We start from the raw sequence: 57,245 nt of genomic DNA, 5'->3' as shown, positions 1-57,245 counted from the left end.
TGGGCGAGCGTTATCACCCTGGGTAACCTGCGACCTCACCCACAAGACCAAGATTGCGCATCGTCGCCCGACCCCAGCACTGCGCACATAGCCCGGATTCTGACGTTTCTGCAGGAGCCAGTGCCAACGAACTCGCGGAACCTACACCCCGGCCACCACGAGTCCGCCGGCCGCACCAAGAACACCTAGGTCCGGCCCGGCAATCCCTACCTCAAAGGGGCCCTCGGTCTTGCGGCTTTCGGCGCGGTGAGAACCAAAGCCACCTATCTGCAGGCCCGCTACAAGCGGCTGACCGCCGGCCGCGGCCCGCTCAGGGCCCTGGTCGCCGTCGAACACTCGATCACCACCGCGATCTGGCACATGCTCACCGACAACACCGCCTACCAGGAACTCGGCGGCACCTACTTCACCCAACGCGACCCCGGACGCGCCGGTGTCCGGGGCGACTCAGCGCATCAGGCCGGGAGAGACCTGACGGGGTGTCTGATCGCGTTGGTCACGCGGTGGCCGCGTAGGTCACGGAAATGCCGCATCGTCGCAGGTCAAAGACCATGACCGCGGAGACGGCCGGGGCCGCCACCCCCGGCGTCACGGCCTCCACCGCGACGAGCGTCGCGAAGTACGCCTACGACGACACCGGACGCCTGCGCGAGACCTGGGCCCCCGGCTCTCCTCGGCGCTGAAGACGACCTACGGGTACGACTCGGCGGGCCGGGTTACCCAGTTCACGCCGCCCGGCCAGCTCGCGGGGACGTTCGGCTTCGGCAAGGTCGGCACCGATCCGGTCTCCGGTGACGGCATGCTGCTCAAAGAATCCCGCCCGACCCTGAAGGCTGGCTCCGCCGACGAACTTGACGGCAACACGGCCCAGACGTCCGTCGTCTACGGCGTCCCGCTCACCGGCACCAAGGCTCCCGAGGCCATGGGCACCCGCGACGTCGCGAACTGGGGGCAGCTCGACGCCCCTTCGGATGCCACCGCCGTCTTCCCCACAAGCTCGGTCCCGGCGTCACACGACGGCGCCTCCCTCACCACGGGCGACTACGGCCAGGCCCTGGTGCACTACCTCAACGCCTCCGGCCGCGAGGTCAACACCCTGGACGCCGCCAAGAACATCACTACCACCGAATACGACCAGTTCGGCAGCGCCGTCAGAGAACTGTCCGCGGCCAACCGCGCACTGGCACTCGGCGCCACGGCCGCCGACAAGGCGCAGCTCGCCGACCTCGGTATCGCGGGACTGCCGGTGGCGGAGCGCGCCGAACTCCTCTCCAACCGCGGCACCTACAACGCCGACGGCTCCCGAGAGGTGGAAACCCTCGGCCCGCTGCACCGGGCCGTCCTGGACACCGAACTCAAGGACGGCACTACCACGGTGCTGGCCGCGGGCGACCAGGCGATCGTGCGCCACCGCATGGTCAGTGAGTACGACGACGGCCGCCCGACCGACGGCACAGCCACCGTCTCGGACAAGGTCACCAAGCGCACCGAAGGAGGCCAGCCACGCAACTGGCCGACGCTGACGGCCGATTCCCGAGTGACACAGACGGTCTACGACTGGGTGGTGCGCGAGCCCACCAGTACAATCCAGGACCCGGGCGGCCTGGCCATCACCGAGAAGGCCACCTACGACACCGCCGGACGCCAGATAATGCGCAGCCTGCCCGCATCCACCGCATCCGACGCCCGCACGCTGATCACGGACTACTACACCGGCGACGGCACCGGAGCCTGCGGCCGGCCCGCGTGGGCCGATGAGGTCTGCCGTACCCGCCCCGCCGCGGCGATCACCGGCGGCGGCTCCAACCCGACCCAACTGGCGACCACGACCGCCGAGTACGACCGCTGGGGCGAGACCTCCAAACTCACGGAGACCGCCAACAGCACCACCCGGGTCAAGACCACCGAATACGACGACGCGGGCCGCACGAAGACCGTGACGATCACCGGGGGCACCGGCACCACCATCCCCGCGGTCACCACCACCTACGACCCGGTCAGCGGCAGGGTGGCCGAGATTGCCTCCACAGGCGGCGGAATCGTCAAGAAGGCGTATGACAAGCTCGGCCGCCTCATCTCCTACACCGACGCCGACGGAGGGGTGACCACCAGCCAGTATGACGCCGAGGGCCACGCCGTCCAGGTCAGCGACAGCGTGCCCTCCAGCACGAGCTACGCGTACGACACGAGCGTCGATCCCCGCGGCCTGCCCACCTCCATCACCGACTCCGTGGCGGGACCCTTCAGCGTCCGCTACGACGCCGACGGACAGGTGAGCTCCCAGAAACTCCCGGGGGGCTACACCATGAGTCAGAGCACCAATCCGGCCGGCATGGCGACGCAGCGGACGTACACCCGCGACAGCGACAGTGAGGTTCTCTTCGCCGAGACCATCATCCCCACCGTCCACGGTCAGCGCTCCTCCTACACCGGCTCGCTGGGCCAGACCTCCAGCCAGACCTACCGCTACGACAAGGCCGGCCGGCCGGCTGGTCCGGGCCGAGGACGACACCGTCGACAGCGTGTGCATCACCCGCAGCTACACGCTCGACAAGAACGCCAACCGCCAGACCCTGGCCACCGCGGCTGCCGAACCCGGCCTGGCCTGCACCACCACCGGCGCGACGACCACCAGCCACGCCTACGACAGCGCCGACCGCCTGGTCGACTCCGGCTACGCCTACGACGCCTTCGGCCGCACCACCGCGGCCCCCGGCACCACGCTGGCCTAGTACACCAACGACCTGGTGCGCCAGCAGACCGCCGGAAGCCAGCGGCAGACCTGGACCCTCGACTCCCAACTGCGCTTCCGTGGCTGGACGGTGGAGTCCAACACCTCCGGCAGCTGGACGCAGACTCAGTCCAAGCTCAACCACTACAGCTCCGACGCGGACATACCGCGCTGGACGGTGGAAGACATCGCCACCGGCGCGGTCACCCGCAACGTGAACGGGTTCGACGGCCAACTGGTGGCCACCACCGCCAAGACCGGCTCGACCGTCCTGCAACTGGTCAACCTGCACGGCGACGTGGTGATGCAACTGCCCACCACCGCCGGACAGGCGCCCACCGTGCTCACCACCGACGAGTACGGCAACCGTGCCAACACCTCAAGCGCAATCCGCTACGGCTGGCACGGCGGCATGCACCGGTCCACGGAGACCCTCACGGGTCTCACCCTGATGGGCGTGCGCCTGTACAACCCGTCCACCGGCCGCTTCCTGTCCGCCGACCCGATACCCGGCGGCAGTTGCAACGCCTACGACTACGCCTGTGCCGACCCCGTCAACAACGAGGACGTCACCGTCTGCGCGACCTGCCGTGTACCCAAGCACGCCTGGACCGGGCGCAGTTTCACCACGGTCCTGCGCACCACCCGCTGGAGCTACAGCGGGTGGCAGAACGTCAACTGGCACTGGTACATGGACATCCTGAGCGGTGACTACGGGCCGGTTCCCATCAGCGCGTGGAAGCGCCAGTACCGCTACCGCAAGCAGTACATCTTCAAGTGCAAGGTCGTGGCCTGGTACGGCTGGGGCCGGCAGAAGATCCTGGCGACCTTCGAAACGCACTGGCAGTACTCCTACCGCGACCGAACCACCTACCGGATCAAGTGGACCGGCATCAAATGGACCCGAACGGGAGGCTGGAGCTGGACAAGAACATCGTGGCGCTACGTGTCCAGCTACCGCATCGTCTACACAAAGGGCTGAGCCTGCCCTGACCAGCGCCTAGGGTGGTGCTCCACGACAGCTGTCGCGGAGCACCACCCTCCCGCCCCCAAATCCGCAAGCCACCGGCCGCCTTGCCCACCGCACGGCCTCGGCTTCCCTTCGTGGAGATACCTCGCATGCTTCCCGCCGTCGCTGCTTGCGGACTCGCCTTCTTCTGCCTCACTCTGTGGTGCGCTGTCACCGTCGCCCGGATGCGCGACCTGTCCGCCTGGCGAAGGTTCCTGCCGCTCGCACTCTTCCTGATCGCCGCGGGAGCGAGCCTGCTGCGCGCCTTCGACATCCCGGAGGCGGCCAACGCCATCGCCTTCCCCCTGAACCTCGCGGTCGTCGTCCTGTCGCTCAGGGAGATCCGCATCCGCCGTCAGCAGGCGCAAGAGACCCACCGCACCGCAGAGGAAGGGAACGGCGCCGTGGCGTAGGGGTCTCGGTGTTCAGCCGGAGCGCTCACGCAGGATGCGGCGAGCCTGGCGTTCCACGAGGACGGGGACATAGGTCCGGATCGGCAGGTCGTCGAAGGCTGCGTAGGCCGTGGCGACCGCGGACTCGATCTCGTCGGGTGCTCGGCTGTCGCCGAACGAGGTCTTCAGGTGGTCGGTGAGGTGCCGAATGGCGACGTCCTCATCCGGTTCGATCAACATGACTCCCCCTGGCCTCGGGGCTGCGTGACTTCTCGTACAGGCCCGACGACGACACCGATTGGACATACCTCAGCCGCCCCGGATGGCGGCGTTGACGGTGCTGTCGCCGGGTCCCGAATTGGGACGGTAGCAGAATAGTTCGGAGGGCGATGTAATGTGGGGGTCATGGTCACGTAAATGACTCCCGGTCCGGCCGAAACCCTGGTGGCTGGCGGTGGAATGGGTGTCCCTGGTCTACGTGCTCCCCTGGTGACGCTGTTGGCCCCAGCCGGACGGCTGGCGGACGCCCATGGGTGCAAGCTTCTTTGCCTGTAGGGGGCGGGGGCGCTCCGGCAGCCGCAGCCGAGCGGCAGGCGCTGCCCGAGGCGCCACCGGGCCGGGGCTTCGCCGCTGAGGTCCGGGACGCATCAGGAGCTGCGGTCACACCCGCTCCCAGCTGGGAGCGGCATCAGTGATCGGTGCCACCGCATTCCCGCCGGCGTCTCCCCGCGGTAGGGGGCGTCGTCGCCGCTGCGAGGGCGGCAGCCCGCGATCAGGTAGCCGAGTGCGCCGGTGAACAGGATCAGGGAGACATGGTCGTTCAGGCGCAGGACCAGGAAGTGGTTTGCGTGGTCGATGCGCAACGCCTCGATCCAGGCCCGGCCGGTTGTGTAGGCCAGCACTTAGCAGGCGAACAGCCGTCCGTGGCGCGGGCGTTGGTGGTGGCGGGCGTCCAGCCAGAGCAGCAGCGCCATGACGCCGAGGTCCCACAGGAACTCGTACAGGAAGGACGGGTGGTAGAGGGGCGACACTGAGGCTGTCGGCGGGACGGTGGGCCGGGTCGATGTACAGCGCCCAGGGCAGGTGAGTGGGGCGGCCGTACAGTTCCTCGTTGAAGTAGTTGCCCCAGCGGCCGATCGCCTGGGCCAGTACCAGCCCGGGGGCGACGGCGTCGGCGAAGTCGGCCAGCTTGATACCGCGGCGGCGGCAGCCGAGCCAGGCGCCGACCGCGCCGAGGGCCACCGCGCCGGGGATGCCCAGGCCGCCGTCCCAGATGAACAGGGCGTGCAGACGTTGCTTGCCGGCCGCGAAGTACAGTTCGGGGTCGGTGATCACGTGGTAGACGCGTCCGCCGCGGATGCCGAACGGCACCGCCCAGATTGCGATGTCGGCGATGTCCTCACGCCGTCCGCCGCGGGCTTCCCAGTGGCGGCCGGTCAGTCACACGGCGGTGAAGATGCCGGCCAGGATGCTCAGCGCGTACGCGCGGATCGGCAGCGGCCCAAGGTGTCACACGTCCTGCGAGGGGCTGGGCAGGTAGGCGAGGTGCATGGGCTCGACCGTTCTCACATACACGGGGGACTGGCCGACTGGCCAGGGAGGGATCTGCACGAGATTACATTGGACGCCGAAGTAATTGGCGGGCGGGCGTCACGCCGGACGAACGGGTGTACACGGCTGTCCCGGCTACCCTTGCCGCATGTCCGCGCAGCCCCGCTCAGAACTCCCCCTGTCCCAGCCCGCCGCTGAGGCGTCGGAGGCTCGGTTGCTGACCGAGGCCGTGACCAGGCTGCGTCGTGTGCTGCGGGCCTCGATCCGTACCGACTACCCGTGGGAAACCCTGCCCATGGCGCAGGTCGAGTTGTTGCAGGTGCTGGGCGAGCACTCGCCCGCCCGGGTCAGCGAGCTGGCCACGCGTCAGCGCCTGGCCCCCAGCACCGTCAGTGGACTGATCGGCCAGATGATCACCGCGGGGCTCGTGGTCCGTGAGGTCGATCCCGCGGACCGCCGTGCCTCGGTCGTCACCCTCACCGACGCCGGCCACGAGCAGCTCGCCGCGTGGACCGGTGCCCACGAACGCCGCATGGACGCGGCGCTCGCAGCCCTCGGCGACGCCGATCGCGCTGCCCTTGCCACCGCGCTGCCCGCCCTCTTCCAGCTCGCCGAGAACCTGGGCGAGCCGAGTGACGGCCCGGCGATGGACTGACCGCCGTATCAGGCCGTCGGTCGGCTGCACACGACGAGCGCAGCGTCCGAACGAGACGCAAGCGGTTCCGAGGAATGGAAAAGGACTGTTGGTCCCACTTCCTGGAATCAGTTCTCGACGCTATGGCGGAGTCAGGTCTCGCTGGGCAGACGGGTGGGGGAGCCGGGTGCGGGCGCCGCGAGCGGGAGGTCGAGCCAGACGCGGTCGCGTAGCTCGATGCCGTCGATCAGCAGGCCGGGAGGATATCCGGTCCGGGGCGTGAAGGCGTCCCGCTCGACGGTCCGCAGCCGAAAACCCTGGCGCTGGTAGAAACGCAGGTTCCCGGTGTCGACCGCGGCGGTGGCGACCAGCAGGCGTCTGGCTGATGCGTCGGCGGCCAGGTCCATCGCGTACTGCACCAGACACCTGCCGACGCCCGTGCGCTGACGGTCTTCCCGTACGGCCATGTTCTTGATCTCGAACTCGCCGGGCTGATCGGTGCCCACCAGTTGCAGATGACCGAGGACGTCCGTTCCTTGCACCGCGACGAGCACGCGCCCGTCCTCGATGTAGGACGCGAGCTGCCCCGGCGAGTCCTCGGCGAGTTCGAACAACGGCCGGAGCTTCTCCCGCGAGCTCTTGTACTCCACCACGCGTACCTCGTCCGGGGTTTCCTCCCTTACCGCCCGGGCCAGCCGACTGGCCGAAGGCACGTCTGGGCGAGCCGTCGTGCCCAGTACTCGTGCGTCCTTGACCAGAACCGCTCGTGTGTACAGCAGGTGGAATCCCCGGCGCTGCACGTTCTGCTGGGACTTGGAACCCGGCTGAGTCGTCACCACGGCGATGTCACAGCTGGCTGCGGCAGCATCGGCGAGCCGGGCCGAGAGAAGGGCAGTCTGGATACCGCGTCGGCGATACGCGGGCGCGGTCGCCGCGCCCGTGAGCTGAGCGATGCCGTCCGCGATACGGAGACTGCCGCCTCCGGCGACATCGCCGTCGCACAGGGCGACGTAGTGCACCACACCTGCAGCGGCGAAGTCCCGCTCGGCGTTGGCAAGTACCTCTCGGGGGAATTCCTCGTGCGGGGGAACACCTTGGGCGTCGGGATGAGCGAAGCCGTCCACCACGGCTTCCAGCCACGCGTCGAACTCGTCCTCGCGGCACACCCGGACCTCGATGCCGGAAGCAACCACGCGTTCACAGCCGCCTGTGAGGTCAAGACCGAGCACGTTCTCGAAGGAGGCCAGCCGGTATCCACGATCCGTCAGCAGCGCGCCCACCGCAGGGTCCGCCAGATTCGCCACCTCCGCCCGGACAGGAGCACCGCGTTCGGCGAAGACATCCTCGATGTCGCCCAGTGTGGCCGCGTCCGGGGCGCGGCCGAACCCGAGTCCCGCGATCTTGTTGAAGGGCGAGTCCTCCTCGGCGTACGTGGCCACCCCGTCGGCCACAGGCACGACGAACCCGGTGTCGTCCCCCCGCCGTAGACGGGCCGCCTGTGCCGGATCCCAGCCAGGCGCCCAGCGTGCACGACATCGGTCGAAACAATGACGGTTGCCAGACAAAGCGCGACAAACGGAGATCCATGCGAGAAGCTGCGGCTGGATCCGTCCCTCCCTGGGACGAAGCATCGCCTCGCGCGCAAGGAGCCGCCGTGAACGCCACCGACGACGCCTACCGATTCGACGACCTGACCGCCCTGTTCATCAACTGCACGCTCAAGCCGTCGCCGCAGGTCAGCCATACCCAGGGACTCATCGACAAGAGCGCGGCGATCATGATGTCGCGCGGCGTCACGACATCGGAGGTCCGGGCCGTCGACCACGACATCGCCACCGGCGTCTACCCGGACATGACCGAACACGGCTTCGCGACGGACGAGTGGCCCGCCCTGTACGAGCAGGTGATGGCCGCCGACATCCTGGTGATCGCCGGACCGATCTGGCTGGGCGACAACAGCTCGGTGACGAAGAAGGTGATCGAGCGGCTCTACGGTTGCTCCGGTCTGCTCAACTCCGAGGGGCAGTACGCCTATTACGGCCGCGTCGGCGGCTGTCTGATCACCGGCAACGAGGACGGCGTGAAGCACTGTGCCATGAACGTCCTCTACAGCCTTCAGCACCTCGGCTACACCATCCCGCCGCAGGCCGACGCCGGCTGGATCGGACCGGCGGGCCCCGGACCGTCGTACTTGGACCCCGGTTCGGGCGGCCCGGAGAACGACTTCACCAACCGCAATACCACCTTCATGACGTGGAACCTGATGCACCTGGCGGCCATGCTCAAGCGGGCCGAGGGGATCCCCGCGCACGGCAACCAGCGCTCGGAGTGGGACGCGGGCTGCCGCCTGGACGCTCCCAACCCCGACTACCGCTGAGGGTTACGCGCTCAGTGACAGGCCGTGCTCGGTGGCGAAGGCGCGCCGGCACTGGCCGTTGCAGAAGCCGTGGAGGGCGCCGTCGATCTCCAGGGTGAGGTCGGTGGTGTTGAGGTCGACGGTCATGCCGCACACCGGGTCGGTGACCGTGCGTGGCGGCAGGTCGTCGGTGGGCAGGTGGGCGATGGTGTCGCGGTGCGGGGCGGTCATGTGCTGGCTGAAGTCGAGGCTGCCCATGGGGCGTCCGCACATCCCGAGGCTGCCTTCGGCGATGCCGACGATGTGAACCAGGGCGTGTGGCTGGTCGCGCAGCCGGTCGGGCTCCCGGTGGGCCTCGGCCTCGGTCTCGGCGAGGGCCTGGGTGAGGTGGTCGATGGCGTGGGTGCTCATCTCCTGGCGCCAGGCGGCCGGTGCGCTGACGCGGACCAGGTAGCGGGGCGGGTCGGCGGGGTCGACCGGGTGGCGGTCACCCGTGATCCAGGCGGCCGGTTCGTGGATGAGGACCTGGGTGAGGGCGCCTGCGGAGTCCATGACGGCCTCGGTGTGGGCGTCCTCGGTCCCCATCAGCGCGTCGATGAGCCGCTTGCCGAGTTGTTGCCGTTGCGCCGGTTCGAGAACGCCCGCGGGGGCGAAGATTTCGATGACGATCATGGCTTCATGCTTGTCGGGCGGGCCGTGATGGTCGTCGTACGGGAGAAGCGGATCGGGGTTACTCCGAGGGGAGTGGACGGCTACTGCGGCGGGAGTAGAGCCCTTCTCAGGCACCGGTGTGCGTGCGGCTGCGGGTCCTGATCCGGAAGATGACCAGCCCGATCGCCGCGAAGGCGGCCGCCCAACCGAGGCCGAGCGCGAGGTGGCTCCACAGTGCCGTCTTCCCGAAGGCGCCGCCGGCGGCGAACTGCATGGGCCCGAACGAGGGGAACCACTCCAGGACGGGTTTGTTGGCGAGCGGGTTGCCCAGCGGGTTCTGCAGGAAGGTGTCCATCAGACCGCCCATGATGATCAGGAAGAAGCCCTCCAGGTCGTGTTTGACCAGGACGCCGAGGAGCAGGCCGAGCGCGCCGTAGGTGAGTGCGATGGCGGTGAAGCCGGCGAGCACGGCGAGCCAGCCACCGGGATCCGGACGCCAGAAGGGCAGGACCGCGAGCGCGGTGTAGAGGGCGATCGCTCCGGCGACCAGCGAGACCGCCAGGGACTTGGCCCCGATGAGCGTGCTCTGCCGGTAGCCGGCGAAGACCAGGCGCCGGTCGAAGGCGAGGGCCTTGCGGACGGCGTCGAAGACGACGAACCCGGCGATCATCGTGACGGAGTTGAGGCCGGCCGAGATCAGGGTCAGGTGGCCGCCGTCGACGTGCAGGACGCGGCCGGTGGCGTACAGCTTGAAGTCGAGCGGCGTGTGTCCGGCCAGGGCGTCCATCATCAGGTACCAGGCGGGGACGAAGAGGACCAGCAGCAGGCCGGCGAGCCTGTTGCGGGTCTGGTCGCGCACGCAGAACCGCAGGGCGGTCGGGAACTGCCCGAAGAGCGGCCGTGGCCGGAGTGCGTCAGGCGCCGACATGGTGGCCCTCCTTCGACGTCGTGCGCGGGGTGAGCCGGCCGTCGGTGAGATCGGCGAGCAGGTCGAAGCGGTCCTGTTCGAACACGAGGTGGGTGATGACCACGATGGCCCTGCCCCGGGCGCGCAGGTCCTCGACCAGGTCCCAGAACCGCAGGTAGGTGTCCCAGTCGAAGCCCTGGTAGGGCTCGTCGAGGAGGAGGACGTCCGGGTCGTGCAACAGGGCCAGGGTGAGGTTGAGCTTCTGCCGCGTGCCGCCGGACAGTTCGCCGGCGAGGGAAGCCTCGTACTGCTCGTAGCCGAGAATGCGGACGAGTTCGCAGCCGCGGTCCAGGTCGGGCAGGCGGTGGGCGGCGGCGAAGTAGCGAAGGTGCTGCTCCACGGTGAGGCTCGCGTTCAGGACGGGGTCCTGCGGGCAGTAGCCGAGAGTCCCGGACAGGGCGACCTCGCCGCTGTCCACGGGCAGGGTGCCGGCCAGGGCCTTCAGCAGGGTCGACTTGCCGGCGCCGTTCTCCCCTACGACGGCGACGAGTTGCCCCGGGGTGACGGTGAGGTCGGCGCCGCGCAGGACGGGATGCCTGCCGTAGGACTTGTGGATGTCGTGAGCCTGAAGGACAGCTGTCGGTGCGGGTGTTGAGCCGGGCGCCATGCGCCGCCTCCTAGGGTGCGTCTCCTTGCGGTTGTGGTGGTGCAGCGTTCAGTCCGCCCGCGTAGATGCTGAGCATCTCCGGAGCCCAGCGGGTCATGCCGTCGGCCGACAGCGGGTCCGTGCCGAGGACCTCGGCCAGGCGGTCGCGCAGCAGGAACAGGGCCAGGTCGTTGGACAGGAGCAGGGCGGCGCGTACCGCCGGGTCTCGGCCGGAGGAGGCCAGTCCTGCTGCCGCCAGGCCGTCCAGTGCGGCCCTGCTCAGGTCGTAGAGGCGGCGGAACAGCAGCCGCGCGGCGTCCGTGTCGGACAGCAGGAGTCGTCGCAGGTAGCCGGGCAGCGGTGAGTCGTGGGGCAGGTGCCGCGCGAACACCTCGCTCAGTGAACTCGCCCCGGTCCCGGGATCGAGCAACTCCGCCCCGCTGTCCCCGGTCAGCTCGCCGAGCATGGCCTCGAAGACGTCCAGGACGTACTGGTCGACCTCCTGGCGCAGCCCCTCCTTCGACCCGAAGTGGTGCATCACCAGCCCGGGTGACACACCGGCCGCGGTGGCGATCTGACGCATCGTCACCGCCTCCGCCCCGCTTGCGGCGAACAGGCCCAGGGCCTCGTCGCGGATGACCGCGCGCGTGGTCCTGTCGTCACGGATTGAACGCATGTGCAGAATGCTAAACGAGCGTTCAATCGCTGTCCAGGGGTGAATGCTGGACGCCTCGCGTCGTCGGTGGGCGTCAACCGGTGCTGGGCCGCGTCGGGGGCGTGCCCGCGTAGGGCGGAGCGGGAGACGGGGCGGTCGCGGCGGGTGCGCCGTCTGGCAAGAACTCTTCGTACTGTTGAGAGGTCACTCCCGTGGGTGTGCTGCCGGGGGCGCTCGAACGGCTGGTCGCTTGGGAAAAGGCTGCGATGGCCATGAGCACCGCGGCGACCGTCGCCAGGACGCGGCCCACCAGTCGCCACCGGTCCGGGCCGCCCAGGTCCCGCCACCCAGGACCTGGGCGCCACTCCTCGGGAAGCCACACCTCACTCACCGCTTCGAAGGATGCCTCTCGCGGCTCGCTGGGCGCGGTCCCGTGCTGCTCCCGCCGCACACCGTACGAGCCAGTCGGGTCCGGGCGGCTCCCGGCTGCCCGCTCGCAGGCGGAGGGCTCCCTGGGTGCGGAGGCTCGAATGGCCTGCTCGGTGTCGCCGAGGAACCTCAGCCATACGGCGTCCGGAAGAGGCGGAACCCCGTCCCCGTCGCCTGGTGTTCCGCCCTGCCCCGAGTCTTCGGCGGCCACGATCCCTCCATTCCATGACACTCCGCGGCCGGTCTCGCCGTGCGGACCGCCGTGTGGGCCGACCGGTGGAGAGGGAGTGGGTGCACGCGGTGTCCCCAGCCCCGAATGGCGGGAGACCTGCCGGCGGCCGGTGCGTCGCCCTCACTCCCGATAGCGTGCCGATCACTCCTGGGCGCTGGGTGACTCCGACCGCCGACTCGGCCCCCCAAATGCAAGTTTTGCACAGTGCAAAATCCGATCGCCAGGGCTTTGGGGTGGTCTTGGTCAGGAGTTGAACCCGCCCAGTGGCTCGGTGTCACGGCAGACGGCGAGTCGGGGCCGGTCCGGTGTGGTCTGTCTGTGGGGCATCTTCGCCTTCCGGCGTCGGACATGTCGGCTCTCGGCCTCTATTGGGTAAAGGGCTCGGCTGGGGGTGCCTCGCTCGCAGGAACCTTTGCATAGTCTAAATGCGGGGAGGGGTGTCTGCGCCACAAGCGAAGCAGACGGCTCTCGTGCGCTGGGACTTCTCTGGAGGACGCATGACCGAGCAGGGGCCGACGCAGGGTTCTGCGGTGCTGTCCTGGATGCCGGTGGCGATGATGACCGTGGTGGCTGGGGCGGATGTTGTAGCCGGGCCGGGGGTGGGGCTTCTGCCCCTGGTCTCGCTCGGGCCGGCGTTCTCCGGGCTGGTCGGCGGATGGCGGCGTACGGCACTGATCGGCGCGGTGGCGCTGCTCGTGTGCGTGGCGCTCGGGATGTACGACGGCCTGTTCGAGGAGCGGCGGGGCTTCACGGCGATGGCGTCGGTGGCCGGCGTCACCGGCGTGGGCATCGCGGCCGCGGTGACACGCTCCCGCAGGGAGGCGGAGCTGGCCAGCGTCCGGTCGATCGCGGAGGTGGCGCAGCGCGTGCTCCTGCGACCGGTGCCGCGGACCGCCGGCCCGTTGCAGGCGGCGGTGTCGTACACCTCGGCCGTCGCCGAGGCGCGGATCGGCGGTGATCTGTACGAGGTGGTGGCTTCCCCGCACGGGATCCGGGTGATCGTGGGCGATGTGCAGGGCAAGGGGCTGGCCGCGGTGGAGACGGCGGCCGTGGTGCTCGGCGCCTTCCGGGAGGCGGCGCACGACGAGCCCGACCTGGTCGGGCTGGGGGAGCGGCTGGAGCGCAGTGTGGCCCGGGAGTTGGAGGGGGAGAAGTTCGTCACCGCCGTACTCGCCGAGATCGGTTCGGACCGCGGGGTCGTGTTCCTCAACTATGGCCATCCGGCGCCGATGGTCGTACGCCGTGACGGCGGCGTCGACTTCCCGCAGCCGCCTGCCTATGCCCTTCCTCTGGGACTGGGGGCGCATGGCAGCGAGGGGCCCAAGCCCTATCGGGTGGACTTCGCCCCGGGCGAGCAACTGCTGCTGTACACCGACGGGGTCACCGAGGCGAGGGACGCGGACGGCTCCTTCTATCCGCTCGGTGAGCGGGCGGGACTGCTCAAGGAGCCCGACGCCGGCCGCGCCTTGGAGGGGCTGCGCGAGGACCTGGTACGCCACGCCGCGGGGCCGCTTCACGACGACGCCGCGATGCTGCTGCTCCGCTACCACGGTCATGAGGAAGGAAAATCTGTTCCCATCAGGTGAGGAGGCACCACCTCCGGCAAGGTAAAAAGGACACATGCCGGAGCGTGAGAACCCCGCGGGGACCATGGACGACGTCGACGCCGTCACCCGGGCGGTACTGACCGCCTCCCGCCTGCTGGTGGCGGTCTCCGCCCGTTCGCTCGGCGAGGTCGCGGAACAGGTGACCCTCCCGCAGTTCCGCATGCTGGTCGTGTTGTCCACTCGCGGCGCCACCAAGTTGGTGACCCTCGCCGACCTCCTGCAAGTGGCGCCGTCCACGGCCATGCGCATGGTCGACCGGCTGATCGCGGCCGGGCTCGCCGACCGGCAGACCAATCCGGGCAACCGTCGCGAGACCCTGCTCCAGCTCACTGAGGACGGCCGGCGCACCGTCGAGGACGTCACGGCCCGGCGTCGCGCCGAGATCGCCGCCATCGTCGAGCGGCTCTCCCCGATCCAGCGCCTGGCGCTGGTGGAGGCCCTGGGGGCCTTCAACAAGGCGGGCGGCGAGCCGCCTGCCCCTGCCCTGGACGACCCGGAACCGCATCCGCTCGGTTGGGTCGTCGACGGCGTGATGGCGCACGACACCTGACGTTCCGCCGACCGCTCGTCACGATTCCCGGGCGGCTCTTCTCCCATCCTCAGAGTTTTTGCATAATGCAAGGGAATTGTGGGACGGCGGCCGCATGGCCGTGCCTCGGAGGTCCGAGGGGCGTGGCCGCGTGCGGTGACGCGAGCGGTTGCCATCGACGGAACGGACGGGAAAGGGTGCGCGGGTGTGACACGCGTTCGCCGGAGGTGTCATCACTCGGCACCCTCTGAACGCCACCTCATGGCGTACCTGCGCACCTCGGTGTGGGGCCCGGCGGAGTTCGTCGGGCGGCCGCCCTGGGGGCTCCTGACGGAGGGGCTCCTGGCCGGGTTCGTCGGTGCCGGGGCCATCGTCGGTACGACCCTCTTGGGCGCCTGGACGGGCCGGCCCTCGCTGGCCGACGGCGAGGCGGGCCTGGTGTGCGCTGTGGCGCTGGCCGTGTATCTGTCCTTCGTGGGAGCCGGACGCGCGTTGATCGGCATCACCGCGCTGCTCGGGGTGTGCCTCGCGCTACAGACCCCACAGGCGGCCGCCGGGATCGTGCTGGCCGAACGGGGACAGGTCCAGTCCGTTGTGGTGACGTCGGTCGAGGACGGCCGGGTGGCGGCCGGCGGGCCTGCCCGTTACCTGTGTTCGGTGGCGGACACCGACGGAGTTCCGCTCAGGGTCCGCATCTGGCGCGGTTGCGGAGAAGCGACCCGGCCCGGCGACGTGCTTGCCGTCGTGTCGGATCCCGAAGGGCGGGTGCCCCTGCGCGGCGCGCAGGCGGGGGCCGGTCTGGCCAGGCCGCTGCGCGACCTGGCGCCCTGGGCCGCGGCTCTGGTGTCGGTGAGCCTCGTCGCCGTCGTCCGCTCCTACCGACTCTCCCGCCCCGCCGGCACCGTGATCCCGTTCGGTACCGGCCAGGCGGACCACCGCTGATCAGCCGGCCGAAGGGCTGGTCGTCGGGGAGGCGGTGTTGATGCCCAGGTCGGGGCGGGCGGTAAGGACGACGACGGGGGCACCCGGCTGGGTACGAGGGTGTTCTTCTTGCTGGCGCGGATCTTGGCGACGGTCGGGAAGATCTGGCCGTGGGTGACGCGCATGATGTTGGCCGCGGTCGTGTCGAACTGTTTCCCCGACTCCGCCGCCGAGGTCTGCACGAACTGCTGCTGTTGCGGGGTCGTCTGGTTGGGCAGGGTGATGTTCGGTTCGGGGGATCTGGCGGCACAGTTTGTCCGGGTCGGAGTGTCCCACGATCAGGTGCTTGCCGGCCTCCCGTATCTCCTCCGTGGAGCCCTTCTCCAGCGCAAGCTCGCCCAGCGGGTAGTCCTGCAGTCCGGCGGAGCGGACCTTGACGACGAAGTCGCGGTCGGCCTCGATGAGCGGGCCGTAACGGGTGCTGGTGAGACGCGGCTCGGATCGTTGGGCACGGTCGTCACGCCGAGCATGGCGGGATAGGCGAGTGCGGTGAGCGTCAGGCCCAGCGCGCCGACGACGAAGACGGTTCCTGCTGTGTTGCGGGAGATGGCCATGCGGCCTTCAGGCACGAGCGGCTAGGACGCCAGGGGTACGTGCGTGCCGGGGCGACCGATCATTGCGCTGGGTAAAATTTGTATGGAGCGAGATGGTGCGTGTGTCACATTTCTGGTCATCCAACCGTCGGAGTGGGTGACGGCGACGGAGTGGTGGCCGGGCCCGTCGGTACTCCGTCGGTCGGCAGTCCGGAGGGCACCGTGAGGGTGACGATGGGCGCACCCGGCTGTGGTACCGGTGGTGTGACCTGGCTGGAGGGAAGCTTCGGCGGGTTGGTCTCCATGTTGTTGACCTGGTTGAAGTTGACCACCCCGGTGGTCTCCATCTGTGTGATGTGGTCCAGGACCACATCGTTGGCCTGGTCGGCCAGTTGGCGCACCAGGGTGTTCTGGGTGGTGGAGCGGATCTTGGCGATGGTGTTGAAGATCGAGCCGTGCGTGACACGCAGGATGTTGGCGAAGTCGGAGTCGAACTGCTTGCCGGTGTCGGACTTGAAGGTGTCCAGGAAGCCCTGCTGCTGAGGGGTGGGCTGGTTGGGGATGGTGATGTTCAGTTCGGGGGCGATCCTGCGGCAACTGGCGTCGAGCGCTGCGTGCCCGATGACCAGGTGCCGCCCGGCCTCGCGTACGGCAGCGGTCGTCCCCTTCTTCATCGCCAGATCGCCGGAGGGGCCCTCCCACAGTCCTGCGGAGCGGACGAAGACGACGAAGTTGCGGTCGGCTTCGGTGAGCGGGCCCCATCGGGTGCTGGCGATCACACGTGACTGGTCGCTGGACACCGTCTGGATGCCGAGCATGCTCGGGTAGGCCAGGGCGGCGAGCGTGACGCTCAGCGCGCCGCCCACGAAGACGGTTCCGATCGTGCTGCGCGAGATGGGCATCGTGCCTCCTGGTGTGGACGGCGAGTACGTCAGCAGGTACGGGCCGACAAGGGAAAGGGAATCCTTGCTCCAGGTAAAGCTTGCACTATGCCAAGGTGAGTGTTCGCCGGGCCCCGCCCCTTATCGAACCTGCAGCCACCGACCCTTCGACGGAGTGCCGTCGCTCGCTGTGGCGACGACCATGTACCAGCCCGAGGGGGCAAGTGACGGATCGTCGGGAATGCGGACGGTGAGTGATCCGCCGGTGCGGCGGATCACGTCCAGGGCAACGGAGCGCTGATCGAAATCGGTGACGTGGGTGGCCGATCCGGGCCGCATGAGCCGGACGCGGGTGATGCGGGCGGCGTCCGCCGAGCGAAGCGTGAGAGCGTCCCCACGGTCCGCCCGGTTCCTTCCGGCGAGGTCGAACCGAGGGCGTGCGCCGTGAAAGAGATAGGGCGGCGAGAAGACCTCGACGCGCTGCTCGAAGTGACCGGGGCGGGTGTCGGCCTTGTCGGAGAAGAGCGGGTCGGAGCCAAAGACGGCGACGCGGCCGTCGGGCAGGAGCAGGGCCTCGGTGTGGTAGTCGCGGCCGACGGCAGGATCGGCGGCCGGGGTGAAGGCGTCGGCTGCGGGGTCGTAGAACTGTGCCTTGAGGATGTCACTGGCGCCCTTGCCGCGGTATCCCGAGCTGCCGCCGGTGGTGAAGACGGTGTCGTCCGGCATGATCACGCTGTTGAGGTAGCGGGTGTTCTCCGGCAGGCGCGGACCGGCTGTGAAGGCGGGGTGCGCGGCGCCGAGGTCGACGATCGCCGTGCGGGAGGTCGCGGCGCGCGACTCGCCCACGCCCCCGCCGCCGAGCACCATGACCTTCCTGCTCTGCGCGGGTGGCAGCAGGACGGAGGAGGACGTCTCCAGGATGTCGGGGTCGGTGAGGCCGGGGACCGGGGTGAAGGTGTTGGTCCTGAGGTTCCACAGTCCGGGGGTGCGGCCCTTGTCCGCGGGTCCGTAGCCGGCGTTGGAACCGGTGTAGAAGATCTGTTTCCTGCCCGTGAGGAAGAAGGACGGGTAGGTGGGGAAGTAGCGGGTGGGCGCCTTGGACCAGGTCCTGGTGCCCGGGTCGTAGATCTCGTTCTTGCCGGGCACGACCTGCCCGATGTCGTCCAGTCCGGACACGGCCAGGACGCGGCCGTCGGACAGTGTGGTCAGGGTCGGGTACCAGCGGGCCTCGCTCATCGGGCCCACCTTCGTGTACTTCTCGGTGAGCGGATCGAACTCGTAGGCGTCCTTGGTGCCTTGGAAGTCCTTCTTGTCGAGGCCGAGCTTGTTGGCGATGCCGTAGAGGTTGTCGGAGTCCTCGCCCTTCAGGCCCTGGATCGCGTACTGCTCGGTGGCATTGGTGATGCCGAGCGGTCCCTCCTCCGTGGCCTCGACGAAGACGCGCGCCTCGCTCGCGGTGACGGTGACGCTGCCGCCTCGGCCCGTGGGCGTCTTCTTGGCGGCCGGCACGCGCACGGCGAACTGCGAGCGGTACTCGACGCCGGCGGGGGAGCGGAAGACGGTGCCCTTGGGGAAGGTGCGGGCCCTGTCCGGGTCCTCGTTCTTGACCAGCATGGCACCGCCCGCGCGTCTGACGTCGCCCTTGAGGGCCTCGTAGCGGGCGGTGCCGCCGGCTACGAGGATCTTTCCGTCGGGCAGCTGGGTGTGGCCGCCGCAGAACAGGTCCGCCGGGGTGTCGATCTTTTTGAAGGTGTCGGAGGCCGGGTCCCACAGGGTGCTCTTGAAGACGCCGCCGTTGAAGTGCTTGACGTTGTTGCCGGATCCGGCGATCAGCAGGACCTTGCCGGTGTGCAGCAGGATCGCGTGGATGGCGTTGAGCTGGTACGTCTCCGGCAGCGCGGCCGGTGCCCAGTGACCGTACTTCGCCTTGTACTCGGGCTGGTTGATCTCGTAGCGGTGGTAGGCGTGCCGGGCGAAGCCCGCCAGCACCGGCGCGTTGACCGCGGCCAGGGCTACGACGGCTGCCGCTCCCAGCAGCGTCTTGCGGGTCGTGGGGCGTGCGGTTCGCTTGGCCATCGAGGGGTGCCTCCGCGGCGGGCGGGTCGGTCGTGGATGTACCGACGACTACCCCTCATGTCCGCCGGACCGGAAGCGACACGCTATGTTGCACTATGCAAAATGACCCGATGTGAGCAATGCGCCGGTTCGGTGAGCTGTATCAGCAGCCGGTACGGGACCGTCGTCTTCGCCAGTCCCGGGGCGGAGAGGGCCTCCTGGTAGACCCACCTGCTCGCGAGCAGGCCGGTCTGGAGTGGGGTGATGGAGAACGTGTCGGTCTTGACCATCGCCCACGCTCCTCGCGCGGATCCGATGTCCCGCATGGGGGCGATCGTGAAGCGCTGGAAGCAGATCCCGGTCTCGGGATCCGGTTCACCCTCGCGTTCGATCACCGGCAGCGAAGTGCGCCGACCGTGGCGGAGGTGGAACCACAGGGCAGCGGGCCCCCAGTGCAGGGTCGTGATCGGGAACATCAGGTGCATGATCCACATGCGCTGCCGGTATCCGCGCAGTGCCATGTCCGCCACGATGGCCGGCGTGCTCGCCCGGCCGCGGCCAGGCTGACCCAGCCCAGCGCCTCCAGTCAGGCCGGGGGGCTGGTGGTGCGGCTCCATGGCCGTCACCTCTCGTGCAGGCGCGCCGTCGTGACGCGCCCCGGTCGCATGATGCGTATCTTGCGGCTCTCGCAGGCCGGGCAGCGCGGTGACTGCAGCGGCGACGGCACGCGCGTGCCGTCGAGGCGGTACACGGCGGTGATCCGCGCGTCGTCGTCCACGGTCACGTCGATGTCGTACGTGTCCTCCCAGCCGTGCCCGCAGTCGAGGCACGCGAACGAGTAGGAGCGCTGGACGTGGTCTGTGTGCATGGCCCACCTCCTCGGAGCGATCCGGGCATCAAGACCCGCGTACCCATTTTTGCACAGTGCAAAAGTTGGGGTGTCCGGGCGATCGGGCAGCTCCGCGGCCCTCAGGTGGCCGTGTGTACCGCGCGCAGTGCGCTTTGGTGGCTGAGCCAGCCGACGGGCTTGCCGTGGTCGGAGTCGAGCACGGGTACCCCGGTTCCGGCGGCCGAGAGGAGGGTGTGCAGGGCCTGGGCCAGGGGTTGGTCCGCAGTGATCGTGGAGGGGGGCTCGGCGAGCTGTCCCACATGCGTGGGTGCGTCGTCCGGCTGTTCCGTGAGTGCTTCGGCCACGGCCTGCGCGGTGACGACGCCGACGTAGTTTCCGGTGTCGTCGACGACCGGGAGGGCGCCGTGACCGGACAGGCTCAGCAGGTCGGCCGAGTCCGCCAGGGTCGTGGATGCGGACAGCGGTGACGGCAGGGGCTCCATGACCGCGCTGACGTGCTGGGTGCCGATCCGTGCGCCGGGTGCGGGGCCTTCGAGATCGATGCCGCGGCGCCGCAGTTTGAGGGTGTAGACGGTGTCGTGCGAGATCAGGTGGCTGACGGCGGTGGCCAGCACGATCGCGAGCATCAGCGGCAGGATGATCGAGTACTCGCCGGTGAGCTCGAAGAGGATGACCACGGCGGTGATCGGCGCGCGGGCCGCGCCGGCGAAGACCGCGCCCATGCCGACCAGCGCGTACGCGCCGACCGCGCCCGCGGAGTGCGGCAGCAGGTGGTGGACGCCGATGCCGTACGCCGAACCGAGCATCGCCCCGATGAACAGGCTCGGCGCGAACACGCCGCCCGAGCCGCCGATGCCGATGGTCAGGCTGGTCGCCAGCATCTTGCCGACCAGCAGCAGGAGCAGGAAGCCGACCGCGTAGCTTCCCTCGGTCGCCTTCTGCAGTACCGGGTAGCCGACGCCGTACATCTCGGGCAGGGCCAGCAGGACCAGCCCGAGGGCGAGGCCGCCGACCGCCGGGCGCAGCCACTCCGGGCCGCGCCAGACCCAGTCGCAGGCATCCTCGATCAGGTACAGGAACCGGGAGAAGCCCACGCCCACCACGGCGGCGCCGACACCGAGCGCGGCGAACAGACCGTACTGGGTGAGGTGGTCGACGTGGAAGTCGGGCAGGCTCAGGAAGGGCGTGTTGCCGAAGGCGGCCCGTCCGATGACGCTCGCCGTGACGCTGGCCAGCACGGTGGCACCGAAGGCTTCGGCGCTGAAGGTGCCCAGGATCAGTTCCATCGCGAAGAACACGCCGGCCAGGGGTGCGTTGAAGGTGGCCGCGATGCCGCCTGCCGCGCCGCAGGCGACCAGGAGTTTCATCCGGCCCTCGGTCACCTTGGTGAGGCGGCCGAGTGTGGAGCCGAGCGCTGAGCCGATCTGCACGATCGGACCCTCACGGCCCACGGAGCCGCCGGAGCCGATACACAGCGCGGAGGCGAGGGTCTTCACGACGGCGACCTTGGGGCTGATGCGACCGCCGCGCTGGGCGACGGCCAGCATCACCTCGGGCACACCGTGCCCGCGCGCCTCCTTGGCGAACCTGTTCACCAGCGGCCCGTACAGCAGGCCGCCGACTACCGGCGCAAGCAGGACGAAGTACGGACCGAGCCACGACACGTGCGGATTGTCCGCGCCCGGGGAGGCGGCGTAGTCGGCGTGGCCGGAGAAGAGCCGGGTGAACGTCTTGATGCACCAGCGGAAGACGACCGAACCGCCACCGGCCCCGGCGCCGACCACGACGGCCAGGGCCATCAGGCCCCAGGGAGCGGTGCGCAGTCCCGCGAACCGTGGGATGGGGGTGAAACCCCTCGTTGCGGTACTGGGCACGTGCTTGCCGTCCCTTGCTGTCGAAATGGCGCTCATGGTTCCCCTTCCTTCTTTGCATTATGCAAAACAAGTCAAGGGTGCGCGTCACGGGGCGTCGTCCCCGGAACGGGGCCGGAGGGCCCCTTGGCGCGCGGGCGCCCTACCGGAAGCGGGGGCAGAGCTACGGACGCCGGAGGTGAGCAGTGAGCAGTGAGCAGTCAGGTCTCCTCATCGTTGATCGTGGGTGCTCACCGAGGCGGCGGCGCCTGACGTCTGCGCAGCCGTCAGCCGTCAGCCGGCTTCGGTGTGTGCCTCGACGTCCTCGATGCCGCTGGGGCGTCCGGCCCGTGTCCACCGGGCGTACAGTCCGGCTGCGATGAGCAGGGTGGCGGCCAGGGAGAGCATGGGCCAGCCGCGCAGCAGGTTCACCGCGAGGGTGAAGGAGACAGCTGCGGCTGCCAGGCCGTTGACCCAGGCCAGGGCCGTCTTGTTCTCGCGGGCGGCGAAGTGGGCCATGGCCACCAGGCCGACCAGGAAGCTGACGAAGACCGCGACGGCGTAGAAGAGGACCAGTTCCTGCTCCTGGCCCGCCGAGGCGACGATGATCAGCGCGGCGACGGCCAGGTAGACCACGACCGACCAGTACGGGGTGTGGTGGTGGTTGGTCCGGCCCAGCACCGGTGGCAGTACGCCGGGCCGCTCTGCGGTGCCCGACAGGGCCTTGAGCAGTCCGGGCCCGGCCTGGAAGGAGGAGCTCGCGGCGGCGAGCAGCAGCAGCGAACTGGTCAGCTGGAACGCGCCGTAGAGCCGGCCCGGCCCGGCGGCGGCGTGCGCGATGTCCGCGATCTGGGTGGAGTCGGCGCCGGGGATGCCGATGTGCAGCCGGACGGCGAGGGCGGTCAGGGCCAGGGTAAGACCGCCGACGATCACGACCAGCAGGGCGAGGGTGCCGCGGCCGAAGCGGCGGCGGTGGGCGTCGTTCAGCTGGCCGAGTTGGGCGATCGCGGTCGAGGGCGCCTCCACTCCGGTGGCCAGCGCCATGGCGACCGGGAAGGCCAGCACTACGGCGAGTACCGCGGAGCGGCCCGGGTCGGTTGTGGCGGCGGCGTGCCCGGTGGTGTGCGGGGAGGTGAAGCCCAGGACCAGCACGGCCACGGAGATGACCACGAACGCGACCGTCATGACGGCGAACAGCAGCCGCCCGCCGTGCCCGAACCAGGTCAGCCCGGCCACCACCACCAACAGGACGAGGGCGAGCGGGATGCGCCAGGCGGCCAGATCGGGGAAGAGGGCGATGACCGCGCTGGCCGCGGCGGCGATAGAGATGCCGATGGTCAGCACGAAGTCGACGACCAGCGCGCCGATCGGCAGGAACGTCCAGCGCGGCCCGAAGGCGCGCCCGGCCGCGGCCGCCGCCCCGCCGCCCTTGGGGAAACGGCGCACGAGCTGCCAGTAGTTGGCGGTGACGATCACGATGAGTCCGATGACCAGGCTCATGGTCGGCAGCAGCAGGGCGAGGTCGCCGTGCAGGGCGCGCAGCGCGGCCTCGATCGCGTACGCGACCGACGAGACCGGGTCGGCGATCACCGCGAAGGCGAACGCGAAGAAGAGCACGGAACGGCGCGGGCCGCGACCGTGCGTGGGGAGGTCGGAGGTGGTCGCGACGGCTGCGGGCGACTTCGACGAGGTCACGCGAAGACCTTCCTGGGACGGTTCGTTGAGGACACTTCGCCGACCCGTCTTCCCGGCACACCAGCCACGACGATACGTCAAGGAACCGTTGGTGAGGCGTTAGGGAAGCATCAAGACTGCCCGCCTCCGGGCGGGGAGGACCAGGCATTCTTGCCTATGAGCTTTGCATAGTGCAAGAGTGTGGGAGGGGATGAGCGTCCGGGTAGCGGAAGAGGCGAGACGCACCGATGAGAGCAGTGATCTGCGGAGCCGGTATCGCCGGACTGACCCTGGCCGGGCGCCTGTACAACATGCTCGGCTGGGAGGTGGTGGTCCTGGAGAAGGCCCCGTACCCCCGCACCGAGGGGTACATGATCGACTTCTTCGGCCCGGGGTACGACGCGGCCGAGGCGATGGGCGTGCTGCCCTGGCTGGAAGAGCTCGGCTACCCGGTCTCCGAGGCCGCCTTCGTCGACGAAGGGGGACAGTGCCGCGCCCGCCTTGGCTACGGCCGGTTCGCCCGTTCCCTGGACGGTCGCCTGCTGAGCATCATGCGGCCGGACCTCGAACTCGCGCTGCGTGAGCGGCTGTCCTTCGCCGTCGGTCTGCGTTACGGCGTCGGCCCGTCCCGCATCGATCCCAGCCCGTACGGCGTCCGCGTCACCCTCACGGACGGCACCGCCCTCGACGCCGACCTTCTTGTCGGGGCCGACGGCCTGCACTCCACTGTGCGGGCCATGGTCTTCGGCGAGGAGCAGCGGTGCGTGCGCTACCTGGGCTACCACGCTGCCGCGTTCACCTTCGACGACCCATACGCCCATGCCGAACTGGGCGACCGGTTCGGTCTGACCGACACCGCCGGGCGGCAGATGGGCCTCTACGGTCTCCGGGACGGCAGGGTGGCCGCGTTCGCCGTCCATCGCAGCGCCGACCCTCGCCGCCCCGAGGACGCACGGACTGCCCTCTACCACGAGTACAGCTCCCTGGGCTGGCTCGTCCCCCGCGCTCTGGCCGGCTGCCCGCCGCATGACCGGGTCTACTACGACCAGGTCGCCCAGACCGACCTTCCGTCCTGGAGTCGCGGGCGGGTCGTCCTGGTCGGCGACGCCTGCCAGGCCGTCTCCCCGCTGTCAGGGCAAGGGGCCTCACTGGCGATCGCGGGTGCCTATGTCCTGGCGGACCAACTCGCCGGCACGCGTCGCGTCGAGGACGCACTGCGCGGTTATGAACGGCTTTGGCGTCCGGTCATCAGGAACAGACAACGGGCCGCCCGCAGAACGGCCCGCTGGTACGTCCCCGAAACGGCACGGCAACTGCGCCTTCGCCGTGCTGCCCTGCGCTTCGCCGGACTGCCCGGCGCGACTCGTCTCGTCGGCACCTCGCTGGCCGGGAGGAGGCGGCCGTCCCTACGGCAACTCGCCGCGGTGCCCGCCTAGCCGTCGTTCGGCCGACCGGTGCCCAGGGCCATGCCACCCCTCCAGGCGACGTGGCCCCGGGCCGGTACAGCCCGATGCCCATCGCTCCGCGTTTCCAAGAGGTCCGAATGTCATCAGTTTCCCCGCGCGGCCCCGGCGCCGTGACGGCGCAACTACGCGAAGCCCTGCATGCCGCCGACTGCCAGCTGCTCGTCGACGTACTGCACCCGAACGTGCGCTGGAACCCGCCCGACTCAGGCGGCATCGGCTGCCACACCCGTTCCCATGTCCTCAGTCATCTCGCCCGCCTGCACGCCCTCGGGCTGTGGGCAGCGGTCGAGGAGTCCTTCACCTACCCGTCCGCCGTTGTCCTCGGCCTGTGCATCCACGGTGCCGTGCCGCCCGCCGACTCGCAGACGGTGGCGTACCACGTCTTCGATGTCAACGACGGTCTCGTCACCCGTATCACGGGCTATGCCGACCGAACCCAGGCGCTCGACGCGGCCTTCCCCGGCACTGCTGCGGGACGCGATTCGGCGGCGTCGTGGTGGTGAGATCGTCGGCGAGCCCTGCGTGAACCGTCAGGACGAGGAGACAGGTGTCCGGAGATGGAGCAGTCCGGCCACCCCGAACTGAAGCGTCACCGGGAGCGTGTGCCGGGCCGTGACCCCGCGGACGTCGTGCAACTCGACGGCGGGGCCGGCGCCGCGGAAGGTGACCGTGGTGCCGGACAGCACCAGGATCCCCGCGGTGGAAAGCGATCCATTCCCTTTGGCAGACTTCGCGCCTACGAGGACGCCCCGGCCCTCGTCCGGGGTCGCGACCATGCCGAGGTGCTCGGGCACCGCGCCGTCGTTGCGCACCGACATGGTGAGCGTGCCGTCACCGGAACGATCGAGGTGCGCGACGGCATCCGTGATCGTCAGATCGATGTCGGCGATGTGCACGGTGAGGCGGCCCAGGGCCGAGTCGACGCCCGTGCTCCCGGGCGGCGGCGCATAGGCTTTGGCATCGCCTGTGCAACCCGAGAGCAGGACCGCGAGCACGATGGACAGGGACGCCGCAATGGCCGTGCGGGTGTGGGTGATGACTGTTCCGGTCATGTTTGCATTGTGCCAACGTCGGTAGTGGCTGGAACGCCGACCCCCGGTCCTTCGTCAACTGGTTCCCCCGACTCCTTCCGCCCCGTGGGTCAGCGGCCGACCTTCACCGTCTTCGACACGGTGACCTGGTCGATGTCCGAGACCCGGACCGTGGCCTTCATCGTCCAGGTGCCGGCGATCGGGAGGTTGAGGGTGTCGCTGCCCCAGTAGCCTCGTTCGTCGACGAGTTCGGCGTCTAGTGGGCCGATGTGCTGCTCGGCGAGGGTGAAGCTCAGACGGAGCTCCGGGATCGTGACGGGACTGTCGTCGGCTCCGTAGACGATCGCCTCCACCACGTTCCGGCCGACCCGGCCCGGTTCGAGGGTGACCTGCACCTTGCCGCGTCCCGACAGAGTGTTCTCGCCGGTGTCGTACGGGATCAGCGTCAGGGACACCTCGGGCTGCCCGGCAGCGGAAGTGGAGGCGGCGGCCTCGGCGGCACGGCCCGTTCCGGTGCCGGTCAGCACGGTCGTCAGGACGAGGACCAGTACGCCGACCGCGATCTCGGCCAGCACGGACCGACGCAGGCCGCGCCGGTGCGCCTCCTGGTCGGCGGATGATTCCGGAGGGTTCGCGTCCCCGGGAGGGGTGGGAGGGTCCTCACCCCCCACTGCCACCAGCACCCGCTGCTCCTGTGGCGTATGCAACAGGCGGGCGGTCCAGCGTCGGGAGTACGAGGCCGCCATCAGCATCACCAGCACTCCCCAGACCTTGAAGACCAGGATCCGGCCGTAGGTCGTGGCGAACGCGTCCCAGGAGCCCAGCCCGCGCCACGACTGGTAAACGCCGGTGACGGTCAGCACCGCCACCGAGATCAGCGCGATGCGGGAGAAGCGGGCGACGGCGCGGGGCGGGAGGGGATCGTCGTCCGGTGCCCGGTACAGCGCGAGCAACAGCGCGGCCAGCCCCCCGAGCCATACCGCCATGGCAAGCAGGTGCAGCATGGAGGAGGCCACGGCCACGGGCACCTGGATCCCTGCGGACGCGTGCTCGGCCGACGCCCAGGTGGTGGCCAGCCCGAGCACGAGCACGCAGGTGCCCGCCAGGGCACGTCGGCCGGGTATTCGATCCCGGGGCCGATACCGCACTGCGACGGCCACGACCACAAGCAGCACCAACCGTGCCAGCAGTGCGAGTCCGGGCCGGCTGTGTGCCGTCTGCCGCAACGCACCCGGGTCGAACACGTCGCTCAGGCCGTCACCCCTGTCGTAGGGACCCCGCAGCAGGACCAGCACCGCGGTCGACACGAACAGCGCCCACCATCCGACCAGAAACGGCCGATGCACCAGGCGCGCGGCGGTCGCGGAGCGCCAGCACGCCAGGACGAACCCCGCGAGGCCGATCAGCAGCGCCAGTCCGGCGTAGGCGACATAGCGGCCGACCCCGTACAGCGCACCGACGCCGGGATCCACAGCGGGCGGGGGAGCGGCCGTGGCTCGGGTCGTCGACGGCTTGCCGACGGAGAAGGTGAAGGCGCCGGACACGGCGTGGCTGTCCGCCGACACCACCCGCCAGGACACGGTGTACGTGCCCTGCGTCAGCCCATTCGCCAGCCGCACGCTGTCCGTGTTGCCCCGCCCACCTGCATGTCGTGGATCGCCGTCCGTCACCGGTCGGTTGTCGGGGTCGAGCACACGCAAGGAATCCTCGACGAGTGCGACCGACTCGTCGAAGGTCACGGTGATCTGCTTCGGCGCGGCTTTCAACACGCTGTTCTCGCGAGGGTCGCTGCCGGTCAGCACCGCATGTGCCGAGGCGGGAGCCGCGCTTCGGAGAAGGGCACAGGCAAGGACGGCGACCACCACCAGAAGCGAGCAGACCGCGCGTGTGCCGCGTGTGCCGTTGTTCACCACTCGTGTCACGTCGTGTCTTCGGGTCCCGCCGGTACCTGAGTCACGCATACGTACGGACGTATCCGCCAGGGCACTCACTCCCCGTGGAGTGGCCACGAAAGCGAGCATCGGAGCGCCGACCCGCCCCGGGTTCGGGAGAGTTGGAGCTCACCGCTCCGCACGCGCCGTCAAGGGAGAGTCCGAGGACGTGCTCGAACGGGATCGGCCGGCACCCGTGGTCCGTCAGGGGTGGTTCGGCCAGCTCGCGGCGTACACAGGACGGACCGCTGGGATCCGTACGGTGACGCGTCGAGCTCCGATGGCACTGTCGGCCAGGGCTCGGCTCCCGGGCGACCGGCGCCAGCAGGGTACTTGGCAATGAGAGAAGAGTGAACTGGCAGAAATGGGCCGACAAGCAATAACGCCTGACGCAACGGTTGCGCTTGGCGAACTCCTCCCAGAACCCTCGCACTTACCGGTCCCCTGAGACGTCACCAGGCAGCATCAACCCAGCAGAACGCGAACTCACAGTGCCGCTCGTGCTTGGGGGAACCCGTGTCTGTAACGGCGCCCGGACTCAGGGGGTGCTATCGAAGGCGGCGATCGGGTCGAGGCCGGGCGGGCTGTCCTTGAATGCCAGGCCCATGCCGGCCAGCTTCGCCTTGACCTCGTCGATGGACTTCGCACCGAAGTTGCGGATGTCCAGGAGGTCGGCTTCCGAGCGGGCGACGAGCTCGCCCACGGAGTGGATGCCCTCGCGCTTGAGGCAGTTGTAGGAGCGGACGGTGAGGTCCAGCTCCTCGATCGGCAGAGCGAGGTCGGCAGCCAGGGCGGTGTCCGTCGGGGACGGGCCCATGTCGATGCCCTCGGCGTCGATGTTCAGCTCGCGGGCGAGACCGAACAGCTCCACCAGGGTCTTGCCAGCCGACGCCATGGCGTCACGCGGCCGCATGGCCTGCTTGGTCTCGACGTCGACGATCAGCTTGTCGAAGTCGGTCCGCTGCTCGACACGCGTCGCCTCGACCTTGTACGTGACCTTCAGCACCGGGCTGTAGATGGAGTCGACCGGGATACGGCCGATCTCCTGGCCCACCTGCTTGTTCTGCACTGCGGAGACGTAGCCGCGGCCGCGCTCGACCGTGAGCTCCATCTCCAGCTTGCCCTTGCCGTTGAGCGTGGCGAGGACCAGGTCGGGGTTGTGCACCTCGACGCTGTTCCGCAGGGCGATGTCGGCGGCGGTGACCAGCCCCGGACCCTGCTTGCGCAGGTACATCACGACCGGCTCGTCGTGCTCCGAGGAGACGACCAGCTGCTTGATGTTGAGGATCAGCTCGGAGACGTCCTCTCTGACACCCGGAAGAGTGGTGAACTCGTGCAGGACGCCGTCGATGCGGATATTGGTGACAGCGGCACCGGGGATCGACGACAGGAGGGTGCGGCGGAGCGAGTTGCCGAGGGCGTAGCCGAAGCCCGGCTCCAGCGGCTCGATCACGAACCGGGAGCGGAACTCGTCGACGACCTCTTCGGCCAGCGAGGGACGCTGAGAAATCAGCATGAGGTAGAGCCTCCAGTCGTTCTGCGCCCGCCATTTGGCGCCATGGACATCTCAACGTATCGGTCATACAGCAAAAAAGGCTCATATCGAGCGTGCGTGCGCGATACCTCGCCGAAGCCACGCGCCCCGTGCGTCTGAGGCCATGGCCCGCATCTGGACGGCTCGAACCGATGTTGAGTTCGCCGGTGAGCGGACGGGTGGCGGCTCGGCCGATTCCGGAGAGGTCGTCGGCGAACATCACCAATCCGGAAGCGAGGGCCTTGCGTGCGGTAACTCATCGCTCTCCAGCGGCCGTCCGCCCTACCGGCAGATCTTGGCATAATGCAAAGATGGTGGTGGTCAGCATACACACCTCAAACTGGCGGCGGCTGGGGTCGATACTGCTTTGCCGTACTGACCACCTGATGTGCGGGGCCCAGCCGGGGAAGACGTGGTCACCGCACGCAACGTGTACATCCCCGAAGATGCCCTCGGCGTCTTCGGTACTTGGGAAATCCCTGGCCAGGCAGTGGACTGGTGCAGTGGACTTGCCGTCCTCATGTCATGAGGGGTTCTCGTCGCGACGGGAGTGAGCGCCGGCGCGATCCGGGCCGCAGCAACCGCTCCGGCCGGTTTTCCGGCGGCGTCGGCGGATTCATCCTGGGAGGGGAAGCCGTCGCGGTACAGGAGAAGATGCCCGACGCCGCACGGGGCACGGCCCGGGCGCTCCGAGAGCGGGTGCGTTGGCCCGCAAGTCTCCCGGAGCGACGTTGGGGTCTATACGGCGGTTCGGCCGGCGTCGGCGGCGATCGTGGCGCCGGTGAGGAAGGCGGATCGGTTGGTGGCCAGGAAGAGGATCACCTCCGCGATCTCGCGGGGTGTGGCGAGCCGGCCCAACACGGTGGTCTTGGCCCATGCATGACGACTTCTTGATCGCGCTTGGCGGGCACCGTGCCCGGCCTCAGGATCGGGCGGTGCCCGGGGTCATGCCAAGGTGAGGACGATCTTCTTGCCGCCGGCCCGTCCGGTGACCGCCTGGGCGAACGCAGCCCGTCCCTCGCTCAGTGGCAGGGGACGGGGTGCGAGTTCCAAGGTTCCGGCAGCGGTCTGCTTCGCCAGCTGGAGGAGCTGCGCGGCGTCGGGCTTGGCGTAGAGGTCCCAGCTCGTGATGCCGCGTTCCCGCGGAGGGGCGTCCGAGGTCAGCGAACAGAGTCGGCCGCCGTCCCGCACCAGAGGCAGCGCGGTGTCCGCAACGACTGCAGGGCGTGGGAGTTGTCAGGTGCGAAGTCCGCCATCGGCAAGACCACGGTCATCGCCGACGGCGGCTACTGGGGTACCGACCTGGTCATCCCGCATCGCCGCGAACCCGGCCGGAGCGAACTCGCGGTCTGGAAAGAGGAGCACAACGCCTCTCACCGCAAAGTCCGTGCTCGCGTCGAGCACTCTGTTGCCCGAATGAAGACCTGGAAGATCCTCCGCGACTGCCGTCTCAAGAGCGACGGGGTACACCACCTCTTGCTAGGCATCACGCGGCTGCACAACCTCGCCCCTCGTGCGATGGGGGCGAAGCCCATCGCCCCTATGCCCGCATCGACTTCAAGATCAGTTGTGGGACAGCTCTCAGCAAGGGCAACTCGCTATTTCGCTAGTCACGTGGGCGTGCCATCTCGAATGGGGCAGGTGCTTAGAAGACACCTGCCCTGTTCCTCGGCGACGGCTGCCAGGGCGAGCCTGATGGTTGTGGCGCTCCCACCTGCTACTGGCGTCGTGCTGATTCGCCGACGGCAGACACATCAAGTGCGCAACGGACTGGAATAGAGCGGCGAAGCAAGCAAACCTAGAGCGGTCCGGAGAAGAGCGATGACACCCGCTGCTCCTGCACGCTTCTTCGCGCCGGGAGCGCGGAGACGCGGCAACATAGCCGACGATCGCCGGTTAGCCAAACCGGCGATTCCGCAGACCATTGAACCTGTCGCGCTGATCCCCGCGTGGCACATTCAGTCAATTTCCCTGAGGAGTTCAAAGCCGTGGATGTCGAAGTCATGGAAGAAGAATGGATACTTTCCCCGGAGCTGGTCCGATCGCTGCTCAAGTCGATTCATGGGCACGCGGGAGCCAATCGCTCGGTGCACCCCTTCATGCGCACCGTGGCCGAGCAGGCTCTGCTCCCGCGTGAGGCCCGAGCCCTGCGTGTGAGTGACGTGATGCTCCCGGAGGGCGACGGGGGTAAATTGACGGCCCGTCGCAATGGAAAGGCGAGGGAAATACCGCTCCAGCCGCAGTTCGTCGAGTTCCTCCGTGAGTGGATCAGTGACGCTGATCTGCAGGAGGACGACCTGCTGTTTCCCGGTACGCGAGGCAGGCCGCTCTCGGCTCCCGACTACATGCCGATCTGGGAGCAGGCTCAAGTGGCAGTCTTGCCGCGGGACGAGCTGTACCGGTGGCGACTTGGGGAGTCCATCACCATCCTCCGCGATTCCTGCCTGGTGAAGTGGCTGACGACGGGCATCTCACCCGTCACGGTTGCCGAGTGGGCTGGCATCACCCCGACTTGGCTTGAGCTGCGTTACCCGCACTGCTTCGGCACTGAGGACGTCGAAATCGACTGGGACGACCTGCCCGAGGTCACGGCACTCCCGGACTGGCCCCAGCCGTAATTCGCGCCCCCGCGTTCTGTCTCACCCTCAGAGCGCTGGCGCCACCCGGTCATTCTCCTGTGCACCGGCGGTCCTCACCCCGCAGTAGCCGTCACGTGATCAGTGTCCCTCTTGTCGGAGCCTTACAGTGACGCGGTCCCGCTGCCCTGACGGGGTTGGTCGACCTTCGTCCTGGCCCACCCGCCAATGCCCAGGCGCTCATTCCCCTTCACCGGCAAGGACTCACCCATGCCTTCACGCTCGTCATCTGATCGATCCGCAGCACCGGAGGCAGGCGGTACTACCCGCCAAGCGTTCCTGAACGTGAGGGACGCGGCCGAGTATCTCGGCCTCTCGCCCCACACCCTCTACGTCTGGCGCCACCGGCGCCAAGGGCCCCCGAGCTTCCGGATGGGCACACGCGGCCGTGTCGTATACCGCGTTCAAGCCCTGGACGCCTGGGTTCGTGAACAAGAGCAGGCCGATTCCCGCTCGAATGCCGCTCTCAACCCCCTCAACACGGCACCACAGACCCGCCCCGACTACGAGACAAGCGCTTGACACGCGCTGATCCAACTCCCATTGCCCAGCTCGAGGGGGTCGCTTGGCCGGCTACATCGAAGACCGTTGGATCAAGAAGAAGAGAGACCCCGTCAGCGGCAAGCGCGAACGCACGACCCGCTACGGCAAGGGCTCCCGATACCGAGTCGCCGGCATCCCTGGTGTCCGGGACAAGTCCTTCGACACGCTCGAAGACGCCAAGACATGGCTTCGCCAGGCGGGCACCGATAGCGAACGCGGGGAATTCGTCGATCCGCGCGACGGCTCCATCGCCCTGGAGGACTACGTCGTCCGCTACTGGCAAGCGGGAGTCCAGGGCGTCCCCGGCACCGTCAAGCGCATCGACGAGCGGGTCCGGCTCCACATCCGGCCTCATCTCGGCGCGGTGTCCCTGCGCGACATCACACCGACGGTACTGCGGGGCTACATCGCCACGCTGGTGGGGGACCTCTCCCCGCGGTACTCGCGTCAGATCCTCTCCACGCTCTCGAACATCTTCGAGACCGCCATCGACGACAAGCGTCTGGTGCGCAACCCGCTGCGGGCCAAGTCGGTGCGCTGGCCCAAGGCGCCTGACGACCAGCGGGAAGCCTGGCCGCTGGAGACCGCGCTGCGGGTCCGGGACTCGATGAACCCGCGCTACCGCATCGCCGCCGTAATTGCCCTGGGCTGTGGACTGCGCCAGGGCGAGGTGTTTGGGCTGTCACCGGAGGACGTCGACTTCCGCCGAGGACTGATGCGCATCCGTCGGCAGGTTCAACTCCTTCACGGGCGCTTGTACTTCACACTTCCGAAGGGCGGCAAGACGCGTGTCGTCGACATGCCTTCCTCGGTCGCCTCGGCGCTGGCCGAGTACTTCATGGAGTACCCCGCAGTCGAGGTCGAACTGCCGTGGGGCGGTCCGGAGCCCGACCGGGAGAGGGAAAAATTCCCACTCATCCTGACCACGACATTCGGCAACGCGATCCGGGCGAACATCTTCAACGTCGACGTGTGGAAGCCCGCCCTCGCCGCGGCCGGTGTGATCCCCATGCGGAAGCGGGGCGAGCGCTGGAAGGCGTCCCGCAAGGACGGCTTCCACGTGCTGAGGCACACGTACGCCTCGGTCATCCTCGAAGCGGGAGAATCCGTCGTCACCCTTGCGCGCTGGCTCGGGCACTCCAGCCCGACCATCACCTTGGACTTCTACGCCCACTTCATGCCCGAGGCCGGTGGGAAGGGGCGCGGTGCCATCGACGCCCTGCTCAACCGGCCTCCCACAACCGCATAGAAGAGACGATTCCCCATGGTGTGGGAACACGAGGGGCGCAGCACTGCTGCGCCCCTCGTCGGTGTTTCGTAGTCTGTGAAGTTGCTTACTCTCCGTGTCTGTCAACGCTCCGGGTGGCCAATGGTGCGGAGGGAGCGATCCAGGCAGAGTCCTTGCGATCGGGGAGGCTGGCCGAAGCGAGGCGCGTTTCATTCTCCCCAGATTCTCCCCAGTGGCTTGAACGGTGCCTTTGGTAGCCGTGTTCGCGCCGTCGGGCCCGGTGTGTCGACGCCTGCGAGACGACTACTCAGAGCCAGTCCCGCCGCTTGAAGATGACGTACAAACTGGTACATACGGCGGCCATTAGTAGCATCGCGAAGGGGTAGCCGAGCACCCAGTGCAACTCCGGCATCCGATCGAAGTTCATCCCGTAGATCGTGCCCACCAGCGTCGGCGCAAACAAAATAGCCGCCCACGACGAGATCTTCTTGAAGTTGTCTACATGGTCGCCCTGACCTGCGACGATACGGCAAATTCCGACTCTGACCTGCGCGGATGGTCCTTTCGGGTTCTTTCGAGAGCCTGCCGCGTAGTGCAGTCGGTTCTCCCCACGCGCTCCCCTTCGGCTACCAACGGAACACCTTCGCTCCCGCAGAGACGAGCGCGTCAGGCGGTTGGACAGGGACGCGACGGTGCTCTGGCTGCGGCTTCCGGGCGCGCGGTCTAATACGCGGTGATGGACGCGAGCGTGGTGGGACTGGTGGGCGCGGCGATCGGCGCGTTGGGAGCTGTGGCCGGTGGCTGGGCTGCCGTGCATGGTCAAGGGCGCCAGCAGCAGCGGCAGTTGCAAGCTGACCGCGAGGAGCGGTGTGAGGCTGCGCGTCGGGAGGCATATGGCGCGTTGATCGCGAGAACGAAGCTGCTGTCCGCGGCGTGGTGGCGATTCTCCGACGTAGTGTGGAACGAGCAGTCCACACCGGAGCAGTGGCAGGCGTCCTTCGCCTCGGCGCACGAGGCTTGGACTCAGAAGCTGTAGTCCTATCGATCTTGAGTGCGGTGTGATCGAAAGTGGCTGGTGGGGCGGGTGATTCCGCAGTCGCCGTGCATGAAGACAGGGCCCCTGGTGCAGTTCGGAGTTGCTGAGACAACGAACGCACGAGGAGGCCCTGTTGTCCCTGTTGTACGGGGTCGAGGGTGCCGGGCTCAAGTCGGCGGGTGTGTCGTGCGACTGTCTCGCGCACAGGTTCGGGAACGCGGCCGATCATCCTGGCCGCAGGCCCGTCTACGACACGGACATGACCGATGAGCAGTGGCAGGTGATCCGTCCGCTGCTGCCGGTGCCGGCGTGGTTGGAAGGGCGGGGCGGACGGCCGGAGGGCTACTGCCACCGGGTGATGTTGGATGCGATCTTCTACGTGGTCGACAACGGCATCAAGTGGCGGGCGATGCCCGTGGACTTCCCCTGCTGGGACCGGGTCTACGCCTTCTTCCGGCGGTGGCGCGAGACCGGGTTGATCGCCGAGTTCCATGACCGGCTGCGGGGCAGGGTCCGGGAGGCTGCCGGGCGCCGGGCGGAGCCGAGTGCGGCGGTCATCGACTCGCAGTCGGTGAAGGCCGACGCAGTCGTCGGCTCGGGCAGTCGGGGCTACGACGGCGGCAAGAAGATCAACGGCAGGCGCCAGCACCTGATCTGCGACACCGTCGGCCTGCTGCTGATGATCAACGTGACCGCGGGCGACGTGACCGACCGCCAGGCGGCCACCGACATGCTGCCCGTCCTGAGCACGCGTTTCCCCACGATCACCAGGCTGTGGGCCGACGGCGGCTACACCGGCGTCCTGATCACCTGGGGCCTGACCGTCCTGCACCTGATCGTCACGGTGATCAAACGCAGCGACGACGTCTGCGGCTTCATGGTGCTACCGCGCCGTTGGGTGGTGGAACGATCTTTCGCCTGACTGCTTCGCTCGCGCCGACTGGTCCGCGACTACGAGCGGCGCCCGGACTCCAGCGAGGCGATGATCATGTGATCGATGGCCCAGCTCATGACCCGCCGCCTCGCAGCCCCGGCGCGAGCGCGAACCGCCCCGAAGGCACCTTGACCAGCCAGCCCCTCGCCGCCAGCCGGTTCGTCTTCGACCGCACCCCCTCGGTCTTCGAGTGCACCGGCGCCACCCCGAGCGCCAACACGATCTCCTTGCAACTCAACGAGCCACCCTGGGCAGGCAGGACCGCCATCAGCCGCTGATAGTCCGCCGACAGCACCAAAGCCTCACGCCCCTCACACCACACTGGCACCACCGACCTCGGCCGCAACGTCGCCATGGTCGGGACCAGCGAGGACCTCGACCACCGTCTCCCGTGAGATCACGAACCGCTCCCAGTCCCGTTCCGCGTCCCGCAGCTGGGCAAGGATCCGGTCCGCCTCCTCCCGCAGCACCTCCACCCGCCGAGCGGCTTCCCGTTCCCGCTCCTCCAGCAGACCGATCACCGAGGGCATCCCAGAACCTCCACCACCGCGACGACACGACGCCCACTGCCTGCACAAAACCCACGACACCATGCCTGACCAGCGGAAAGTCAGCTTTCACGTCCGGAAAGACAACAGCTTCTCAGAAGATCCGCAGGCAGGAACAGGGCCACAAATACGCCGCTGCGCAGCTCATCAGGCACGGTGCGCCCGTGCCGCGGGCCGGCGTTGACCCCGTGCTCTGGCTGCAGGACGCCTTGCTCGCGGTCGGCGCGAGGAACGTGAGGCACGCCGGTCCGCACCGCTTCTGCAGACAGTTGACGCGTGTTGCCGCTCGGCCGAGGACGTTACCAGGAAGAGGCGCCTGTCGCTCATGAACCTTCTTCAAGAGGTTCTCAATGCCTATCCCTTGTCAAGGACGTTCCACAAGGAGTGGCAGTTCACACCCCGGACCGCGCCCCCTCACGGCTGCCGGGCGGGCAACGCAAAGTGTTCCGCGAACATCGCGTTCCCCACCGAACTCGTCGCTAAGGCTTGACTCGTTGGCATCGTGAGGTATGCGCCGTTCCAAGACTTGACCGAGATCCCAACCGTATCGAACTCGCGCTAGTTGTGGCGAAAAGGACGCCTGGGGCTCACGCAGGGGTTGGTCATGTCTGAATGGCGGGTGTATTCGGAAATCAGCATTCCATTACGAGGATGCGTTTACGGTGAACCTTTTCTACGACAGACACGGGGGTGGTGTCCTCCGCACCGATGGGCCAGACTGATGCGGATCCGGCTCGCACCCAGGGTCAATCTCCGATTGCGCCCCCAGGGGGTGATCCACGGTGGACTACGGCTTCGTACCGGTGACCGACCCGGTCACCAAGTGGCTGAACGCGATGGTCGCGCGCCGGCTCCCGAAAACCGAAATGCGCACAGCGTCCGAGGTCCGGGGCTTCATCATGGCGCTGAACGCCGACACCGCGCTCCACCCAGCCGGCGATCTAGTCATCGGGGCCCACGCCAACAGCGAGGGGCAGTGGCGCATCCTGCTCTACCCCAACCAGGTCAACGCCGCCGGGAACCCGACCGACCTGACCGAGTTCGAGAACATCGGGCAAACCCTCGACACATTATCCACCGGACCGGACCGGCGGATCCGCATCGACGACTCACTGATCGGCTGGACGGCACCGCCGCCCACCCACTTCGTGCACCTGAAGGGCTGCAACCTGGGCAAGGCGCTGCCGTTCCTGACCAAGCTCAAGCAGGCCTTCGGGGGCCACGTCCTGGTGACCGCGCCTAAGCACTTCAATGCAGTGGCAGAGCGGACCATGAAGAATAACAAAGGCTGGTTCGAGTACATGTGCTACGAGTTCCAGGTCCAGACCCCCGCCGTCCCGAACGCCGAAGGCGCAGGTTTCCACGGTTTCGAGACTCGCGCCGCCCTGGTCGCCGCGTTGGACGGCGTCGGCCACGAGTACCTCGACGGAATCAGCGTGCCGCCCGCCGACTGGGAGAAGTGGGTGCCCAAGGTCATCGACAAAACCCAGTCGTTCTACATGGCGCTGCCGCTCGGCCGGACCGTCGCCGGGCTTAACGAAATCATCCTGCGGCCGAACAAGAAGACCCTCGAGGGTGGCGCGCGGCAGTTCCAGGTCAACGAGATCCCCGTGGCGTGGCCGTTCGCCCCGCCCGCCAGCGCAACCACAATAGCCGCAAAGATTGCCGCGCTCAAAACGGACATGCTGCTGGACGCGCGCTTCCAGTCGGACCACGCGTGGCCGATGTACAAGCGTGCCGGCTACGCCTCGATGGACGACTATATGACTGGGCATGATTGGACTTGGCCAGCAGCCGGCGCCGAGCCGCTGACCAAAGGTCGGCGGATCAAGTACACCGTGCTGCTCCCAATCACCGACAACAGCGGTGCCAAGCCGATCCTGATCTTCAACTTCTTCCCGGCCCCAGGCGCGGCCCAGGCCGCCATCACGACCGGCATCCGGACCGTCGACCCCCGCTTCTTCGCCGAGGTATGAGCAATGGCTGACGACGACCCCCTGGCCGCCATCGCGTGCGAGCTCGGGCGCGCGCTGCAGCCGCTCGCCGAGGCCACCACGTCGGCCGACAGCTTGCAGTCGTTCCTGCTCGAACTGGGGTGGGACCTCACACCGGCCACGGCCATGGCCGAGGCCCTGCACGCAGCAGCGTCGACCGTCTACGACCTGGTCGAGAGCGGAGACCCGGGCGACACCATCGACCCAACCACCCTGCTGGCCGGGCTGCGTGCGGCGTACGTCGCGATCTCCGGCATGGCGAGTGGCAGCGGACTCCCCGCCGAAGCCGTGGCGGAGCTACCCCGCCAACTCGCCGACTTCGTCGTGTCCGAGTACCTGTTGCTCAACCAACCGCGCTGGGGGCACCTGCTGCGAGTGCTGGGCATCATCCGGATCGAGCGAGTGGCGGAGACCGCGACCCGCCCGGAGTACGTCTCCCAGACAATCAACTGGGAGGGCTTCGGCGACCTGGTGCACGACCCGCTGACCTTCTTCCGCACTGCGTACGGCTGGGGCACGTCCGGTTTCCGCGGCGAGGACTTCACCGACGCCCTGGCCGACCTGGCCGAAGCCTGGAACATCAACACCGGCATCGTGCAGCTCGACCCGCTCACGCTGGCCCAGCTGATGCAGGGAGCAATATCCCCGGCGACGGCCGTCGATACGGTATTGCGGCTGCCGCTGGTCAGCAGCCAGTCGACGAAGGCCTACGAAGTGGGCGTGGGCCTGTCCCTGCTCCCCGAGACGGCCGCCGCCAAGCCCGGCTTCGCCGTCATGCCGTATGGAAGCGCCGGGATCGAGGCCGAAATCGGGCTGAGCGAGACTCTGCGTCTGATCATCGGCGGCAAGGTCGCGATCGACGGTGGGCACGGCGCGCTGGTCCGGCCGGACCAGGACCTGCAGTTCCTGGTCGGGTTCGGCCCGGGCACGCCGTCCGACGCGGCGGGCACGATCAGCATCGGGCTGAAGGCCGGCGCCGGGTCCCCAATGGTGCTCATTGGGGACCCGGAGGCCAGCCGGTTCGAGATCGACGGTGCCTCCACCGTAGGTGGCGTGCGGTTCCACTCCAGCGGCTCCTTCGAGGTGTACGTCGAATTCGCCGTCGAGGGCGCGCGGATCGTCATCAAGCCGGGCGAGGACAGCGACTCGTTCCTCTCCAGCCTGCTGCCGCCTGAGGGGCTGACGATCGGCACCGACCTGACCGTCGGCTTCTCCACCACTCAGGGCCTGTACTTCGGTGGCAGCGGCGGTCTCGAGATCGCGATCCCCGCGCACCTGCAGCTCGGCCCTGTCGAGATCATGTCCGCGCTGATCGCGGTCAAGATGCGCGACGGCGGCATCGCGATCGAGCTCGGATCTACCATCAAGGGCGACCTGGCCGTGCTGAAGGCCGTGGTCGAGAACATCGGACTGACCGCCACCGTGACCTTCCCGCCGGACCAGCGCGGCAACCTCGGGCCGGCCAACATCGCGCTCGGCTTCAAGCCACCCAACGGCGTCGGCCTCTCGATCGACGCCGGCGTGGTCAAGGGCGGCGGCTACCTCTCCCTGGACTTCGACAAGGGCGAGTACGCCGGGGCACTCGAGCTCTCGATCAGCAACTTCCTGACCCTGCGCGCGATCGGTCTGATCAACACCAAGCTGCCCGGCGGCCAGCCCGGCTTCTCGATGCTCGTGGTCATCACAGCGGAGTTCAGCCCCGGCTTCCATCTCGGCTACGGCTTCAAGCTGATCGGGGTCGGCGGGCTGCTCGGCCTCAACCGCGGCGTCCTGCTGGAGCCGCTGGCCAATGGCATCCGGACCGGCGCACTCGGCAGCATCCTCTTCCCCACCAACATCATCGAGAACGCCCCCAAGATCCTCAGCGACCTGCGGGCGATCTTCCCGCCGAAGCCGGGGACCTTCCTGATCGGGCCGATGGCCACGATCGGCTGGATGACGCCGACACTGATCTCGGTCTCGCTCGGCGTGATCATCGAGATCCCGGGCAACGTCGTGATCCTCGGCCGGCTCAAGCTGGCCCTGCCGACCGAGGACGACCCGGTCGTCCTCCTGCAGCTGAGCTTCATGGGCGCGCTCGAGTTCGACAAGCGCCGACTGTGGTTCTTCGCCTCGCTCTACGAGTCCCGCATCCTCTTCATCACCCTGGACGGTGAGATGGGGCTGCTGATGGATTACAGCGACAACCCCAACTTCGTCCTGACGGTGGGTGGCTTCCACCCGAAGTTCAGCCCGCCCCCCCCTGCCGTTCCCCTCGCCCAAGCGGCTGGCCCTGTCGCTCCTGGACGAGAGCTACGCCCGGGTCCGGATCGAGACCTACTTCGCAGTCACGACCAACAGCGTGCAGCTCGGGGCGCGCGCCGAGGCGTACTTCGGGATGAGCGCGCTGAGCGTCGAGGGATACTTCAGCTTAGACGCCCTGCTGCGGTTCTCGCCGTTCTACCTGATCGTGGAGATCTCCACCGGCTTCTCGGTGAAGGTCTTCGGCATGGGCGTCTTCGGCGTCCAGCTACGTGGTTCGCTCGAGGGCCCTACCCCTTGGCATATCTCGGGATCGGCATCGATCGAGTTCTTCTTCAGCATCTCGTTCGATGTCGACGAGACCTTCGGCGAGCGCAAGGCTGAGACGCTGCCACCGCTGCCGGTGCTGCCGGCCCTGCGGGCGGAGCTGGAGAAGCTCGACACCTGGAAGGCCGCGCTCCCGGCAGGCGCCCGGCTCCTCGTTACCCTGCGCAAGCTCGACGAGCCCGACCTGCTGGTGCTCCACCCGGTCGGCGTGCTGCAGGTCAGCCAGCGGTTCGTGCCGCTCAACCTCCCGATCGACAAGGTCGGTAACCAGACGCCGTCCGACATCACGAAGGCGACCGTCACGGTCGACGCCGGCAGCGTGGTGGCCGTGCGCGGCCCGACCCGTGAACGGTTCGCCGTCGCGCAGTACCGCACGATGGACGACGCGGCCAAGCTAGCGGCGCCGGCGTACGAGCTGCTCGAGAGCGGGGTCGAGCTCGCGGCTGCCGGCAACACCTGGGCGACCGGCCCAACGTCGACCCGCACGGTCCGCTACGAGCAGGTCGTTATCGACAGCGAGTTCGAGCGGCACCCGACCCACTACTTCGGGTTCTGGGGCGAGTTGTTCGTTCACTTCATCGCCGGGGCCACGATCGCGTCGAGCGAGTTGTCCCTTGCCGCGGAGCGCCGTCGGCAACCGTTCGCGGAGAAGGTCGGCGTCACCGGCGACCAGTACGTCGTTGCCAGCCAGGTGGACAACACAGCGATGCCAGGGGGTCTCGCCTTCGCCAGCCACGCCGAGGCGATGGCCCATCTCGCGTCGGCGGTCGCCGCCGAGCCGAACCTGGGCCAGTCCGTTCACGTGATCCCGATGGCGGAGGTGAACCTCGCCGAATGACCGAGCAGCCGATCGCGTCGTACACGTTCCTGCCCTGGGTACGGCAGGGGCTGGGCGGCCAGGTCCAGGAGGCCGACCAGGCCGTCGTGCCGGGCATCCGCGCGACCATCGGCGTGACCCTGACCATCGCGGCCGACAAGATTGGCGGCGGTAGCACGAGCGAGGACATCCCGCGCAATGTCCAGATGTACGGCCCCGGCGACATCGTCGGAATCGATGCCGCCAGCATCGTGCGGACCGAGCCGCGGCACTGGATCACCAACTTCGAGACCAATTACCTGTCATTCGTGGAGTTCTACGAGGAGGACTTCCCCTGGCGCTACACGCCAGCCAAATCCTCCGACGGCGGTCGCCGGATGCGACCGTGGATCACCCTGCTGGTGCTGGCCGAGACCGAGTTCACCGAGCAGGCGCCGCTGGCCGGCGGCCGGCTGCCGGTGATCCAGGCGAGTGACCCGGCCAGGACCTTCCCCGACTTCGACACGCTCTGGGCCTGGGCCCACGTACACGTCAACGGCGCACTCTGCGGCGACCCCCACGACCAGGCTGGCAACGCGGTGCGGCTCAGCGCCGCCGTCACGGCCGACCGCGACCAGGCCTACTCGCGCCTGGTCAGCCCACGGCTGCTGCGGCCCAACACCGGCTATCACGCGTTCGTCGTGCCGACCTTCGAGTCGGGTCGGCTTGCCGGGCTCGGCAAGAACCCCACGACGGCGGCCTTCCCGACCCAAGGCTCCTGGGCTGCCGGGCGCACGGACCCGGATAGCAGCCTCTACCCGGTCTACCACCGGTGGTTCTTCCGCACCGGCGAGGTCGGTGACTTCGAGTACCTCGTCCGGCTGCTCCAGCCGAAGACCGTCGACGCGCGGGTCGGCCGCCGGCCGATCGACGTGCTCGTGCCCGGCGCCAACCTGCCGGCGATCACCGGGCTGGGCGGCGTGCTGCGGCTCGGCGGCGCCCTGCGAGCCCCGCTCAGCACGCTCAGCGCGCAGGAGCGAGCCGAGTACGACAAGTTCGAGGCGTGGGCCACGCCCTACCCTCACCCGTTCCAGACCGGATTGGCTGGGTTGGTCAACCTGGCCGCCGAGTACGCCGGACGGAGCCCGGCCGACGCCAACGCCGCCTCCGGCCTGCCGAAGGTTGAGGACGACGAGGATCCGATCGTCGTGCCCCCGCTCTACGGGCGCTGGCCCGCGCAGGTGTCGCGGCTGACCCCAGCCAACGCCGACCCGGCGCTCGACCACTGGGTGGACGAGCTGAACCACGACCCGCGGCACCGGGTCGCGGCCGGCCTCGGCTCCGGTGTCGTGCAAAAGAACCAAGAGCAGTACATGGAGGCGGCTTGGCAACAGGTCGGCAAGGTGCTTGAGGGAAACGCCCGGATCCGGTTCGGCCAGTTGGCCATGCTGACGTCGATGGTGTGGCACCGGCGCGAGCTGAGCGGGCTCGCATCCGGGGCCAGCGAGCGGCTGTTGGCGATGACCGCTCCGGTGCACCAGCGAGTCCTGCACGGCGGCCGGGCGGTGGCGTACTCGGTGCGGCAGAGCACCGTCCCGGCCGCGCTGCTCGGCGTGACCGCCCGCAAGGTGCTGCGCCCACGCGCTCGCGTCACTCGGCTCACGGCCCGGACCGCTGCGACGGGCAGCCCGCCGTCCTGGGAGGGGCTGGTCACCCGGGTCAACCGTGGCGAGGTCAGCGCTGCTCCCGCCAAGACAGTGCCGGCCAACCTGCCGACCGGGCCGGTGCTGGCCGGGACCCTCAGCGGGTCCGGGTCCGGGTCCGGGTCCGGGTCCGGGTCGGGCGGCGGGCCAGCCCTGCCATCGGCAGTGGCCGACCTGCTGCGCCGGCTCCCAGCCTGGCGGGGCTGGCTCTGGTGCGTCGCGGTGGCTCTCGCCCTGCTGCTGGTCTTCGTCCCCGTGGTCGGTTTCGTGCTCGCCGTCCTCGTCCTGGCCGCGGCCTTCTGGCTGTACCGCTGGCTCAGCCGCGCCGTCGAGGGAGGCGCCGCGGTGCTCGACCCGGAGACCCGCACGCCGGCGTCGGTTGACGCCCTGCCGAACAGCTCCGGTTTCGAGATCACGCCGGAGGGGTCAGCGGCGCCCGGCCAGCCGGACGAGCCTGGCTCGCTCGGCCTCCCACCGCCGTACCGGCCGGGAGCGGACACGCCGACCGGGCTGCGGTTCAAGGAGGCCCTGCGCAATCTGTACGCCGTGGACGTCGCCGAGCGAGGCCTGCCGGTCGTCGTCCGTCTGCCGCTCGAGCTGGACGCGGTTATCGGCACGGCGTACGCCGCGGTCGACCCGCTGAGGACGGTGCCGCGGCGGGTCCTGGCCGGGGTCCAGATCCCGGACCGGATTTCCGGCGGGCTGGTCCAGGACTTCGGCGAGGTCATGGTCTATCCGGAGATCGACGTGCCGATGTATGAGCCTCTCGAGGACATGTCGAGCGAGTACCTCGTGCCGAATATCCAGCTGTTGGAGTTCAACTCGATCACCCTGTTGGAGACCAACCAGAGGTTCATCGAGGCCTACCTGGTCGGACTCAATCACGAGTTCGCCCGCGAGCTGCTGTGGCGCGAGTACCCGACCGACCAGCGGGGCAGCTACTTCCGCCAGTTCTGGAACGTCACGAGCTTCCTGGCCCAGCCGGGTGCCGACCCGGTCGCGCTGCGCGAGCGGCTGCGGGACATCCCTGAGCTGCACCGCTGGTCGGGCACCAGCGGCCTGGGGGATCACGACTTCCGCGAGGAGCAGGGCGACAAACAGGAGGTCGTCCTCGCGATCCGCGGGGAGCTGCTGAAGAAGTATCCGACCGCGGTGATCTACGCCCACCGCGCGGCGTGGGAGCGCACCGGCAGCGCGATCGACCCGAGCAAGCCGCGCCGGTTGGCCGACCTGCCAGCCGGCACCCCGCCGCGCGACCTGGTGAAGACCCCGCTCTACGAGGCCAAGGTAGACCCGGACATCTACTTCTTCGGCTTCGACCTGAGCGCGGAGAGTGCTAAGGGCGGCCAGGCGGTCGACGGCGAGGAAGAGGACCCGGGCTGGTTCTTCGTCATCAAGGAGCGACCGGGTGAGCCCCGGTTTGGTCTCGACCTCCCCTCCAACGGCGCGGCCGGCCCGATCAACACCTGGAACGAACTGTCCTGGGCGGACGTCGTCGACGACTACCTGACCGCCCGTCTACTGCCGGTCGGACAGCACACCGTGACGCTGGTCAACCCGGGTGAAGGCACCGTGGAGAAGGCGCAGTACGACGAGGACAAGGCGTTCAGCTGGCGGCCCGACACGGATGCCGCCGAGATCGCGTACATCCTCTACCAGGTCCCTGTCCTCATGGCCGTGCACGCGGCCGAGATGCTGCACCAGGTCGGGTGAGCGGGCGTGTCTGAGTTCGAGGAGCGGCGCGACCGGCTGGCCGCTGGGCGTCTCGACCGTGAGGCGGCCCGTGCCGCCGCCCTCGCCGCCACCGAGTCGGTGGTCGGAGTGCAGCGGCGGCTGGACAGCGCACGCCGGACCGCCTCACCGGATGACCGGGCAGGACTCGCCAGCCTCGAGCAGGAGCAGGCGGACGCGGTGTTCGCGGCCGAGGACGCACAGGGCCGGTTGGCCGATGCGCTCGGCGTCGAGGCGCGACTGGCCGAGTCGATCGCGCGCTTCACCGACCCGGTCACGGCCGTGGAGCGGCTCGACGACCGGACGCCGATCCTGTTGCTGCCGTTGCGAATCGAGACGCGGTTCAAGCAGTCTCCGGCCGGTACGCCGCAGCTGTGGGTGCGGGCCTACCCCGACACCTGCCTGGTCGATACGTTCGAGGACTCGCTCACCGCGACGGAGGTGGCCAACGGATCGGCCTTCTGGGCCGGGATCTGGCGGGCGGTCGGCGACGAGGGTCGCGAGCGGGCGGCGTGGCGCGAGCTGGTTGCGGCCTGCGGCTCCGGCCGGGCCGGCTGGGTGGTCCGTACACTCCTGCCCAAGAACCCCGGCGCCCAGCCGGAGCCGGCCGACGACACGCTCGACCTCATCGTCGTCGCAACCGGGCCGCAGCCGCCGGCGGTCGCGGCGTTCTGGGCCGCGACCTGGTCGGCCCAGGGCCAGCCCACCGCAACGGCGCAGGCGCGGGCCGGCCTGGAGGTCGCCCTCGGCACGGTCGCCGCGGCGCTCGTCGTCGCGAACCCGCCGGTCAACCTGGACGACCCGCCGCCAACCGGGTTGACGCCCGCCGGCACGACGGTGCGGGTCAGCGTTCTGCAGTTACCCGACGCGGCCGAGCTCGGCGCCCGGACCACGACCTGGTCGAGCGCGCCGCGGGTTGACGTGTTGCCCGACCGGTTGGTCCTCGTGGGCTACGCCGGGGCCGGCGACCCGCAACCCAGCCTGGTCGAGCTGGGCGACCCGATCCCGGGCTCGCTGCAGGCCGGCCCAGATCCGAACGCCGCACCGGCCGACCAGCTCAAGCCCGTGGGCGACGACCCGGACCACCCCGACACGTTGCAGGTCCCGGACGCGCTGGCCTGGATGTTCGACTTCGAGCGGGCGCTCGCCGTCGGCCTGGCCTTCCGGGTCGACCTGAGCCCGGCCCAGGCGGCCGACGGGTTCGGCCGGCTCGTGCTGCTCGGCGTTCGGTTGACCGAGACCCCTTCCGCAGGCAGCGCCACCCTGGGCCGGCTGCTGGAGCACCATCTGCACAGCCGGGCAGGCCTGGAGCTGCTGCGTCAAGGCACGCCTACCAACGACACGGAACAGGGCGGCGCGGCGTACAGCTGGCGGGACGACTCTGACGCGAGCTTCAGCCCGCTGTTCAAGCAGGAGCCGCAATACCTCCGGGTCGCCGACCCACAGCAGCGCCTGGACGGCCAGCGGTTCACCGACGCGCTCGGCATCGGCGATGCGCTCGGCACCCGGATCCCTGGCGCCGGGCTGGCCGACCGGGTCGAAGCGCAGGCCATGCAGACCGCTCTGTGGCCAGCGACGATCGGCTACCTGATGGACACGCTGCTCGCGCCGGTATTCAGCGACGAGGCGGTCGAAGGCACCCGGGAGTTCTTCACCCGACAGGTCAGCGGTCGAGGACCGTTGCCTGCGTTGCGGATCGGCGCGCAGCCGTACGGCATCCAGCCATGCGTCGCGTTGAGTCGGCTGGCCTGGTTCGGCGAGCGCGTGCCGACTGCCCAGGCCGTGCCAGCCGCGCTGGTCCGGCTGGTCCAACAGGTCGAGGCCGACTGGCGACCGCTGCTCGGCCGGGTCAGCCGGATCGGCGGCGACGGCCCGGACACCCACCAACAACTGCTCGACGTCGTCGGCCTGCACCCCACATCGGTCGAGTACTACCCGCTGACCTCTGACAGCCTGGAGCACAAGGCGTACGAGGTGTCCTTCTTCGGCACCGGCACCGGCATCGTCGAGCGGCTGGTCGCGATGTTCCCCGCCAACGAGCCGGTCGGCCTGCTGCGTCGGCTCGGGTACGCCGGGGAGGAGGTGCCCGACGTCCTGACCAAAATCTACCGGGCCCGCCAGCGCGCGCTGGACGGCCCCATCGTCGACGACCTGCCGCTGTCCGAGACGACCCCTCTCCGCGGGTATGCCGGCGGCCGCAACTACATCGAGTGGCTTGCCGACGCGGCCGCCGACAGCATCACGGCAGTGCAGGCCGAGCAGGGCTTCGATGACGGCAAGCGACCGGCCGTGCTGCTGTACTTGCTTCTGCGGCACGCAATCCAGCTGAGCTTCCGGCAGACAGCGATCGGGCTGCTGGCCTCGGCTGGCGCGATCGAGGACATCGCGGTGCTGCGCCGCGAACCGGCGTTCGTCCACGTCGACGCGGCGGCCGAGGCCAGCAGCGAGAGCCGGTATGCCGAGCTGTTCGCGCCCGCGCCCGCGGTTACCGGCGACGCGACGCTCACCGTGGGCGACTACATCGCGCGCAACGTCCGGGCGATGGAGAGCAGCGTGCTGCCCGAGCAGCTTGAGGCACTGGATCGGCTGGCCGGGCTGCCGACCGCCAGGCTGGAGCGGCTGCTGGCCGAGCACGTCGACACCGCGAGCTATCGGATCGACGCCTGGCGGACTGGGCTACTGGGCTGGGCGCTGGATCTGTTGCGGTCCCGGCCCGGCCGCGGCCGCCCGATGCTCGCCGGTCCGAGCGTCGCCGTTGACGCCGCAGCTGGTGCAGCCGCCGGTGGTCCAGGTGGGGTCTACCTCGGCGCCTACGGCTGGGTAGAGGACCTGCGGCCGGAGGGCAAGACGCTCGCCCCGGTGACCCTGCCGCCGGATCTGGCCGCCGACATCGACAAGCACGCGACGGTGCCGCTGACCAAGGACCCGACCAGTCTCGGGCTCGTGCACGCGCCGTCGATCAACCACGCCGCGACGGCGGCGGTCCTGCGCAACGCACACGTGGCCCACGAGGGCAAGATGTCGGTCAACCTGACGTCCCGCCGAGTTCGCACCGCGCTCGTGGTGCTGGAGGGCATGCGCGGTGGGCAGTCGTTGGGCGCCTTGCTCGGCTATCAGCTCGAGCGGTACCTGCACGACAACGGGCCGCTGACCGTGCGGGCGCTCGTGTACCCGCTACGGCTCGAATATCCGCTGGTGGCCAACCAGATCCAGTCGACTGCGACGATCGACGGTGCGGCCCAGGAGTCGATAGCCGCGATGAACGTCGTCGACGGCCGCAAGCTCCTGCAGCACGTCGAGAGCAGCGGCGCGGACGCCTACCCGTTCGACAACCCCCGGCTGCCGCGTCGGCCCGCGCCGGAGGAGGAAGCCGTCACGGCCGCGCTCCGGCACATCCGGGACGTCAATGACGCAGTCGCGGACCTGGTTCTGGCCGAGGGCGTGCACCAGGCGGTCCTCGGCAACTACGACCGCTCGGCGGGCACGCTGGACGCGTTCGCCAAGGGCGGCTACCCGCCCGAGACTGATGTCGTCCGGACCCCGCGCGTCGGTACGGGCCTGACCGTGCGCACGGTGCTGCACCTCTCGACCTCAGGACCGGCAAACCCGTGGCCCGGCCTGACGATGACGCCGCTCGCGTCGGCCGAACCGGCGGTCAACCGCTGGCTGGCCGCTCGGTTGCCGGCCCCGACATCGGTGGGCGTGCGGGTGCTCTACGGCGACCGTGCCACCGGCACCGACCGAGTCGAGACGATCACCCAGGAGGAGCTCGGCCTGCACCCGGCGGACCTGCTCTACCGGGCTGGCGCCAAGACCGACCAGGCGCTGACCGATCTCGACGAGCGGATCGTCGAGCGTCTGCACGCTGTCCGCCCGGTGCGCCTGGACCGTCCGGTCGTTGTCCTGCACACCGAGCGGATCAGCGGCCTGGTGACTTTCTTCGAGCTCGAGGGGCTGCTGCGCAGCCTGCGCCGGGTCGTCGTGGGAGCCCGGCCGATCCGGCCGGCGGACGTGATGCGGCAGGGCGACGCCCGCTCGGCCGACCAGGTCGCAGTCTCGCTGCCCCGGGCCCGGCTGACCGATGCACAAGCCGACCTACGGGACACGCTCGCGCCGACTCTCACCCCGCTGCGGGCGGTGCTCGCCGACACCACCACGACCGTGGACGCAGTGATCGCGGCATACGCTGGGACGGTCTCGGCCTTTGCGGCGTACCGGATCCAGGAGTCGGGCACGGGCTTCGCGCTGGAGTGGCGCTCCGCGACATACGCGACGATCACCGACCTGCTCCGGGCGCGGGTGACGGCGTGGGACGAACGGCTCGCACGATACGACCAGCTCCTGCTCGACTATGCGGGGCTGCCGGGCACCGCGACCGACCAGGAGCGGCTGCAGCTGCTGCGGACGGCCGAGGTCCTGGTCAGCAGCCAGATCAGCTCGGGTTTGACACCGGTGGAGCACCTGGCCGCGCTCGACCCCAAGCGCGGGCTCTTCCAGGACCGCCGCAACGACCTCCACGACGTCGCGACCAGCCCGCGGGCGACGCTGAGCGAACTGCTTGCGGACGCGCTCGCGCTGGCCGACGTCTCGGCCTTCGACGCCGAGCCGCTCGACCTGACCGGCCCGGTCACGGAGGTCGACCGGTTCCGCGCGGAGCTGTCCACCCGGCTCGCCCAGCTGGCCGCCGAGGTGGGCCGCCGGGTCGCCGCGGCCGGTGCCGCGCTCACGGCGTACAAGGGGGCGGCCGCGGGCGCTCAGGCACGACACGTGCGCGACGGGCTGCGGGCGCTTCTGGGCGCGGATCTCGTTGTGGCAGAACGGATTTCGCTGCCCACGGCGGCCGCGACCGAGCTGGCCAACGCGCTGACCCACTCCACCTCGGGCGGGCTGACCAAGCACCTGACCGACGCGCCCCCGGCCGGTTCCGGGCGGGATTTCCCGGTCGACGACTGGCTGCACGGCGTCGCGCGAGTGCGCGAGCGCATGCACCACTTGGAGAACGTCGTGCTGCTGTCGGCGGGCCTGCCCGGAGCGGCCGCCCCGGAGCTCACGCCGCTGCAGCTCCCGCACCAGGCTGGCCAGCCGTGGCTGGCCCTGGAGATCCCGGCGACGGTCGAGCTGACCGGCGAGCGGCTGCTCTACACGGCCGTGCACGACGGCGCGCTCGACCCGGCCCAGCCGCTGTGCGGCCTGCTCGTCGACGACTGGACCGAGGTCGTGCCGGCCCGGCAGATCACGACCGGCGTGGCCTTCCACCACGACCGGCCGAACGCCGAGCCGCCGCAGGCCTGGCTGCTCGCGCTACCGGCGTCCTTCGACGGCACCTGGTCCTGGGAGGAGCTGCTCGGCGCGGTGACCGAGACGCTCGACGCGGCCAAGCTCCGCGCGCTCGAGCCGACCCACCTCGACACCACGCCGTATGACGCTCTGCTTCCGGCCACATACTCGGCCTGGACATCGCCCGAGATCTCAATTTCCAACAACCTGCTGCGCAACGCCGGCCTCTACGCCCGGCTCGAGGACGGCTGACATGAGCGAGATCGTGACCGCCCTCGATGCCGCACTGATCGGCCGGCTGCACCCAGCCATCACCCGGTGGAACCGGCTGGAGGGACGTCCCCGCACCCACGACTTCGGCCGGGCCTTGCAGGCCGAGGTGCGCGACGCGCTGTGGTTTCTGTCCCGGCAGTGGCAGCTCGGCGAGTTCGTCGGCGACGACGCGGGGTCGCCAGTCCTGGCCCGAGCCTGCCTCGACCTGCGCACGCTCGACCGCTACCAGCCGGCCGACGGACCGGTGCTCGACCTCGATGCAGACAACGTCCTCGAGCCGCGGGTCGAGCGCCGCCGAGTGCCGATGGCGTTGGGCGACCAGACGCTCTCGCTCGACCTGCGGATGGCGGTCGGGCGGCGCTGGCTGCGTCTGCTGGAGCGGGACTTCCCGGCCACGACGTACGCCGCCGACTACCGCGACGCCTACGCGGTGCGGGTTCCCAGGCCGGGTGATCCGGCCGACGCGCTGATCTGCGCCCACGAGGACGCCTGGCAACAGGTCGCCTGCGCGGCCGAACGGGCGATGGACGGCGTCGCCCTGATAGAACACGTGGCCGACGGTGGGTCGGTCGAGGACGGCGTCACGCTGAACCCGGGCGACGTCGGTGCTATGCAGGCCCTGCTCGACCGGCTGCGCACCTGGTTCGCCGGGCTGGTCGAGCAGCCAGACGGCGCCGACGACGCGTGGCTGCCGTCCCGGCTGGAGTACGCCTTCGCGGTGTCGGCGCCGTCCGGCGAGGCCGATACCGACGGCGGTACCGCCGTCGTCCTGCACGCGCCGGAGTACTCCCTCGGGAACCTGGACTGGGCCTCGCTGGAGCGCAGCGGGCAGGCCCGGCTGGTACCCGGACAACCCTCGCCCGGCGCGCCTCCACCGCCCACGCCCGTGGTGAAACCGGTCCGCGACATACAGACGTTCGTGCCGACCCAGGTGGTCTTCGACGGCATGCCGGACACCCGCTGGTGGGCGTTCGAGGACCGGCACACCAACTTCGGCCAGGTCGCCGCCGACACGACGGACGTGGGCAAGCTCATGCTGATGGAGTTCGCCCTCGTCTTCGCGACCGACTGGTTCCTCGTGCCGTGGACGCTGCCGGTCGGCACGCTCGCCCAAGTCCACGGCATAGCGGTCACGACGGTCTTCGACGAGCGGCTGTGGGTCGAGCCGGCCCAGCCGCCGCCCGGCGCCGACGGGTGGGACTCGTGGGGCATGTTCGTCTTGACCGACGAGACTGGTGCCGACCCGCAGCCCGAGCTGGTGCTGCTGCCGGTGGCGCCCAAGGTGCAGGAGGGCGACCCGCTCGAGGACGTCTCGCTGGTGCGCGACGAGATGGTCAACATGGTCTGGGCGATCGAGCACCAGATCCCGTTGCCGACCGGTTGGCCGCGCTCGGGCAGCGAAGCGGCGCACGAGCTGCACACCCACCTGCAGCAACTGGTCGGCCCGCCAGCTGGGCCGCCCACCCCGTCGGCCGCGCCGATCCGCTACCAGGTGATGAGCTCGGTACCCGAGCAGTGGCTGCCGTTCGTCCCGGTGCACGTCGACGGCAGCTCGCGGGAGACGCAGCTCCAGCGCGCGGCCATGCTGCGGTTCCTCGACGGCGACCTGAACGACCCGGCCAAGATCCGGCCGCGGACCCCGCTGATGTCGCAGAACCTACCCAAGGCATACTACGTGCACGAGGAGGAGGTGCCGCGGGCTGGAACCCGGGTCACCCAGTGCTACCAACGCACTCGACGCCCGGACGGCTCGGTGCTGGTCTGGTATGGCGCTCGGAAGGCCACCGGCCGAGGCGAGGGCAGCAGCGCCCTGGCCTTTGACCAGATCATCGCTCCCCCGACCACCTGAGCTCGCAGCTGGGCTCATCGGTTCGGGGCAGGACTTGGTCCTGGCGCAATTCAGATCGCAGCCCGCAGGTGAAGTTGGTCGCTGGATGGCACACGCCTTGCTTGGTCAGCGGTCCTGATCCCTCGGCTCTCAGAGAGCGGCGGCACGACCGGTGCCGAAGTTCCGCTCTGGCGGGCGCGGCCCTACGGCGGCGGCCGTCGGCTGGCGAGGTCTGGGATGCCAGCGCGTGCGGCCAACTGCTCCTCCAGGGTGGCGTTGGCCGCTTTCACTCGGTGGTTCTCGACCTCCAACACTTGGACGACGCGCGCGAGTTGGCTGGTCAGCTTGCGCAGGTCGTCGCGTTCGGCACGGACGCGCGCCAAGTCTTCGGTCTGCTTATGCAGGCGTGCCGCCTCAGCCCGGGTGGGAGGTCCAGCCTGGCGATCGTGGGCTTTGGCCAGGGCATAGAACAGGTCCTTGAGACTGGTGTGCTTGTGGGTGAGCTTGTTGCGCCGCAGTCCGGCCTCAGCGGCGAGGGAGACAATGGTCAGCTTGCCGTCGGAGCGGGGCGCCGATCAGCAGCCGCACCATGGCGTCGGTGATGTCCCGCGCCTCTGCGGCGTCGTCCGGGCCGACGTCGGCGGCGGCGTGCTGTTCAAGAGCCGTGCCGACGACGCGGGCGACCCCGGCCGCGTCGAGGGGCCCCGCGTCAGGGACTGTGCTGTTCATCCCGGGTCCTGGGTGTTCGGCCCGCCGGGCGGTGGGCGTCGTGCTGGCGGATGATCTCGGCGAGGCGGGCCTTGCGCTGCTGCTCACGGGCGACGATGGGATACGGGTCGAGGCCAGCTTCGGCGGCCTCGTTGATCCGGTCGACTTCACGGCGCAGGGCGCTGATCTGGGAGTCGGTGCGGCTGATGTTGGGGCAGATCGAGTTGCAGCGGGAGTGATCGGGGGTTGTCTGGCTGGCGTCGCGGGGGCGGCCGCGATCCGGGTTGCACAGGGCGGTGAACGCGTCGTGGTTGCAGGTCAAAGAGGCTCTGGGATCTTCGTAGATCTGGAGGCGGGGGTTGGCGACCAGAGCCCGCAGCTCACGTTTGCCGAGGTAGGTGCCAGCGTAGCGGTGGGAGAACTCGGTCGCCGCGGCGCGGTAGCGGTGCGCGGCAGGGCCGGTGACCTTCTACCCGTCGGCGATCCGCGCGCTGGCCTCGGTGAGCGTCTCGGCCAGGACCAGGCCCTTCTCTAGGTCCAGGACGTCGAGCATGTCGGCCCTGGATCGGCTGGCGTACGACTCTGACATGGCGGTTGCCGCATGGCCGTACTGCACCGCCAGCCGGTCCCGCCGGCGTCATCGTCCTCGCCGCCCTGCACGGCTTCGTCCGCCTCGACGACGAACTCCTGCCGTAGGAGCAGCGGATGGACGCACCGGGCCACATCGGCGTCGAGCAGCTGCGCGCTCAGGGTGCCGGGCTTGGGGTCCTCGTTGTCCACGACCTGATCGCTCTGGGCGGCCGCGCCTACGTCGACGCGGTTGCTGCCGTACGGCCGGACACCCTGCGCCCCTTGGACGGATGCCGGGGCATCGGCGAGCATCGCTCCCGCCTCACCCACCTGGCCAGGGTCGACGACCCGCTTCGCCTGGTCAGGGACTTCGTGACACGCTCAGTGGCGTCACCGCCCGGCTAGTTGGTCGACGCGGACACTCCGTCAGATGGTGTCGGAAAGCGGCTCGGACATCGACCTCGGTGTCCGAGCCGCTTCGCGTATCCGGTGACCCTCAGCGCCGTCAGAACTGGGAGCGGCATGCGCAGACCTTGATCGGATCCACGTCGCTGTCGTGCGCCCAATCACACACGAGAGACGGGGCTTCGAAGATGCCTACCGGACTCGGTCTGCGTTTCGAATGGCGGAGCCAATGTTCGTGTCGGTGGTCACGGGCCTCCACCCCCCTCGGGTAGAAAGATCATCGCCCATTCGATCGCGTCTGCGTCTTTGGGATCCATGCGCGTGCGGAGACCTTCCATGGCATCCCAATCGCTCACATACAGCAGCTTGGCAGCCGAGGTGGGATCCATGCTTGCCAGCTTGACGGGGATGTGGGGTTCGTCGGTGGCGAGTAGCGCGCGGAAGTTAGCCTCCACCTGAAGCTCCCTAAGCGTATGGTCACCCGCCCAACCGGCGTGGTAGAGATCGCTGAGGGCGTCGATGACGGCACTGACCAGCGCTTGCTTGTCGTGAGGGTGGGTTGCCTCCCGGACAACCCGTTGGACCAGGCTATGGACGCGCACGATGCGCCGGATGGTGTCGTCGACGGTGACTAGGTTAAACCGGTGGAGCAGTCGTATCGCGTCCTGAACGTCGTCGCTGCCAACCGAGCGTCCAGCTCTGGTGGCGCAGAAATCGATGATCTTGGCGGCAGTGAACACGAGGCTTGGGATGCCGTTGGGGTCGAGCAAGGCAGCCAGTTCAAGAATCGGCCGGGCGAGGCCAACTGGGCGGAGCGTATCGGCGGTCTCGATAGACAGTGCCCAGGTGGCGGTGATCGTTGAGCGGTGTTCATCCGGCAGCGCACCGGTTTCGGGGGCCAGGTCGGCCAGGGTTCGCCGGCGGTCGGTGAGCCGGGTGCGGTAACCGGCGCAGGACAGACCCTGGTCCATCACGTAGGTCGCGGCTTGTGCCAGCGCCAACGGGAGGTGGCCGAGATCCTCGGCCAGATCGTTGGCCTGCGTGAGCCGACCGGGGTCGTGGTCGAGCTTGTCCGCCAGATAGGCGGCGGATTGCTGGGGGGTGAACACGTCGACGGGGATCAGCTGCCGACCCGCAGTCAGTGCATGATCACGGCGGCGGGTAGTGACCAGGGTCCGCCCAGTCGGGACGGTCGGGGGCCACAGCTGGTTGAGATCGGCGGGGTGTTGCAGGTCGTCCAGGACAATCAGCCACCGCCGGCCGTGAGGTTCGGCCAGCCATGCCAGGAACCGTGCTGCCCCAATGGTCGTGTTGGGGTCCTCGATCCCCGTAGCGTCTGCAGCGGCCTGCGCGTAACTGGTCAGGATGGCGTCGCGGGAGGTGGCAGTGACCCACACCAGAAGATCCACCGCACCGGTGTCCCAGCTGTAGTGAGCGTATACGGAGGCGATTTGGGTTTTGCCGACCCCGCCCATCCCGGACAGCACCGGCGCACCATCCTCGCCGGCTAGGCAGGCGGCCAAGACGTGGTCGGCGCGACGGTCCTGGCGGCAGTCCACCGGCGCGGGAACGATCCCGATTCGGTGCGGCCAGATGATCGGCGGGCGGCCGTTGACAGGGATGAGGGCATTGAAGGTGCCGACGGCCCCGGAGTTGGCGGAGACAGAAACCGCAGGAGTGGTGTCGGCCGGGGTCTCATCGACGATCAGTTTTCGGGGCTGGGGCGGCGCTGGCTCCTCGCTTGTACCGACCGCGAAGTCGGTACGCTTACGGGCCTGATTCCATCGCCTGATCCAGTCCTTGGCCGTCCCCTCCGGGTGGACCACTCCCAGGACGAGCAGGAGATCGCCCGGGTCGCGGGGCAGGGCGTCGCCGTTCTTCCAGCGACTGATGGTCTTGGCCCACTGCTCAGTCGCTTTGATCAATTCGGCGTCGGTGGGCCGGTCGTAGCGGCTGCCGCGTTGCCGGAACTGTTCGCGGGCGATCCGTTCGGCGATCTGGCGTTGGGTCAGGCCAGCGGTCTGACAGTGGGTGGTCAGCGCCGTGGCGAATGCGCGGGTGAAGGTGCTGGGCGGTCCTATCGGCACTGTGGCTGCTCCCTTCTCCGGGGAACGTCAGGATCCGGGAGGAATCCCTGGAGTGCCATCCATCAGGCATGACTGACGGACAGTGAACAAGTGCAAGCACCGGTGGGCCAGGCCTGCGCGTGAAGTGGGAGACGTCTACTTCCGGCATAAGGAGGCCCACTGTGAACGTGCCCGAGCCCGTCAACCTCTCCCACGAGCAGGCCGCATCGAGCGGACCGTCGAAGCCACCCCACCGGTCCCGGCGGTCGCGCCAGCCACGACTGTCCGCCGCTGGTTGGACCCTACGACTGCTCAGCGAAGCCGCCATGTATGCCGCTGTCCGTGGCGGAGCCGGCGCCCTAGGCGCCGCGGTCGTCACCGGCATCACCTGGTGGATCACCCACCACTGGTAAACCGCCTCGGTACGGCGCACACCCCCGCGGTGCGCCGTACCGGCCCGAGATCAGACGCACTCCTGCCGTACGAGCAGCGGATGGGACACCCCCGGCCGCGTCAGCGTCGAACAGCCGTGTGAGCAAGCCGCCGGGCTCGGCATCCTCGTTGCCCGCGACCTGATTGCCCTGGGCGGCCGCGCCCATGTCGACGCCGTCACCGCCCTACGGCCGGACACCGTGTTCCCTGGACGGATGCCGCGGCATCGGTGAGCAGCGCTCCAGCCTCGCCCGCTTGGCCGCGGCTGACGACCCGCTGCCCCTTGCTCGAGAACTCGCTGCCAAGCAGTGCGTAGATCCGGCTCTGCTCGAGGGCAGCCGGCGCAGTGCCCGCCTGGCCGGGTTCACCCTTCGGGTATGTGTGGGCAGGTATCGCGCTGCTGATAGCTGCCTGGCACGCCTGCACCCACGGCCGTCCAGAAGGCGCGGGAGTCCTGGAAGTGGCCGCCCAGCGTGTGCCAGGACAGGCCGGGGTGCTCGTGGCGCAGCGCTTCCAGGCCGGCGGTGGCCAGCCCGCACCGTTGGTACTTCTCCATGGTGTAGGGCTGCTCGACCCACCCGAGCCGGCAGTTGGCGCAGACGGTGTAGTCGACGGCGTGACGCGGGCAAGGAGTGCAAAATTGGGCAACCCGCGCCGTCTATCTAGCGCCCCTGCAGGTCTCGAACCTGCAGTCAAGCGCTTGGAAGGCGCTTCGCCTCACCGGTGCACTCATTGTGGGCGGGGTAAGCTGGGGTTGTCTTAGACGTCGTTTCTAATGGTGTGATCGCTCGTTGAGTCGTACATGACGGTTCTGGTGGAGCGGTTGGTGCCGGACGAGTTGTGGACGCTGTTTC

General features: G+C 69.0%; 48 protein-coding genes, 1 tRNA gene and 7 pseudogenes. 28 read left to right on the top strand and 28 right to left on the bottom strand.

Going from position 1 to position 57,245, the window contains the following annotated elements:
* Positions 1–246 precede the first annotated feature (246 nt).
* A complete protein-coding gene (locus tag ACIP6U_RS46290; RefSeq protein WP_401729298.1) occupies positions 247–555 on the top strand; it encodes a hypothetical protein in 309 nt (102 codons plus the stop codon).
* Positions 552–683, top strand: a complete 132-nt coding sequence (locus tag ACIP6U_RS46285) for a hypothetical protein (RefSeq protein WP_401729296.1) — start codon at positions 552–554, stop codon at positions 681–683. Before ACIP6U_RS46290 ends, ACIP6U_RS46285 begins: the two co-directional genes overlap by 4 nt.
* A 1,024-nt stretch (positions 684–1,707) precedes the next feature.
* On the opposite strand, the gene ACIP6U_RS46280 is transcribed toward ACIP6U_RS46285, so the two are convergent.
* The gene (locus tag ACIP6U_RS46280; protein WP_401729295.1) at positions 1,708–1,980 is read right to left on the bottom strand and encodes a hypothetical protein; all 273 of its coding nucleotides are present in this window, start codon (positions 1,978–1,980) and stop codon (positions 1,708–1,710) included.
* Here ACIP6U_RS46280 and ACIP6U_RS46275 point away from each other — a divergent pair.
* From ACIP6U_RS46275 to ACIP6U_RS46260, 4 genes and pseudogenes are all read left to right on the top strand, one after another.
* Positions 1,937–2,107 (top strand): annotated as a pseudogene (locus ACIP6U_RS46275) (hypothetical protein); the annotation flags it as partial. The gene ACIP6U_RS46280 and the pseudogene ACIP6U_RS46275 overlap by 44 nt on opposite strands.
* A gap of 415 nt (positions 2,108–2,522) precedes the next feature.
* A complete protein-coding gene (locus ACIP6U_RS46270) occupies positions 2,523–2,732 on the top strand; it encodes a hypothetical protein (protein ID WP_401729294.1) in 210 nt (69 codons plus the stop codon).
* 15 nt (positions 2,733–2,747) lie between these two features.
* Positions 2,748–3,713, top strand: a complete 966-nt coding sequence (locus ACIP6U_RS46265) for an RHS repeat-associated core domain-containing protein (RefSeq protein WP_401729292.1) — start codon at positions 2,748–2,750, stop codon at positions 3,711–3,713.
* A gap of 137 nt (positions 3,714–3,850) precedes the next feature.
* Positions 3,851–4,153: a hypothetical protein gene (locus ACIP6U_RS46260; protein ID WP_401729291.1), complete on the top strand. Its 303-nt coding sequence runs from the start codon at positions 3,851–3,853 to the stop codon at positions 4,151–4,153.
* A 12-nt stretch (positions 4,154–4,165) separates the two neighbouring features.
* On the opposite strand, the gene ACIP6U_RS46255 is transcribed toward ACIP6U_RS46260, so the two are convergent.
* A complete protein-coding gene (locus ACIP6U_RS46255; RefSeq protein WP_401729289.1) occupies positions 4,166–4,372 on the bottom strand; it encodes a three-helix bundle dimerization domain-containing protein in 207 nt (68 codons plus the stop codon).
* Between the two features lie 407 nt (positions 4,373–4,779).
* Positions 4,780–5,629 (bottom strand): annotated as a pseudogene (gene lgt / locus ACIP6U_RS46250) (prolipoprotein diacylglyceryl transferase).
* Positions 5,630–5,831: 202 nt separating this feature from the next.
* On the opposite strand from lgt, the gene ACIP6U_RS46245 reads away from it, so the two are divergent.
* Positions 5,832–6,338: a MarR family winged helix-turn-helix transcriptional regulator gene (locus ACIP6U_RS46245; RefSeq protein WP_401729288.1), complete on the top strand. Its 507-nt coding sequence runs from the start codon at positions 5,832–5,834 to the stop codon at positions 6,336–6,338.
* 131 nt (positions 6,339–6,469) lie between these two features.
* On the opposite strand, the gene ACIP6U_RS46240 is transcribed toward ACIP6U_RS46245, so the two are convergent.
* Positions 6,470–7,774: a GNAT family N-acetyltransferase gene (locus tag ACIP6U_RS46240; protein WP_401729287.1), complete on the bottom strand. Its 1,305-nt coding sequence runs from the start codon at positions 7,772–7,774 to the stop codon at positions 6,470–6,472.
* A 197-nt stretch (positions 7,775–7,971) separates the two neighbouring features.
* Between ACIP6U_RS46240 and ACIP6U_RS46235 the strand changes: the two genes are divergently transcribed.
* A complete protein-coding gene (locus ACIP6U_RS46235) occupies positions 7,972–8,694 on the top strand; it encodes a flavodoxin family protein (protein WP_401729286.1) in 723 nt (240 codons plus the stop codon).
* Between the two features lie 3 nt (positions 8,695–8,697).
* Here the strand turns inward: ACIP6U_RS46235 and ACIP6U_RS46230 are convergent, their stop codons facing one another.
* From ACIP6U_RS46230 to ACIP6U_RS46215, 4 genes are all read right to left on the bottom strand, one after another.
* Positions 8,698–9,345 (bottom strand): hypothetical protein, encoded by a 648-nt coding sequence (locus ACIP6U_RS46230; protein ID WP_401729285.1) that lies wholly within the window; start codon positions 9,343–9,345, stop codon positions 8,698–8,700.
* Positions 9,346–9,451: 106 nt separating this feature from the next.
* Complete coding sequence (locus tag ACIP6U_RS46225; RefSeq protein WP_401729283.1) at positions 9,452–10,252, bottom strand: hypothetical protein; 801 nt, start codon at positions 10,250–10,252, stop codon at positions 9,452–9,454.
* Positions 10,239–10,898 carry an ABC transporter ATP-binding protein gene (locus ACIP6U_RS46220; protein ID WP_401729281.1) on the bottom strand — a complete coding sequence of 220 codons (660 nt, stop codon included), beginning with the start codon at positions 10,896–10,898 and terminating at the stop codon, positions 10,239–10,241. Before ACIP6U_RS46220 ends, ACIP6U_RS46225 begins: the two co-directional genes overlap by 14 nt.
* Positions 10,899–10,908: 10 nt before the next feature.
* On the bottom strand, positions 10,909–11,553 hold the full coding sequence (locus ACIP6U_RS46215) for a TetR/AcrR family transcriptional regulator (RefSeq protein ID WP_401729279.1): 645 nt from the start codon (positions 11,551–11,553) through the stop codon (positions 10,909–10,911).
* Between the two features lie 1,137 nt (positions 11,554–12,690).
* Here ACIP6U_RS46215 and ACIP6U_RS46210 point away from each other — a divergent pair.
* The 3 genes from ACIP6U_RS46210 (at position 12,691) to ACIP6U_RS46200 (ending at position 15,271) form a co-directional block, all read left to right on the top strand.
* Complete coding sequence (locus ACIP6U_RS46210; RefSeq protein ID WP_401729278.1) at positions 12,691–13,779, top strand: PP2C family protein-serine/threonine phosphatase; 1,089 nt, start codon at positions 12,691–12,693, stop codon at positions 13,777–13,779.
* A 34-nt stretch (positions 13,780–13,813) separates the two neighbouring features.
* A complete protein-coding gene (locus ACIP6U_RS46205; protein ID WP_401729277.1) occupies positions 13,814–14,350 on the top strand; it encodes a MarR family winged helix-turn-helix transcriptional regulator in 537 nt (178 codons plus the stop codon).
* A 240-nt stretch (positions 14,351–14,590) separates the two neighbouring features.
* The gene (locus ACIP6U_RS46200; protein WP_401729275.1) at positions 14,591–15,271 is read left to right on the top strand and encodes a hypothetical protein; all 681 of its coding nucleotides are present in this window, start codon (positions 14,591–14,593) and stop codon (positions 15,269–15,271) included.
* On the opposite strand, the pseudogene ACIP6U_RS46195 reads toward ACIP6U_RS46200, so the two are convergent.
* The 7 genes and pseudogenes from ACIP6U_RS46195 to ACIP6U_RS46165 form a co-directional block, all read right to left on the bottom strand.
* A pseudogene (locus ACIP6U_RS46195) lies at positions 15,272–15,864 on the bottom strand (DUF4142 domain-containing protein).
* Positions 15,865–15,980: 116 nt separating this feature from the next.
* Positions 15,981–16,745, bottom strand: a complete 765-nt coding sequence (locus tag ACIP6U_RS46190; protein ID WP_401729274.1) for a DUF4142 domain-containing protein — start codon at positions 16,743–16,745, stop codon at positions 15,981–15,983.
* A gap of 120 nt (positions 16,746–16,865) precedes the next feature.
* On the bottom strand, positions 16,866–18,800 hold the full coding sequence (locus ACIP6U_RS46185) for a galactose oxidase-like domain-containing protein (protein WP_401729273.1): 1,935 nt from the start codon (positions 18,798–18,800) through the stop codon (positions 16,866–16,868).
* Positions 18,801–18,883: 83 nt separating this feature from the next.
* On the bottom strand, positions 18,884–19,300 hold the full coding sequence (locus tag ACIP6U_RS46180) for a hypothetical protein (RefSeq protein ID WP_401729271.1): 417 nt from the start codon (positions 19,298–19,300) through the stop codon (positions 18,884–18,886).
* Positions 19,301–19,401: 101 nt separating this feature from the next.
* Positions 19,402–19,647 carry a hypothetical protein gene (locus ACIP6U_RS46175; protein ID WP_401729270.1) on the bottom strand — a complete coding sequence of 82 codons (246 nt, stop codon included), beginning with the start codon at positions 19,645–19,647 and terminating at the stop codon, positions 19,402–19,404.
* Positions 19,648–19,748: 101 nt separating this feature from the next.
* On the bottom strand, positions 19,749–21,428 hold the full coding sequence (locus ACIP6U_RS46170; protein WP_401729318.1) for a chloride channel protein: 1,680 nt from the start codon (positions 21,426–21,428) through the stop codon (positions 19,749–19,751).
* A gap of 345 nt (positions 21,429–21,773) precedes the next feature.
* Positions 21,774–23,174 carry an amino acid permease gene (locus ACIP6U_RS46165; RefSeq protein ID WP_401729268.1) on the bottom strand — a complete coding sequence of 467 codons (1,401 nt, stop codon included), beginning with the start codon at positions 23,172–23,174 and terminating at the stop codon, positions 21,774–21,776.
* Positions 23,175–23,401: 227 nt separating this feature from the next.
* Here ACIP6U_RS46165 and ACIP6U_RS46160 point away from each other — a divergent pair, with 227 nt between their 5' ends.
* A complete protein-coding gene (locus ACIP6U_RS46160; RefSeq protein WP_401729267.1) occupies positions 23,402–24,589 on the top strand; it encodes an FAD-dependent monooxygenase in 1,188 nt (395 codons plus the stop codon).
* Between the two features lie 107 nt (positions 24,590–24,696).
* A complete protein-coding gene (locus ACIP6U_RS46155) occupies positions 24,697–25,122 on the top strand; it encodes a hypothetical protein (RefSeq protein WP_401729265.1) in 426 nt (141 codons plus the stop codon).
* Between the two features lie 27 nt (positions 25,123–25,149).
* Here ACIP6U_RS46155 and ACIP6U_RS46150 read toward each other — a convergent pair whose 3' ends face one another.
* The 5 genes and pseudogenes from ACIP6U_RS46150 to ACIP6U_RS46130 form a co-directional block, all read right to left on the bottom strand.
* Complete coding sequence (locus ACIP6U_RS46150; RefSeq protein ID WP_401729264.1) at positions 25,150–25,671, bottom strand: hypothetical protein; 522 nt, start codon at positions 25,669–25,671, stop codon at positions 25,150–25,152.
* Between the two features lie 89 nt (positions 25,672–25,760).
* Positions 25,761–27,572 carry a copper resistance CopC/CopD family protein gene (locus ACIP6U_RS46145; protein WP_401729261.1) on the bottom strand — a complete coding sequence of 604 codons (1,812 nt, stop codon included), beginning with the start codon at positions 27,570–27,572 and terminating at the stop codon, positions 25,761–25,763.
* A 547-nt stretch (positions 27,573–28,119) separates the two neighbouring features.
* Positions 28,120–29,097, bottom strand: a complete 978-nt coding sequence (locus tag ACIP6U_RS46140) for a DNA-directed RNA polymerase subunit alpha (RefSeq protein WP_401729259.1) — start codon at positions 29,095–29,097, stop codon at positions 28,120–28,122.
* A gap of 756 nt (positions 29,098–29,853) precedes the next feature.
* Positions 29,854–30,000 (bottom strand): annotated as a pseudogene (locus tag ACIP6U_RS46135) (SDR family oxidoreductase); the annotation flags it as partial.
* A gap of 60 nt (positions 30,001–30,060) precedes the next feature.
* Positions 30,061–30,306 carry a hypothetical protein gene (locus ACIP6U_RS46130; protein WP_401729322.1) on the bottom strand — a complete coding sequence of 82 codons (246 nt, stop codon included), beginning with the start codon at positions 30,304–30,306 and terminating at the stop codon, positions 30,061–30,063.
* 12 nt (positions 30,307–30,318) lie between these two features.
* On the opposite strand from ACIP6U_RS46130, the pseudogene ACIP6U_RS46125 reads away from it, so the two are divergent.
* From ACIP6U_RS46125 to ACIP6U_RS46110, 4 genes and pseudogenes are all read left to right on the top strand, one after another.
* A pseudogene (locus ACIP6U_RS46125) lies at positions 30,319–30,624 on the top strand (transposase family protein); the annotation flags it as partial.
* 479 nt (positions 30,625–31,103) lie between these two features.
* Positions 31,104–31,733, top strand: coding sequence for a tyrosine-type recombinase/integrase (locus ACIP6U_RS46120; RefSeq protein WP_401729257.1), 630 nt, complete (start codon positions 31,104–31,106; stop codon positions 31,731–31,733).
* Positions 31,734–31,919: 186 nt separating this feature from the next.
* Positions 31,920–32,273 (top strand): helix-turn-helix transcriptional regulator, encoded by a 354-nt coding sequence (locus ACIP6U_RS46115; RefSeq protein WP_401729256.1) that lies wholly within the window; start codon positions 31,920–31,922, stop codon positions 32,271–32,273.
* Between the two features lie 43 nt (positions 32,274–32,316).
* Positions 32,317–33,543, top strand: coding sequence for a tyrosine-type recombinase/integrase (locus ACIP6U_RS46110; protein ID WP_401729254.1), 1,227 nt, complete (start codon positions 32,317–32,319; stop codon positions 33,541–33,543).
* A 286-nt stretch (positions 33,544–33,829) separates the two neighbouring features.
* Here ACIP6U_RS46110 and ACIP6U_RS46105 read toward each other — a convergent pair.
* Positions 33,830–34,021 (bottom strand): annotated as a pseudogene (locus tag ACIP6U_RS46105) (CorA family divalent cation transporter); the annotation flags it as partial.
* Between the two features lie 237 nt (positions 34,022–34,258).
* Between ACIP6U_RS46105 and ACIP6U_RS46100 the strand changes: the two are divergent.
* The 3 genes from ACIP6U_RS46100 (at position 34,259) to ACIP6U_RS46090 (ending at position 35,770) form a co-directional block, all read left to right on the top strand.
* Entirely contained in the window at positions 34,259–34,558 is a 300-nt protein-coding gene (locus ACIP6U_RS46100; RefSeq protein ID WP_401729320.1) for a hypothetical protein, read from the top strand.
* A 133-nt stretch (positions 34,559–34,691) separates the two neighbouring features.
* Entirely contained in the window at positions 34,692–35,480 is a 789-nt protein-coding gene (locus tag ACIP6U_RS46095) for an IS5 family transposase (RefSeq protein ID WP_401729253.1), read from the top strand.
* 140 nt (positions 35,481–35,620) lie between these two features.
* Positions 35,621–35,770 carry a hypothetical protein gene (locus ACIP6U_RS46090; RefSeq protein WP_401729251.1) on the top strand — a complete coding sequence of 50 codons (150 nt, stop codon included), beginning with the start codon at positions 35,621–35,623 and terminating at the stop codon, positions 35,768–35,770.
* Between the two features lie 33 nt (positions 35,771–35,803).
* On the opposite strand, the gene ACIP6U_RS46085 is transcribed toward ACIP6U_RS46090, so the two are convergent.
* The gene (locus ACIP6U_RS46085; protein WP_401729250.1) at positions 35,804–36,022 is read right to left on the bottom strand and encodes a hypothetical protein; all 219 of its coding nucleotides are present in this window, start codon (positions 36,020–36,022) and stop codon (positions 35,804–35,806) included.
* 800 nt (positions 36,023–36,822) lie between these two features.
* Here ACIP6U_RS46085 and ACIP6U_RS46080 point away from each other — a divergent pair.
* From ACIP6U_RS46080 to ACIP6U_RS46055, 6 genes and pseudogenes are all read left to right on the top strand, one after another.
* The gene (locus tag ACIP6U_RS46080) at positions 36,823–38,016 is read left to right on the top strand and encodes a hypothetical protein (protein WP_401729248.1); all 1,194 of its coding nucleotides are present in this window, start codon (positions 36,823–36,825) and stop codon (positions 38,014–38,016) included.
* A gap of 3 nt (positions 38,017–38,019) precedes the next feature.
* A pseudogene (locus ACIP6U_RS46075) lies at positions 38,020–40,266 on the top strand (DUF6603 domain-containing protein); the annotation flags it as partial.
* Positions 40,244–41,440, top strand: coding sequence for a DUF6603 domain-containing protein (locus ACIP6U_RS46070; RefSeq protein WP_401729246.1), 1,197 nt, complete (start codon positions 40,244–40,246; stop codon positions 41,438–41,440). The pseudogene ACIP6U_RS46075 and the gene ACIP6U_RS46070, both read left to right, overlap by 23 nt.
* Entirely contained in the window at positions 41,437–44,814 is a 3,378-nt protein-coding gene (locus tag ACIP6U_RS46065) for a hypothetical protein (RefSeq protein ID WP_401729245.1), read from the top strand. The genes ACIP6U_RS46070 and ACIP6U_RS46065 overlap by 4 nt, the downstream gene beginning before the upstream one ends.
* Before the next feature lie 6 nt (positions 44,815–44,820).
* Positions 44,821–50,361 carry a hypothetical protein gene (locus tag ACIP6U_RS46060; RefSeq protein ID WP_401729244.1) on the top strand — a complete coding sequence of 1,847 codons (5,541 nt, stop codon included), beginning with the start codon at positions 44,821–44,823 and terminating at the stop codon, positions 50,359–50,361.
* A 1-nt stretch (position 50,362) separates the two neighbouring features.
* Positions 50,363–52,231, top strand: coding sequence for a hypothetical protein (locus tag ACIP6U_RS46055; RefSeq protein WP_401729243.1), 1,869 nt, complete (start codon positions 50,363–50,365; stop codon positions 52,229–52,231).
* A gap of 182 nt (positions 52,232–52,413) precedes the next feature.
* Here ACIP6U_RS46055 and ACIP6U_RS46050 read toward each other — a convergent pair whose 3' ends face one another.
* The 3 genes from ACIP6U_RS46050 to ACIP6U_RS46040 all read right to left on the bottom strand — a co-directional run bounded on the left by ACIP6U_RS46050 (position 52,414) and on the right by ACIP6U_RS46040 (position 53,240).
* Entirely contained in the window at positions 52,414–52,593 is a 180-nt protein-coding gene (locus ACIP6U_RS46050) for a hypothetical protein (protein WP_401729241.1), read from the bottom strand.
* A 142-nt stretch (positions 52,594–52,735) separates the two neighbouring features.
* The gene (locus tag ACIP6U_RS46045; RefSeq protein ID WP_401729240.1) at positions 52,736–52,939 is read right to left on the bottom strand and encodes a hypothetical protein; all 204 of its coding nucleotides are present in this window, start codon (positions 52,937–52,939) and stop codon (positions 52,736–52,738) included.
* Complete coding sequence (locus tag ACIP6U_RS46040) at positions 52,920–53,240, bottom strand: hypothetical protein (protein ID WP_401729239.1); 321 nt, start codon at positions 53,238–53,240, stop codon at positions 52,920–52,922. The genes ACIP6U_RS46045 and ACIP6U_RS46040 overlap by 20 nt, the downstream gene beginning before the upstream one ends.
* A gap of 383 nt (positions 53,241–53,623) precedes the next feature.
* Here ACIP6U_RS46040 and ACIP6U_RS46035 point away from each other — a divergent pair, with 383 nt between their 5' ends.
* The gene (locus tag ACIP6U_RS46035) at positions 53,624–53,893 is read left to right on the top strand and encodes a hypothetical protein (protein WP_401729238.1); all 270 of its coding nucleotides are present in this window, start codon (positions 53,624–53,626) and stop codon (positions 53,891–53,893) included.
* Positions 53,894–54,138: 245 nt separating this feature from the next.
* Here the strand turns inward: ACIP6U_RS46035 and ACIP6U_RS46030 are convergent, their stop codons facing one another.
* A complete protein-coding gene (locus tag ACIP6U_RS46030) occupies positions 54,139–55,980 on the bottom strand; it encodes an NB-ARC domain-containing protein (protein WP_401729236.1) in 1,842 nt (613 codons plus the stop codon).
* A 161-nt stretch (positions 55,981–56,141) separates the two neighbouring features.
* Here ACIP6U_RS46030 and ACIP6U_RS46025 point away from each other — a divergent pair, with 161 nt between their 5' ends.
* Positions 56,142–56,372 (top strand): hypothetical protein, encoded by a 231-nt coding sequence (locus tag ACIP6U_RS46025; protein ID WP_401729235.1) that lies wholly within the window; start codon positions 56,142–56,144, stop codon positions 56,370–56,372.
* 383 nt (positions 56,373–56,755) lie between these two features.
* Here the strand turns inward: ACIP6U_RS46025 and ACIP6U_RS46020 are convergent, their stop codons facing one another.
* Both ACIP6U_RS46020 and ACIP6U_RS46015 read right to left on the bottom strand, forming a co-directional pair.
* Positions 56,756–56,947: a hypothetical protein gene (locus ACIP6U_RS46020; protein WP_401729233.1), complete on the bottom strand. Its 192-nt coding sequence runs from the start codon at positions 56,945–56,947 to the stop codon at positions 56,756–56,758.
* Between the two features lie 110 nt (positions 56,948–57,057).
* Positions 57,058–57,118, bottom strand: a tRNA-Ser gene (locus tag ACIP6U_RS46015).
* Positions 57,119–57,245 lie beyond the last annotated feature (127 nt).

Source organism: Streptomyces sp. NPDC088794, from assembly GCF_044750545.1.
In the GTDB taxonomy this organism is placed as follows: Bacteria; Actinomycetota; Actinomycetes; order Streptomycetales; family Streptomycetaceae; genus Streptomyces.
Note: the sequence above shows the minus strand (reverse complement) of the source record. Positions and strands in the feature narration are given on the sequence as shown.

Bases quoted from the DNA above. Each gene is read 5' to 3' on its own strand.
- ACIP6U_RS46285 (WP_401729296.1), top strand. From the start codon at position 552: ATGACCGCGGAGACGGCCGGGGCCGCCACCCCCGGCGTCACGGCCTCC.
- ACIP6U_RS46260 (WP_401729291.1), top strand. From the start codon at position 3,851: ATGCTTCCCGCCGTCGCTGCTTGCGGACTCGCCTTCTTCTGCCTCACT.
- ACIP6U_RS46255 (WP_401729289.1), bottom strand. From the start codon at position 4,372: ATGTTGATCGAACCGGATGAGGACGTCGCCATTCGGCACCTCACCGAC.
- ACIP6U_RS46245 (WP_401729288.1), top strand. From the start codon at position 5,832: ATGTCCGCGCAGCCCCGCTCAGAACTCCCCCTGTCCCAGCCCGCCGCT.
- ACIP6U_RS46230 (WP_401729285.1), bottom strand. From the start codon at position 9,345: ATGATCGTCATCGAAATCTTCGCCCCCGCGGGCGTTCTCGAACCGGCG.
- ACIP6U_RS46225 (WP_401729283.1), bottom strand. From the start codon at position 10,252: ATGTCGGCGCCTGACGCACTCCGGCCACGGCCGCTCTTCGGGCAGTTC.
- ACIP6U_RS46220 (WP_401729281.1), bottom strand. From the start codon at position 10,898: ATGGCGCCCGGCTCAACACCCGCACCGACAGCTGTCCTTCAGGCTCAC.
- ACIP6U_RS46215 (WP_401729279.1), bottom strand. From the start codon at position 11,553: ATGCGTTCAATCCGTGACGACAGGACCACGCGCGCGGTCATCCGCGAC.
- ACIP6U_RS46210 (WP_401729278.1), top strand. From the start codon at position 12,691: ATGACCGAGCAGGGGCCGACGCAGGGTTCTGCGGTGCTGTCCTGGATG.
- ACIP6U_RS46205 (WP_401729277.1), top strand. From the start codon at position 13,814: ATGCCGGAGCGTGAGAACCCCGCGGGGACCATGGACGACGTCGACGCC.
- ACIP6U_RS46200 (WP_401729275.1), top strand. From the start codon at position 14,591: ATGGCGTACCTGCGCACCTCGGTGTGGGGCCCGGCGGAGTTCGTCGGG.
- ACIP6U_RS46190 (WP_401729274.1), bottom strand. From the start codon at position 16,745: ATGCCCATCTCGCGCAGCACGATCGGAACCGTCTTCGTGGGCGGCGCG.
- ACIP6U_RS46185 (WP_401729273.1), bottom strand. From the start codon at position 18,800: ATGGCCAAGCGAACCGCACGCCCCACGACCCGCAAGACGCTGCTGGGA.
- ACIP6U_RS46180 (WP_401729271.1), bottom strand. From the start codon at position 19,300: ATGGCACTGCGCGGATACCGGCAGCGCATGTGGATCATGCACCTGATG.
- ACIP6U_RS46175 (WP_401729270.1), bottom strand. From the start codon at position 19,647: ATGCACACAGACCACGTCCAGCGCTCCTACTCGTTCGCGTGCCTCGAC.
- ACIP6U_RS46170 (WP_401729318.1), bottom strand. From the start codon at position 21,428: ATGGCCCTGGCCGTCGTGGTCGGCGCCGGGGCCGGTGGCGGTTCGGTC.
- ACIP6U_RS46160 (WP_401729267.1), top strand. From the start codon at position 23,402: ATGAGAGCAGTGATCTGCGGAGCCGGTATCGCCGGACTGACCCTGGCC.
- ACIP6U_RS46155 (WP_401729265.1), top strand. From the start codon at position 24,697: ATGTCATCAGTTTCCCCGCGCGGCCCCGGCGCCGTGACGGCGCAACTA.
- ACIP6U_RS46150 (WP_401729264.1), bottom strand. From the start codon at position 25,671: ATGACCGGAACAGTCATCACCCACACCCGCACGGCCATTGCGGCGTCC.
- ACIP6U_RS46140 (WP_401729259.1), bottom strand. From the start codon at position 29,097: ATGCTGATTTCTCAGCGTCCCTCGCTGGCCGAAGAGGTCGTCGACGAG.
- ACIP6U_RS46115 (WP_401729256.1), top strand. From the start codon at position 31,920: ATGCCCAGGCGCTCATTCCCCTTCACCGGCAAGGACTCACCCATGCCT.
- ACIP6U_RS46100 (WP_401729320.1), top strand. From the start codon at position 34,259: ATGGACGCGAGCGTGGTGGGACTGGTGGGCGCGGCGATCGGCGCGTTG.
- ACIP6U_RS46085 (WP_401729250.1), bottom strand. From the start codon at position 36,022: ATGCCCTCGGTGATCGGTCTGCTGGAGGAGCGGGAACGGGAAGCCGCT.
- ACIP6U_RS46065 (WP_401729245.1), top strand. From the start codon at position 41,437: ATGACCGAGCAGCCGATCGCGTCGTACACGTTCCTGCCCTGGGTACGG.
- ACIP6U_RS46055 (WP_401729243.1), top strand. From the start codon at position 50,363: ATGAGCGAGATCGTGACCGCCCTCGATGCCGCACTGATCGGCCGGCTG.
- ACIP6U_RS46045 (WP_401729240.1), bottom strand. From the start codon at position 52,939: ATGAACAGCACAGTCCCTGACGCGGGGCCCCTCGACGCGGCCGGGGTC.
- ACIP6U_RS46035 (WP_401729238.1), top strand. From the start codon at position 53,624: ATGGACGCACCGGGCCACATCGGCGTCGAGCAGCTGCGCGCTCAGGGT.
- ACIP6U_RS46020 (WP_401729233.1), bottom strand. From the start codon at position 56,947: ATGGAGAAGTACCAACGGTGCGGGCTGGCCACCGCCGGCCTGGAAGCG.